Here is a 57,671-nt window from a genome sequence, read left to right on the forward strand (position 1 = left end):
TGGGCGGGGTCGTCGCCGGGCGCGATCGTGGTCGCGTCGGCCCCGCCGCCGGGCCCGTAGACCGCGTGGAAGTCCATGTTGTGGGCGGCTATGTTCAGGTCGTCGGGCACGTCGAAGGTCAGGTTCACCCGGTCGCCCCGCCGCACCCGGAGCATCGGCCCCGGCACCTCCCCCTCGAAGGTCATGTACTCGAACGTGACCCCCGGCTCGATCTCCGCGGTCACCCGCTCGGTCCGGATCGTGACATCATGCTCCCGGGGCTCGTCCCAGTCGACCGGCTCCGGGATGTCAGTTGGGTCCCGCGCGATACGCTCGACATCGACGGACTTGGCCGCCGGCAGCCCGTCGTCTTCAGCCGCCGGCTCGTTGCCGTCCGTACTGCTCCCCTGTGCGTCGCCACCGAGACAGCCGGCTACCGCTACCGCGCCGGTCGCCCCGATCGCCTGCAATACGTGCCGTCGGTTGAGTTGTGGGTAGGTCATCGTTTTCCCCCTCAAGAAATCGTATGGTAGACGTACGTTCAATAGTCTCGACGGTTCCCGTGAAACAGTAACCGATTCGGCGATTCCCCGTATACCGTGGGTGATTATATACTCCCGTGAGGGACTGCTCTTCTCGACGCCGAGGCGGCACTCGCGAGCGGTCACGCAGTGGCTGCTGGTGACGACCGTCGCCGATCCTGAGGGCCTCCTCGAGCGACTCGGCGATCGGGGACCGTCAGTCGGCCGCTTGACGCTCCTGGAGGGCGGCCTGAACGTCGCCGTACCGCTCGAACCGGTCGGCCCCGATGTAGTCGACGGTATCCTGGAGGTACTGGACGAGTTGCGTCCCGATCTTCTGCTGGTCGTAGCCGTCGAAGGGGTGCTCGTCGTAGAGGGGATCGGCAAGCAATCGGTTTTCGACGTATTGCTCGAGTCGCGGTTCGTAGACATCCGCGACGATGTCGGGTTCGGCCACGGCCAGTTGCTGTAAGATCCAGCGTCCGTTTTCGATGTGTCGCGTCTCGTCCTGCCGGACCTTGCCGATCGCCGCCTGGAACGACTCGAGGACGGCCTCGCGGCCCATCTCCGCGGCTTTCAGTTCGATCATCTGGTCGAAACTCAGGTAGCCGCCGCGGGCGAGTTGCGCCTCGACGATGCCCATGTAGTTCAGGTAGGCCTCGCCGAGCGCGTAGACGAGTTCGGTTCGGTCGCCGTCGTCGATCGCCGCCAACAGGTCGTCCGCGGTGTCGTAGAGATCGTCCGTGCTGTACCCCTGTTCCTGATATCCGTTTTCGCGATAGGGAGTCGTCTCTTGCGTTCCGAACACCTCCTCGAAGTAGCGGCTGAAGAAGTCGGTGTGTTTGGCCTCCTCGTAGACCTGCTGGGCGAGGTACATCTCCTCTTGGACGGGATCGAAGGGCATCTCGTCGTTGGGGAGCGCATCAAGCGCCATCATGTACGGCGCGAGCGTCCGCGTGACGTCCTCTTCGCCGTCGTAAAACCCCGAGCACGTCGCGAGGAACCGCTGTCGCTCCGCCTCGGAGAACTGGGTCCAGTCGTCTCGATCCTCGTCGAGATCGTACTCGTCGGGGTCCCACGTCCCCTCACGCTTGCCCTTGCGATAGAGTTCGTACGACTTCTCGCGCTCGCCGTAGTCGATCGGCATGTGTTGACGGTACGACATCATCATAAATGAACGTTTGTAACTATTCGACATATAACATGTGTCGAATGGAAAACGCACCAGCGCGGCGAGTCCGCCTCCCAGCCGTGGGGGCCGCTCGGCTACTCGGTCCCCGAATCGGCCGATGCGGCCGCGGTCTCGACCATTGTTTCCCGCTCGTCGAAGTACACCGGTGCGTCGGCGTCGGCCTCGAACTCGATGATCCGAGTCAGTGCCTCCTGTCCGTCGTCGACGGTCGAGGACAACGTTTCGGCCAGTTCGGTGTAGCCGGCGGCCAGTTCCTGAAACGCCTGCATGCGGGCCTGTTTCGCCTCGACGAGGAGTTGCTTTTCCTCGAGTTCCGCCTGTAGGTCCTCGATCGCCGCAACGTCGACCTCGCTGGCGTCGGGTACGTCCGCGGTCGAGGGCGTTTCAGTCGCCTCCACCTCGTCGGGCAACGTCTCGAGTCGCGACCGAATCTCGGCCATCTCCTGATCGATCTCGTCGAGGAGGGCGTCGGCCTCGTCGCTCATCGTCTCGACGCTGCCCGAAAGGAGGCCGGCCTGGGTCCGACAGTACTCGACGCAGTCCTCGACCGCGAGTGTGTCCGCGGCGTCGTCGCTCATAGTCGTCTTTGGGACTGCCGGCCGAAGACACTTTGGTCCGGCCGTCGCCGCTCGGGGCAAACCCGCCGATTGAAGGCATCGGTCCCGCAACAATACCCTGTAACACGGGATGCTCCATTCGGACACGCTCGCAACCTCGACCACTCCTCGATCGCACGGTCCCGCAGCCGTCACCCCGAGCGACCTCGGGAGCACCATCACGAATCCCGCGACGCCCGAGGAACTGGCGCTCGCGTTCGGAGTCTACGTCCTCGGAACGATCGCCATCGGGGCGGTCGTTCTCGCCGTGTCCCAGTCGTCGGTCCGGCGACTCGAGACCCGGATCGTCGAGCGGCCGGTCCCCACGGGCGTGATCGGCATCGGCATCCTGGTCGGCGGCGGCGTCGCGCTCACGGCCGTCACCGCGACCGCGTCGTTCCTCGTCGCAGCCGGTGTGCCGGCACCGGTCGGTACCGGACTCGAGGCGCTGGCGCTCGTGTTCCCGATCGGGCTGACGGTCGCCAACACCGTCGGCGTCATCGTCCTCGGCTCGCGGCTGCTCCGGCGGGCCGGCCGGGGGCCGAACCCGAACCTGTGGCTTGCACTCGCCGTCGGAGCGATCACGGTCAACGTCTTCTATCTGATTCCGGTGGTAAACGTCGTCACCGTCGTCGGGCTGGTGGCCGTCGCGACCGGGGCAATCGCCGGCCAGTGGTGGCACGACCGCGGGGAGGACCCGTCCGATTCGACGCCGCGTGAGCAGTCAGCGGACGACTGAATGTGGGGCGGTACCGTGTAGCTTGCTATTGGCCTTTCAGACTCGTTAAGTCCTTGCGGCCACTGACTCAGATACAATGAATCTGGAACCGCGTCGACAGAAGAGACAGTCCCGAGTTGCGATCGAACGATGAGCAAGGACTCCATCGACGTACGCGGCGCGGAGGAGCACAACCTCAAAGATATCGATGTCACGATCCCACGGGAGGCGTTTACGGTCGTCACCGGCCTCTCGGGATCGGGCAAGTCCTCGTTAGCGTTCGAGACGGTCTACGCGGAGGGGCAGCGACGGTACATCGAGAGTCTCTCGGCCTACGCACGGAACTTCCTCGGCCAGATGGACAAGCCCCAGGTCGAGACCGTCGAAGGACTCTCACCGGCGATCTCGATCGACCAGAAGAACGCCGCGAACAACCCGCGTTCGACCGTCGGGACGGTCACGGAACTGCACGACTACCTGCGATTGCTCTACGCCCGCGTCGGCACGCCCCACTGTCCGGACTGTGGCCGCGAAGTCGGCGAGCAGAGTGCGCAAAACATGGTCGAGCGCATCCTCGGGCTCCCGGCGGGAACCAAGGCCAAGCTCGCCGCACCCGTGGTCCGCGATCAGAAGGGTGCCTTCGAGGACCTCTTCGAGGAACTCGTCTCCGAGGGGTACGCCCGGGTCGAGATCGACGGCGAGGAACACGACCTCACGCGCGACGATCCCGACCTCGACGAGAACTTCGACCACACCGTTGACGTGATCGTCGACCGCGTGAAGGTGCGCGCCGAGGACCGACCCCGCATCATCGACAGCGTCGAGACGGCGCTCGACGAGGCCGAGGGGGTCCTCAAAGTCATCCTCCCGGATGCCTCGGAAGACGTCGCCGCGGATCTCGGCGAGGAAGCCCGCCGGACCGGCGCGCTCGGCGAGGAGACCGAATCGAACGACCGGTTCGTGGTCGAGTTCTCGAAGGACCTCGCCTGTACACACTGCGGGATCGACATCCCCGAGATCGAAACCCGATCCTTTTCGTTCAACTCGCCCCATGGTGCCTGTCCCGAGTGTGAGGGCCTGGGCGAGACGAAGGAAGTCGACGAGGCGCTCGTCCTGGAAGACGAGTCCAAGCCGCTCAAACACGTCTTCGAGCCCTGGAGCTACAACCGCTCGTACTACCAGACCCGGCTGGACGCCGTCGCGGAACACTTCGGCGTCTCGCTGTCGACGCCGTTCGAGGACCTCGAGGAAGACATCCAGCAGGCGTTCCTCTACGGCACTGACGGCGACGTGGTATTCAAGCGAAGCACCAAGAACGGCACGCGCCGGAAGCAAAAACGCTTCGAGGGGGTTATTCCGAACCTCGAGCGCCGCTACATCGAGACCGACTCCGATTCGACCCGCGAGCACATCGAGGACTACATGTCGGTCACGGAGTGTCCGGCCTGTGATGGGACCAGGCTGAAACTCGCCAGCCGCGCGGTGCTGGTCGATGACAGTTCGATCACCGAGATCAACGCGATGAGCATCGGCGACGCTCACGACCACTTCGAGTCGATGGAAGCGGACCTCACCGAGCGCGAGAAGGTCATCGCCGAGGAGATCCTCAAGGACTGTCTCTTATACACATCTCTGATGNGCCCGCTCAGAGATGTGTATAAGAGACAGCATCACGCTCGATCGGGAGGCGTCGACGCTCTCGGGCGGCGAGAGCCAGCGTATTCGGCTCGCCACGCAGATCGGGTCCGGGCTCGTCGGCGTCCTCTACGTGCTCGACGAGCCCTCGATCGGCCTCCACCAGCGGGACAACGACCGGCTGCTGGACACGCTCGAGGAACTGCGCGATCTGGGGAACACCCTGCTCGTCGTCGAGCACGACGAGGAGACGATGCGCCGCGCGGACAACGTCATCGACATGGGGCCCGGCCCCGGCAAGCGCGGCGGCGAGGTCGTCGCCAACGGCTCCGTCGAGGAGGTCAAAGCGACCGAGGACTCCGTGACCGGCGACTACCTCTCCGGCCGGCGACAGATTCCGGTGCCCGACGAACGCCGCGATCCGGACGGCGCGTTGACGATCCGTGGCGCGCGCCAGCACAACCTGAAGGACCTGGACGTCGACATCCCGATCGGCTGTTTCACGGCCATTACGGGCGTCTCCGGCTCCGGGAAATCCACCCTCATGCACGAGGTGTTCTACAAGGGGCTCGCTCGCCAGATGAACGACAACACGTCGGTCATTCCGGGCGAGCACGACGCGCTCGAGGGGCTCGACGAAATCGAGACCGTTCGCCTGATCGATCAGTCGCCGATCGGGCGCACGCCGCGGTCGAATCCCGCGACCTACACCAGCGTCTTCGACTACATCCGTGAGCTGTTCGCGTCGACCAAGCTCGCGAAGCAGCGGGGCTACGAGAAGGGGCGGTTCTCGTTCAACGTCAAAGGTGGCCGCTGCGAGGAGTGTGGCGGCCAGGGAACGGTGAAAATCGAGATGAACTTCCTGAGCGACGTCTACGTCCCCTGTGAAGAGTGCGACGGCGCGCGCTACAACGACGCTACGCTCGATGTCACCTACAAGGACAAGACCATCGCCGACATCCTCGAGATGAGCGTCGAAGAGGCCTACGACTTCTTCGAGTCCTCGAGCCAGATCCGCCGCCGGCTCAAGCTGCTGAAAGACGTCGGGCTGGACTACATGAAGCTCGGCCAGCCCTCGACGACGCTCTCCGGCGGGGAAGCCCAGCGGATCAAACTCGCCGAGGAGTTAGGGAAGAAAGACACCGGCGACACCCTCTATCTGCTCGACGAGCCCACCACCGGGCTCCACAGCGAGGACGAGCGCAAACTCATCGACGTGCTCCACCGATTGACCGACAACGGGAACACCGTCGTCGTCATCGAACACGAACTCGATCTCGTGAAAAACGCCGATCACATCATCGACCTCGGTCCGGAAGGCGGCGAGCACGGCGGCGAAATCGTCGCGACCGGGACGCCCGAAGCCGTCGCCCGACTCGAGGACTCCCACACCGGTCGCTATCTGCGCGATCTACTGCCGAAAGTGGATCTCGAGGGGCCCCGCGGGGAGCGCGTCGAACCGGTGACCGCACCGATGGACGACGATTGACGAAAGTCGCTCGTCACCGGTCGGAGGCGGCATCCTCGATCAACCGTTCGGCCCGCCGGAGCAGTCGCGCGCTCAATCTGGCCCCGGTTTCGTCCATCGCGAGGAGGTGCTCCGTCGCCGCGTCGGCGGTCACGTCACCCCGCTCGACGGCGCGGACGAGGATACCGATCGATCCCGACACGGGAATCGAGAGCGCTTTACAGGTGTCCCGGAGGGGTTTGTCGTCGGTTACGACGACTACATCCGACCGCTCGAGCGCCTCGCCGAGGAGCGCGACATCGCCCGTCCAGGCCGGGTTTCCGGGAGACGTGCAACTGGACTGCTCGAGATGTTCCGTCGCCCGTTCGTAGGCCTGCAATCGGTCATCGTCGTCGGCGATGGGATCGAGAACGTGGACAGCCGCCGACTGTACGGCTCGCTCCAGTTCGCTCGCCGCAGGATCGTCCGTTATCTCCCGCTGTACTGCGGCTGGAAGAGCCGTTCGGCCTCGGGTCCGGTAGAGAAGTGGACACGAGCCGATTTCGGCGAGCGTGATGAACGTACTCGCGTCGACAAGCAGCGTTCGGTCATCACCGGTCATCGGAGCGCGTCGGCATCGGATTCGAGGTCGGTCTCGTCATAGTTCGAGAGAACGCCACGCTCGTTGGCCTCACGCATCATACGCGTGATCGAGACATCGGCGATCTCCGCAGCGCCGCGCATGCCGACTTCGCCCTCCCGGTACCGCTCGAGGGCGATGCGGATCAGTTCCTCGCGCGCACCGCGTCGAACCGCTTCCCGAATCGCATCGCTTCGCCCGCCGTCTCGCTGTTCCGCCAGCCGGTCGAGGAGATCCAGTTCCTCGGAACTCATCCGTGCAGTGACGTTTTCCATGTGTATTGCATCGTATTGCAACGTAATAAGAATACCTCCCGGGAAGTGCGTCGAACCGGTGACCGCACCGATGGACGACGACTAACCCAGTCTCGGACCGAGTGAGTACACCTAACTTTGGCCCCGCCGAATCGGCCGACCGATGAGTGGACTGAAGACTGTCGTTCGCCACGGATTCACCGGCGGCGGGGTTGCAACGCTCCTGTTAGCCGGGCTGTTCGTCGTCAATGCCGACACGGCGGCTCCGTCGATGCTGCTCCTGATCGGCTGGCTCGCCGCCGTCGGCGTGGTGCTTCTCTTGGCCGGAACCCGTGAACGACTCGTCGTCGCCGGTCGAACCGTCGGCTGGCCCCGCGTCGCCGCGGTCGGCATCTGGATACTCGCGATCGGTGCCGGGGTGTTCGGCGTCTCCCAACTCCGCACGCTCGAGACCGGGAGCGGCACGTGGCTGCTCACCGCCGCGATGGCCGTCTTTGCGATGGGGTATCTCGCGTGGTTCGCCCGCGAGTGCTGGACGGGTGGCCGCCAGTTGGACGACGAAATGTTCGCCGTCGAGTGACGCCACGCGAGCCGAACGGGCGTAGAGCCAAGGGGGTCGCCGGAGAACAAAGACGCATGGGAAGAGAGACCACACCACCTGAGGAACCGACGTCCGTCGAGGGAGACCGAACGGACTCGTTCGACCTCGAGTACACGGAGCGCGTCCGGATCGGGGTCACGCGCGGCGAAACCGACCTCGAGTTGGGACCACCGCGTGACTATCCCGACCGGGCCGACGTTTCGGTGCGGCCCGAATCCGCGGACGAGCACCGCGTCGTCCTCAGTATCGACGCGATGGCGGGGGACCACGGGACGGGGCACGCCGACGTCGAACTGACGCCGACCGAAGCTCGTACGTTACGGGATCGATTGGACGATATCGTCCGCTGGATGACCGAAGCCGACGACATCGCTGCGGGTGCGCCCGACGGTACCGATTCCGATCCGGACGATCGTCGTCACTGAACCGAAGGACACACCTGACTCTACACCGGCTGTGCGATGGGTGTGTGAGCCGGTGGGGGAGGGGTGTCACGGTCGCGTCCGTGGTTCCCACGCTCGAGCAACGGCTCGAGCAGTGGCTTTGCATCCCGAGTGATCGGCCCGGCGGCTACTCCGGACTCGGCGACTGGACGCGCGAGAGGTAGCCCGCCAGATCCGACGTGGTGACCATCCCGATGACGCCCTCGTCCTCGTCGACGACCGGAATGTGGTGGAAGCCGCGTTCGACCATCACGTCCGCGGCGTCGCGGATGCTGTCCTGTGCGGACGCCGTCACGACGTCGCTGCTCATGTACTTCGAAACCGGGGTCTGATCTTTCGGCTTCTGTTCGGCGACGATCCGAACGAAATCCGTCGTCGTCAGGATTCCCTCGAGTCGATTGTCGTCGTCGATGACGACGACCGAACCGATCCCGTTGTCGAGCATGTCCTGCGCGGCGTCCTCGACGAGCGTGTCCGGCGTCACCGTGTGCAGTGACGAGGACATGACTCGAGCGACGAAAATATCCTCCATACCGTACAGTACTCGGGATGCGTTATAAGGATTGTCGGAGCTCCCGCGTTCGAAACGCTCACACGGATCGAGCCACGTGCGAGCCGGCTCGAGCGCCGTCGACTCGCGGCCATCGGCCCCGCTTGCCGATCGGACTCGAGGGACGGTGTGGGCTCGAGCTGGAAGGACGACAGAATGTGTCTGCTCTAAGTTAGTTCCCCAAACCCACCGTTTTTATTATATTTCGAGGGCAACCAATCGCTCGTATCGCTACTCCCGCCCTATGCCGCGTTCTGGATCGTTTCAGTCGTGATTCCGACTTCGGACACCAGTAGCTGGACTGCAGCCAGTTGGGAACATCGAAAGCAGCGGCAAACGCCACTAGACCGACCAGCAAGCTATCAACAGTGTTCCAGATGAAATACCGTCGTTCGTGAATGTGAAGCCACACATATCTTTTGTAGATATAGTTCTAAATTGGTGTATATGCTCCCTCGAGCGCTCCACATCCGCTTTTGATCGGCGAGTACGGTACCGGCCCATGTGCCGAACGATCGGGGCGGAGTGTGAGAAATCGGACACGAACGAACGCAACTAACCACTCGTTGATCAGTTGAACGAGCGTGCTATTGCGAGTCGTGGCTAATCGCAAGCAACCGCGGCGGAAGACGACCGAACGCCCGACATCTGATTACAAACATATATTTGTAACTCATGAGGGTGGCGCGCTCGCTCGAGTATAGACGCGGCGAAACCGGCGGACGGAACGCGAAGCCGGCACCGAACCGTACTGTTTCAGGGAACGAAACGGAGACGACAACGATGGCAGCCATTCAGGTGGCTCGAGACGCCATATCAAGGCCACGATCACGTGAGGTAGATACCCTGGCCGCGTCGGCGCGGGACGAATCGGACGGCGGCAGATGCACTATCGAATTCGTCGTCAGCGACTATCGGGTCACCGTCGAGAGTAGCGTCCGTCTCACCCTTCGGCCGAGGGCGGCGTGATTCGGAGCCAATTGGCCGCCGTCCTGCGTGTGATGGCGTGTCTCACAATCCGAGTCGAACCCGCCAGTCAATAGCCTAGCGAGAAGACGGCGTTCGAGACGATCGTTACCAGCGCGAGCGCCATGATCGTCGCGAGGAGGCCGAACGCGACCATCCAACCGAACAGGTCGGCGGTCATCCCGACGGCGACACTGCCGGTCGCGCCGAGTGTCATGTAGGCGGTCCTGACGAGACCGAAACCGAGGCCGCGTTCGGACGACGACAGCACGTCCATGAACCGTGACTGCAGCGGGGCCCCCAGGTCATCGCGACGCCGACGCAGGCGACCCCTGCGACCGCCGTCGCCAGCCCATCCCCGATGACCAACACCGCGAAGCCGATGAGCCCCGCCGTCATCGTGACCGCGGCCGCGGCGTCGCGCGAGTAGCGGTCGGACAGCGACCCGACCAGCGGCTGGACGCCGCCGTTGACGAGGAAATACAGGGAAAACAGGAGACCGGCGGTCGTCCGCGGGAGGTCGTAGCCGACCGCGAGAAACGTCGGGAGAAACGACGCCGTCGCCTGCCAGGTGAACGCGCCCATCGCACAGAGCGCGGTCGTGTAGGCCACGCTGGGGCGGGTCAGCAACTGCGAGAGGAGGGATGGATCGACCTGCTCTCGCATCCGTCGGTCGGGATAACGCGGTTCCGTGGGCCGGGTGCGGAGGGCGAAGACAGCAACGATCGGAATCGCGACCGCCGTCCCGACGGCGATCGCCGCACGCCAGCCGTATCGATCAGCCGCGAGTGCGGCGAGTACCGGTGCGGCGAGGCCGGCGATCGGCGCGCCGGAGACGTGGATCCCGATCGCGCGTCCCGTTCGATCGAACAGCCGAGTGAGCAGCGTCGTCGCGACGCTGTAGTGAAGGCCGGCCGCTCCGCCCAGGACGATCGCGAAGACGAGGAAGACGACGTACGTCGGCGACAGCGCGAGCAGCGCGCTCGCGACCGCCGTCCCGCCGATCGCGGTCAGGATGATCGGTCGTTCGCCGAACCGGTCGCCGAGCAGCCCGCTCGGAAACTGTGAGAGCGCGTAGGCGGCCCACATCCCCGACAGCGCCAGCCCGACCGCACCGGTGCTGACCGAAAACGTCTCGACGATGTCGGGAACGACCGGGCTGATCACCAACCGCGCGGTCACCGTCACGAAGAACGCGAACGTACAGAGAACGAGAACCGTATTCCTGTATGACCAGTTCACTGAAAGAGCGTTCGACGAGCGCCGGAAAAGCGGTTTCGATAGCGCCGTCGGCGGCGATCATGAAGCCCCGAAACACACGACTCCGAGCCGAGCGTGAACGGGTGGGCTTTCGCCTCGCTACCGCTGTAATTCTCAGCAGGAGACAGTGAAGAAGAGCATCTCAGTATGAACATGTAGACAGAACAGTACGGAGAAAAACATATAACGCTGTTTCTGGTACCGTGTGTGGATCGCGCATTCAGCTGCCTGCGGCGGGCGTTCCGGGGACGCATCCGCAACGTGGATCGGTTCTCTCTCCGAAAGAGAAAAGCACTCGTATGCTGCGAATAGCCGCTCTCGGACACCAATACGGACCGAGGGCTAATTCACTCCTGACACCATCCTCTTTGCATTCATATTCTGCCATAGTATTCTTCGAAGATGGTAGCTTTGACGCCGCCTGACGGTAGAACGCGGACAAACCCACGCTGGTCTCCCGTTGGGCGTCCTCGAGTCCGCTCGGTCGGGCTCGAGGCACGACTCCATCGGGATCGAATCGTGCCCACATTTAAATACGAATTCCGCCATACTCGGTGACGTACGACCGATGGCCACGCCGCCCACACTCGACGGAACCTGTAAGCTCCTCCCCGCACCCGCGCCGGGCAGCGACGTGTTCGCGACGGTTGCCGCGGAGTACGCAGCCCTCGCCGCGGAACACGGACCGCGGAACGTCCTGGTCCTGAAACGGCATCCGGCGGGCCTCGAGTCGGTGGCCGAGGCGCTGGCCGACGCCGGTCGCGGGCGAAACGACGGTGGGCCCCGGTCGCCCCGGCTCGAGTCGCTGCCGGAACACGCCTCGAAAACGATCGAAGAGTACGATCCGACGCTGGACCGCCTCGAGTATGAGGAGCGTATCGAACTCATTTCGCTCGTCATCGACGGTGCGAGCCGATCGGTCCCCGACTACCTCGAGCGCGCCGCCGCCCACGAGAGTTTCGCGCGCGACGTGGGGCAACTGCTGCTCGCGGCGACCCGCCAGCGGATCGACCGCGACGACCTCGAGTCCCCCCACGACTGTCTGGCCTTCCTCTACGCGATGAACGACCGCTTTCACGCGGAACTCGACGACCGCGGATACGTCGAGCGGGCGGACGTGATCCCGCAGGCGGTCGACCTGCTCGAGGCGGACGCGGACGGCGTGCGGTCCCGAGTAACCGCCTCTTTCGACGCCGTCCTCGCCGTCGAATTCGAGGAGTATCGCCGCCTCGATCGCCGGTACCTCGCGGCGCTGGCCGACGACGCCGACCTCGTCTGCATCGGCGAGCGCCACGCCAGCGTCGAGCGAACTCGGGTCGAGACGGGCTGTATCGCGGACGTGGCGAGAGACGCGGGTCTCGATATCGAGCTGCTCGAACCCGTTTCCGCCGACGGGACTGCCGACGGACCGCCACAGCAGCCTGTGACGCGGTTCCTCGCGACGGGTGACCGATCCGAGGGACACGACGCGACCGACGCCGGACCCACTGGCGGGCGACCGAGCGGGCGGGCCCGACGCATCCGCACCGAGACCGCCCGCGAACAGGTTCGGGCGGTCGCCACCGAAATCCAGTCGTTGTCGGACCGCCACGGCTGGTCCTACGACGAGTTCGCCGTCGCCGTGCCGCGGGTCGAACGGGTTCCGGAGACCAGACGTCGCCTCCGGGATGCCGGCATCCCGACGGCGACGATCGGTACCCCCTCGCTGGCGGAGGACCCCGCGGTCAACGAACTCTACGCGGTCGTCGCGTGCCAGTGTGAGCGCGATGGCGACAGCGACGCGCTCGAGCGACGCGATGCCGATCCGTCCCCGGCGTCGAGCGAGCCCCAAGAGGTCTCGCTGAATCGCCTCCAGGCTCGCATCCCCGAGTTCTCGACCGGCCTGCTCGCCGAAACCGATGGAGCGAGTGTTCGTCGCTCGCTCGAGCGCTGGATCAGTCGCACGGACCTGAAAGGGCGAATCGCCCGCGAGGAAGCGTGGGTCGACGCCCGCGAACAGTACGAGGGTATCAGACGCGTCCTCGAGATCGCCCGGTTCGTCGAGGAGACGGATCTCGTGGGCCCCGACTGGCAGGGCCTGCGCCGAATGCTCCGGCGAACGATCCGGTACGACGCGCCCTACGTCCACGCGGTCGAGACGCGGCCGCCGGTCGGCGGCGTTACCGTCTGTGCCATCGACGACCTGAAGTACGATTCGCGGCAGACGGTGTTCCTGCTCGACCTGATCGACGAGACCTACCCGGGTGAGCAGTTCCTCACCCAACTGTTCCCGTCGGCGTGGCTTCGAACCATGCCGGCCTATCCCGCGGTCACCGACCCGTCGCTCGCGGAGACCGCGGCGACGTTCGAGCCTGTCGATGCGACCGCAGTCGGCGACCCGTTCGAGACCTACCACGCCCAGCGATCCCGCAGGCGACTCGCGCTCGGTGCGCGCGCGGCCGAGCATGCCCTCTATCTGTGCTCCTACGAGCGCGGTGCCGGCGGCCTCCAGCGGACCCACGACGAGTCGCGCTACCTGAAACTGCTCGAGTCGACGCCCGGGCTCGCGCTCACGAACGTCGATGCCGCGGCCGGCGCGGCAATTCACGGCGAAACGAACGCCGTCGAGGCGCTGCTCGACCAGCCCCGTGGCGAACTCGAGCGGGTGCTCCGGGAAGCCAGCACCGGCGGCGAGGCCGATCTCGGCGCGACCGAGGCGCTGTTCGAGGAGATCGCGGTCGTGCTCGAGGACGGCGATATCGACGCCGAACTCGCCGAGGCGGTCCGGTCGCAGTTCGAGTTCGCCGCGGGCGAGGTGGTCCGCGATGACTGACGACGCGGCGACGGCCACACTCGACATCGACGGCCTCCGCACCGCGCTTCACTGTCCGCGGCGCTACGAGTTCGCCCACGTCCACGGGCTCGAGGGGAGCGACGACGACACGGTCGCCGACCGCGTGGACGTGCTGCGGACCGCCATCTGTGACGCACTCCGGAGCGGCGAAACCGATCGGGGGGCGCTCGAAGCCGTCGCCAGCGATCGGCTCTCGACGCTGTGGACCGACCACGACGAGCCGTTTCACTCCAGCACCCAACGCCGCCACGAGCGGCGGGTGCTCGAGGCGACGCTGTCGGCGTACCTCGATCGCGTCGGGACGGCCCACGCTGCCGGGATCGAGCGACTGGACGCCGACGCGGCCCGCGGCGAACTGATCGGGCCGGCGCTGCCGCTCTCGAGTGCGGTCGACGTCGCCGACGGGGCGCATGCGGCCGAGCGAGTGCGGATCGACGCGACGGTGGACTACGTCTACGGCGACGGCTCGTCGATCGTCGGCGTCCGGTTCGTCCCGACGCTCGCGCCGCTCGGGCGGCTTCGCTACCGGTCCGACTGGGAAGGCGACGTCGCCGAGCTCTTCACTGATCACTTCGACGACGGGTCGCCCACGTTCGAACCGGACCCGGTCGGCTCGCTCCTCGAAACTGCCGTGGTCATTGACGGGCTCCGCGGCCTCCGCGACCGGCTCGAACTCGGCGACCGAACCTGTCGATACGTCCAGATTCCCCTCGCCGACCGCTCGGCAGCGACGGTAAACTGGGTCCAGAACACCGTCGAGACGAGCCTCGAAGTCGCCGATCTCACCGACGTTTACGTCGACCATCATACCTACGGCATGACACACGATCACCGAAACGAGACCGTCGACGACCGCCTCGAGACCGTGGCCGCGAGCCTGCTTGCGGGTCCCTTCGATCCGTCCGACCGATGGGAACGGATCGCGGAACACGCCTGTCCGGACTGTGAGTACACCGTCTGCTGTCAGGAGTACATCGCAACGGAGGTGCGGTTCGATGGCTGACGGATCGGGGCCAGCGGATATCGACCCCAAAGGAAACCAGCAGGCGGTCATCGACAGCCGCGCGGCCTGTACCTCGGTCGACGCGGGTGCCGGCACCGGGAAGACGACGACGATGCTGCTCCGGATCGAGCGCGCCATCGAGCGGGGCAACGTCGATCCCGACGACGTACTCGTACTGACGTTCGCGAACGAGGCGGCCGCGAGCATCCGGGCGGCGGTCAGCGACCGCCTCGAGCCCGACGCCGCCGCGGCGATCGACGTCTACACGTACCACTCCTTCTGTTACCGGCTGGTCCGCGAGTACGCCTACTATTTGGGCTACTCGCCGGAGTTCGACGTCGTCACCGAACGGACCCGCCGCCGGCTCATCGGCCGCCTGCTCGCTGACAACGACTACGATTTCGCGGCCGCGACCCGCACCGACGGCTCACCGGCCGATCTCGTCGATGCCATCGACCGGTTCATTCGGGCGATGAGCCAAGAGGACATCACGCCCGACGACCTGCAGTCCGGACTGCCGCCGGTGCGGACCCTCGAGCTGTGCAACGAGTTCGTTCTCTGGCTCGAGCGGACCGCCGACGAGGACCTCTCGTTCGACACCGAGGCGCTGCGCTACTTCAATCGAGACACGCACCTCGAGACGGTCCGGGAGTCACTGGTCGACTACGGCAAACTCGTCTCCTACTGTCGGGAGAAGATCGCGGAGGCACCGGACGCGTTCCGCGAGGACGATCTGGTACGGGACATCGACCGCTACCTCCGGATGCTCCAGCAGTGCGTGACCAACACGATCGACACGCTCTCGCTCGACGACCGGACCACGAAACACCTGCCGCGGGCGTTGTTCGGCAACCGAATTTGGGGGCAAGCGACGAGCCGGATCGAACAAACGCCCTTCGGTCGGTTGAAACACTACGTCGAGTTCCTCCGACTGGCCCGCCACTACGCCGACGTCTACGCGGACTACCACGACGCGCTCGAGGCCGAGCGGGCGATGGACTTCGACGAACTGGTGCGGACGGCAACCGGGTTGCTCGACGATGCTGCCATTGCCAGCGAGATTACCGGACAGTGGTCCCAGGTCTACTGCGACGAGTTTCAGGACACCGACGCGACCCAGTTTGCCCTACTGACCGAGCTCACGGACGGCCCCGACCGGCCGGACCTGCTCGCGATCGGCGACAAGGACCAGGCGATCTACGGCTGGCGCGGGACCGACCGCGAGGGGCTCGATCGGCTGGCCGCGGCCTACGACGACCACGAGGCGATCGAACTCGAGCTCAACTTCCGCTCGCGACAGGAGATCCTGGCCCTGACCAACGCCTGCGATTACGGCCCCCAGTCCTCGAAGACGCTGCGGGAGAACGGCCGCACGGCCGGCGGCTACGACGAGGACGAGCCGCCGGACCGCGTCGTCAAAGTCGAGAGCGACGACGTCCCCCAGTCGACGCCCGAGCAGGTCGCGACGACGGTCTCGCGGCTGCTCAACGGCGAGGCGGCGACCGTCCCGCGGCGGTCGCTCGGCGATATCGCCGTCATCGTCCGAACCAACCGCCACGCGCAGGCGGTCGCCGACGAACTGCAGGCGTTGCAGATCCCCTACGAGATCTCCGGCTCGCCGCGCGGCGACATCTCGCCCGGGATGCGGACCGTCCTGTCGTATCTCCGAGTGCTCGTCGAGCCGGACGCGGACGCCCACCTCCGTCGTGTGCTGCTCTATCGCTACCGCGTCACTGCCGACGACCTCGCGACGCTGCAGCGGCGGGACGGCTCGCTGTACGATGCCGTGACGAACGGCGACCTGTCGGCGCTCGATCTCGACCAGCCCGACCGACTCGAGACGGTCCGGACCCACCTCGAGCGACTCGAGCGGTTCCGGGACATCTATCCGCTGTCGGGGTTCGTTCGACGGTTCCGGGAGCTCACCCGGATCGAGTGGTTCTGTGCGAGCGAGGAACGAGCCGGGTTCGATCGCCTCGAGCGGTTCGTCGAGGCCTACGAGTCCGATGGCGTCGTCCAGTCGCTGTCAGTCGCGTTCGTGGACGCGCTGACACGGACCCTACAAAGCGGCGGGAGCGACCGAACGCGGGGCACCCACTCCGAGGACTGCGTCGACGTGATGACGGTCCATCAGGCCAAGGGCCTCGAGTTCGATACCGTCCTCGTTCCCTACCTCTCGGACGAGGAGTGGTGCGTCGACGGCGACTACGTCGAGCGGGCCCGCTACCGGCTGCTGGCCGCGACCCTCGACGACGCGGTCGACTCGCCTCTGCTCGCCGATCTCGCCACCGAGCGGGTCGCCGAGGAGTGGCGCGTGCTCCACGTCGCGCTCACTCGCGCCGCGGAACACTTGTTCGTGTTCGGCTCCGGCTACGAGTACGACGGCGACGACGACGAACTGGCGGCGTCGACGGCCGAGGCCTGCCTGGCGAGCGATATCGAGTGGTCCGTGACCGGCCAGCGGATGGACCTCTGGGCGTCGCTGACCGAGAGCTTCGAGCGGGTCCGAGAGGTCTATCCTGAAACCGTGGTCGATCGCACCGACGAAATCGCCGCCTCGGCCGGCGAGAGTCCGGGCACGATCACCTACTACGCCGACTATGGTACACGGCCCGTCGAACCCCTCGAGACCCGCGCGGCGATCGAGACGGTCCACCGGCTTGGGCGACTGCTTCGCGACGGGACGCTGTTGGCGGCGGCCGACGCCGCGAGCCACGACTCGCTCGAGACGGAAAGCGGTGACCGAGCGGCGGCGGAGCCGGCTCGAGTCCCCAGCGGTCGGCGACTCTCGGCGCTGACGACCGATACGGTCCGGTTCCCCGTCGAGACGCTCGCGACGGCGACGGAACTGCCGGTCGCGATGCGACACAGCTACTCGGCGATGGATACCCACGAGACCTGTGCCCGGAAACACTACCTCGATCACGTCGTCCGGGCGATCGACGACCCGCCCGCGGCGGCGACGGTGAGCGAGCAGGCGGCCGTGGCGAACGGCGGGTCACCCGCAGCGACCGACGAGTCCGCGTCGCGACTCGTCGGGACCGTCTTCCACGATGTCGCCGAGGAGGCGTTCCATCGCGAGTACCGTACCCGCGAGGCGTGGCGCGAGGCCGCCGTTCGACAGCTCACCGCCCGCGATCTACTCGCACACCGCGAGGCGGTCCTCGCCTGCATCGACCGCTACTTCGACGCGACCGCACCGGCCGTCAACCGGCCCGTCGCCGACTGGGAGCCCCTGGCCGCGGAACTCCCCTTCTCGATCGAAGACGTGGCCGGCGTGACGGGAGATGTCGTCGGCTACGTTGACTCGGTCCGGCGACACCCCGACGGCGGGCTCGCGGTGCTGGACTACAAGGCCACCGCGGAACGGATCGCGCCCGAGGAAGCCGTCCAGTTGGCGCTGTATCTGCGGGCCTGCGAAGAGCAGTTCGACGAGCCGATTTCGGCCGTCGGCTACGTCTACGTCGGCGACGTCGACGGCCATCGCGTCGCCCTCATGGAGCGCGACGACCTCCCGGCGTGGGAGTCGGTCCGCGAGACGCTCGCGGCGGTCGACGAACCCTCGTTCACGGAGACGACGCCGGGTGACCACTGCCAATACTGTCCACATCGGTCGCTCGGCTGTGGTCCGGCGGCGTATACGCCCGACAACGACGGCGTTGGCGGCGACTGAACGCCGACGAGCGTTCGGCTTGGCGTCGGAACTCGGCATCGCCTACGTCGCTTTAGAACCTCGTGTTCGAGGCTGCCGCTCGGTCGCTCATGTGAACGGACGTGGCCGTCGAGCAGTATGAGTTCGTCCCCTCGATCGGTATCTTCGAGACGCGCCCCGGCCGGAGGGCGGGGGTTACGACTCCCAGTCGAAGCGCTCCGGGTCACGCGCGGCGAGCGCCGTCCGAACCGCAGCGACGTTCTCGGGCACGTCGTGGACGCGTACGAGGTCGGCTCCGCGGTCGGCCGCGAGGGCGCTGGCCGCGACGGTCGCCTCGAGTCGTTCGCCGGCCTCGCGGCCGACCTGGCCGAACATGGACTTGTGGGAGTGCCCGAAGAGGACGGGACAGCCGAGCGCGTGGAACTCGTCGATCCGGTCGAGCAGTTCGAAGTTCTCGGCGGCGGACTTGCCGAAACCGATGCCGGGATCGACGATGATCTGCTCGCGGTCCAGCCCCGCCTTCTCGGCCAGCAAAATGCGTTCGGTGAGTTGATCGATCACGTCCGCGACGACATCGTCGTACGCGACATCGCGATCGGGGACGACCGGCGCGTCGATGCTGTGCATCACGACCAGCCCCGCGTCGTGGTCGGCGGCGACGAATCGCATCTCGGGGTCCTCGAGCCCCGACACGTCGTTGATGATGTCGGCACCGGCCTCGAGCGCGGCGTCGGCGACGGCGGCTCTGCGGGTGTCGACCGAGAGCAGGGCGTCGAGGTCGGCGATCCGTTCGACGACCGGCACGACCCGGTCGAGTTCCTCCTCGACCGACACGGGAGCAGCGCCCGGCCGGGTCGACTCCCCGCCGATATCGATCACGTCAGCGCCGGCCGCGACCATCTCCTCGGCGCGGGCCACGGCGTCGTCGAGGGCGTCGTACTCGCCGCCGTCGTGGAAGCTGTCGGGCGTGACGTTCAGAATCCCCATCACGGCCGTCCGATCGGTCCAGGGGTAGTCCGGGCCGGTCGAGCCGTCGGCCGGCCGACCGGGCGTCTGCGGTCGGCCGGCGGCCCGAATCGGTTCCGTCGCGTCGCCGTTGGCATCCGTGTCGTCGGCGACGCTGGTATCGGGCCCGGCGTCGACCTCGAGCGTGTCCCGTAACTCGCGGGCGACGTCGGTCAGGCCGTGGGGTTGTGTGCGCGTCTCGAGGGCCTCGACGAGCGCTTCGAATTGGGCGAGCGTGCCCATCAACACGGCGTCGACGGGTTCATCGTCGTGCTCGAGGCCCGAGAGTGCGCATTCACCACCCAGCCGCAGCAGTTCCTCCTTGAGGACGGTCGCCTGTCGGTCCCGAAGCGCCGTCCTGACGACTCGATGGACAGCGTCGCCGTCCAGTCGCTCGGCATCGTCCGCGGCGACGTTCGCCTCCGCGAGCGCGTCACGGGCGTCGGAGCGGTCGCGAACACGCTTCGGAACGTCGGTACGGGTCCATCTCGATCGGGCCTCCGCGACCGCGAACAGCGAGCCGGTGACGAGCACGCAATCGTCACTCCCGGCGTCGCCGAGGGCGGTCGCGAGCGCGTCCGGGACCGCGGTCTCGGTACGGACGGTCCCGACGCCGGCATCGGCGAAGACATCGGCGAGGACGGCCCGATCCTCGGCCCGGTCGAGAGTCGGTTCGGTCGTCACGACGGTGTCGGGCGTCGGCAAGGCGGCGGCCATCTCGCGGTGGTCCTTGTCGTGCATCGCGCCGAAGACGAGATAGAGGTCGTCGTAGTCGTAGGTGTCGAGCGTCTCGGCGAGTCCCTCGCAGGCACCCGGGTTGTGCGCGCCGTCGAGGACGGTCAGCGGCTCCGTGTCGAGCACCTCGAACCGGCCCGGCCAGTGGGCGCTTCGCAGTCCACGCGCGATCTCCGCCGCCGAAACGTCGCCGACCTGTCTGGCGAGGGTAGCGGCAATACCGGCGTTTTCGGCCTGATGCTCCCCCAACAGCGGAATCCGCGTCTCGAGGTCCCACGTCTCGGCATCGATCGAAACGGCGGCTTCGGTGTGGTTCGTCCGCCCGCCGTAGGCGACCCGAACGTCGGGACTCGAAGCCGTGCCGTCGTCGCCGTCGTCGGCCGCCGTCGCCGCTCCGACGGTGACGACCGCGCCGGCGACATCGCGGATCGACTCGAGCGGACTCCCCGTGACGCCCGTGACAAGCGGCGCGTCGGCCGGGGCGACGTGGGCCTTGTCGCGGGCGATCTCCGCGACGGTGTCGCCGAGGATGCCCGTGTGCTCGAGGGTCACGCTCGTGACCGCGCTGGCGACCGGATCGACGACGCTCGTCGCGTCGTACTTGCCGCCGATACCGACCTCGAGAACAGCGATATCGACATCCTCGCGGCCGAACTGCCAGATCGCCATGGCGGTCATCGTCTCGAAGAACGTCGGGGACTCGCCGTCGGCACCGCGCTCGGTGATGTACTCGCGGACGGCGTCGACGTAGTCACAGACGGCTGCCCGCGACATCTTCCGGCCGTCGACACGGACCCGCTCGCGGAGGTCCTCGAGGTGTGGCGAGGTGTAGAGGCCGACGGAGTAGCCCGCCTCCCGCAGCGTCCGCTCGAGCATTCGGGCCGTGCTCCCTTTCCCGTTTGAGCCGGCGATCTGGACGAAGTCGACGGTTTCGTGTGGGTTCTCGAGGTGGGCCAACAGCCGGGCGGTCGACTCGGTGCCCGGCTTCGGGCGGAACCGTCGCAGATCGAAGAGGAAATCCGCCGCCTCGTGATACTCCATACGAACCCAGAGAGCCCGGTCATTTTAGAGTATTCCGTTCCGGGACTCGCTCGCGTCGCGTTCCCAGCAGGGACGGGGCGACTGCTGGCGGATCGGGCGTCGAGTCCCCACCGCCAATATGTTCGGGAGAAGACCGACCCCGACGAGGGACATCGGGTCGAACACGTCTTCGGCGAGCCCGAATCGCCTGGCGGAGATCACCCATGCCCGTAACCGATTTCGACAGCGAACGAACGTACGACGAGGATCGATTCAGCACGCGGCCCGTGTTCCGGAGCAACCGGATGAAGGTCGTACTCGGCTACTTCGAGCCGGGGCAGTTCATTCCGGTTCACGCGCCCGGCAGTGACGTCGCGATCTGTATCCGCTCTGGAACCGGCGTCGTCCGGGAGGGGGAAACCGAGCACGCGGTCGGTCCCGACGACGTGGTCGTCGTCGAGGCCGACATTGAGCGGGGGATCCGTGCCGACGACGACGAACGGCTCGAGGCGCTGCTCACGACGAGTCCGCCGCCGACCGACGCCGAGCACGCGCCCGTTCGCGAAGGGCTCGAACGCGGCGTCTTCGATCCCTGATCCGATTCCCGTTGGTCCCGTTCGCCGCCGACGCGTTCTCGAGTGACCGATAGATACGGCGTCGGGACGGTCACGAGCGGTCACAGAGAGGTATATGTTGTTGGGAGTGTGACACCACGTCGAGAGCCGAACATCCAGGACACGCTATGGGTGAGACACCGCACAACCAGCCCGCGGACGGCCGACGGACCGCTCGTCGACGGACGTTCCTCCGCGCCGTGCCGTACGTCGGAACGGCGATCACAGCGACCGGTACTGTCGCCGGGAGCGTGACGGATCGGGACTTCCCGCCGCCAACACGCACCGAGTGGAGCGAGCCGGTCTCGCTTGGCAACGGGGAGTTACGGACGTTTACCACGGTCTCGCCGTCGGGCGACCCGACGTACCACGGCGTCGTCCTCGATCGCGACGCGCTTACCGGTCTCCCGTCGGCCGCGGTGTTGCGAACCCGAGCGGAACGCGGCGATTCCGGGAACAAATACGGGCCGACCGGCGCGGCCCTCGAGATCCACCACGCGTGGTCACAGGAGTTCTTCGTTCCGTTTCCCGAGACGGCGGCGACGCCGTTTACCTTCCTCGGCCTGAGCTGGAACCCGGAGGGCCACCCGCCGCCGGGAACCTACGACGTTCCGCACATCGACGTTCACTTCCACATGCTCGAGGCGGCTACAGTAGACGCCATTACGGGGCTGAACGCAGCGTCGTACACCATCCCGGAGCCGCGGCTTCCGGAGGGGTACACCCGCGTTCCCGAGCCGAGTCTCGGTGGGGAATTCGCAGTCGTCACGGACATGGGCGAGCATCTGGTCGACGCGGACTCGCCGGCGGGTCCCGGCGACGAGTTCACCGCCACGCTCATCTGGGGGGCATACGAGACGAGCGGCGACGGGCGCGGTGAACTCACGTTCGTCGAGCCGATGGTGACGAAGCGCTACCTCGAGACCGTGACCGGCACCGATCGGTACGAAATCCCACAGCCGACGCTGTATCCGACGGCCGGCGCGTATCCGACGGCCTACGCCGTCCGCGATGTCCCGAACGACGATGCGATCGCGATCACGATCGAAGCGTTCACGCCCGTTGATCGGACCGAACAGCACTGATCTCCCGTCCGCCGTCGTCTTCCTTCGGAGCGTCAGTACACGTCCCCTCTCGTAGGAATCAGCGTCGAGATTACGGTCATAGACGATTTCTTCAATACCGTGGCAACGTCAGCCAGAGAGCGGGAAGCCGGGAAGGATTCCGGTCGGTCATGATACTGTCGCCGACCACCAATAGGTCGATTCGTCCGTCGTGGCGGGCCGCTCAAGTCGGCGGATTCTGCATCGACGTGCTTCCTTGCTTGGAAGTGCGATCGGGCGTGCTCCCACGTCCCGGCCACCTGCTGACCGGTGTCCCGCGCTCCTCAATAGCTTCTATGCCTACCGCACTAACTAAAAGCTATAGTGCCCTCATAGTTAACTCTATATGCATAGGTGCTACTGTCAAATGTGTTGTTTCCGTAAAGCCAGGTATGGGACAATACAGAGCCGTCATGACGGCGACAGATCGTGAACGGATTACCGGCGAAGCCGACGTCCCGGACAGCAAGCGATACGAGGCTGCGAGTCGAATCCGAAAACGAATCGAGGAACTGGAGCAGGATGCCGAAATTCTAGAGGAGTACCACCCTGGTTTATACAAAGAGCTTCGGGAGGCTGTTTGTGACAAATAAATTACCGGGCTGGCGAGAACCAAACAGAACTCTACCACGTTGCATGCAGCGCGTTCGTTAATACCGACTCGTTTCCGGGTGGCCTTGACGAGAACGACGAAGTGGTCCGAGTCTCCGAAGCAAGGCAGTTTCCGGAGACATATTACTTCACGGACGGCAACTGGAACGCTGCCCCGCTGGTTCCCGTCGACGAGCCAAATGGGGCATGAACCCGGACGCGGTCACGTTCCACGCGGTCTCGTCGGTGGGCGGAAAAACAGGCCGTCGAGCACGGCGATGGCGGCGATGGAAACACCGGCGAGAAGCGTCGTCTCAGCCGAGAGATCGAGGACGCGGCCGATGAGGCCGGCGACCGCGAATGCCGTCGGAATCAGCCCCAACAGGAGATCGTATCGGTCGATCATCGAGACGTACTCGGCGAGTCGAGACCGCATATCGACTCCGGTGATGTCTCTCCATCTCATCGATTCACACCTCTCGCTGGGACGTACGATCTGCCCCCACTAAAAACGTATGGGAACGAGTGGTGCAGAACGCAGCTTCGACCCCATCCGTCAATCTCAGGCAGCCACAGCGGCTCGAGTCGACCGGCGGCCGCGAGCGCTGGGCCGTCCGCGTCGATCGAACCGGTCGGGGTGACCACGGCGGCTCGGCGGTCGCGTCACTCCGCGGCCCGCTCTTTCCCCAGCCTGTCCTCGCCGTGTTCACGGGTGATCTCGAGGAAGGCATCCTCGAGACTGCGGGCGTCGCCGGTCTCGGCACGGGACTTGAGCCGCTCAGGGTCGCCCTCGGCGACGAGTTCGCCGTCGTGGAGCACGCCGATCTCGTCGGCCAGTTCGTCGACGACGGGCAGGATGTGCGTCGAGAGGAAGACGGTCATCTCCCGTTCGGCGAGTTCGGCGATCGTGTCCCGCATCGTCCGGGCGGCGCGGGGATCGAGTCCGCTTGTCGGCTCGTCGAGGAAGGTCACCGCCGGTTCGTGGAGGACCGCCTGAATGACGCCGACCTTCTGGCGCATCCCCTTCGAGTAGTCCTCGATGCGCTTGTTCGCATCCGCGCGCAGGTCGAACCGCTCGAGCAGTGACTCGATGCGCTCGTCGGCCGTGTCCGCGGGCATGTCACGAAGACCGGCGGCGTACTCGAGCTGTTCCCGGCCGGTGAGTTCGTCGTAGATCGGCGGCTCCTCGGGCAGGTAGCCGATGTGCGGGGTCACCGATTCGCGGTCGGCGATGGAGTGGCCCGCAACTCTGGCCGTCCCGGCGGTCGGTTTCGTCAGCGTCGTCAGCATTCGCATCGTGGTCGTCTTCCCCGCGCCGTTGGGACCGAGAAAGCCATAGACCGTGCCGCGCTCGACGGCCATCGTCAGGTCCGAGACGGCGACCGTCTCGCCGTAGCGTTTGGTCAATCCCTCGGTTTCGATCGCGGGGGCGTCAGCGGAGCTCATACGAGTCCTTCAGTCTCGGTGTAATTAAATGTGTATCACAACGTACAGGAGTCGCGTCGCCGGTCAGTGAACCGATCGGACTCGGACCGACGATCGACGACACTGGCCGAAACGCGACGGCACAGCAGACGGGATGAATGACAGTAATCCAAACGGTTTACTGGGAGCGCGACACGGGTTCGACCATGAGACTCGATCGGTCGCTTGCCCCCTCCCCGAAACGAGGTGCTCGCTGATGGGACTCGCCGCTGCTTCGCTGTCGATCACCAAGGCTGAGTTCCGACGGACCACTCGATCGGTCGCCGGTAATCGGACCAGACTGGTCGTGATGGCGGCGGTTGCGCTGTTCGTACTTGGCCCGATCACGGCTGTCGGCGCCCTCTTGCTTCCGAAGTTGGGAGAACACGCCGCCGACGGGACGCTCTCCGCGGCCGACGCAGCGACGGTGACCGACTACGCCACCGGCGTCACGGCGGTCGCGTGGGTGTTTCTGGTCTTCATGGCTGTCATGCGGACGGTCACGACCGTCGCCGACATCGATCAGCCGGCCTTTCTCCTGCTGTCGACCTCGGTCCGAAACACCGTCGTCGGCGTCGTCGCCGCAGAAACGGCTCGCTTTGCGGTCTGGCTGCTGCCGTCGACGGTGCTCCTCGCGGCGGCGTTTGCCGCCGGTGCGGGAACGCCGCTCCCGGTACTCGCGGCACCGCTGCTGGTCGGGAGTTGCCTGCTCACCGCGTTCCCCGTCGGGTTCGCCGTGGGCATTTGGATTCGTCACTTGATAACTACCTACGAACCGGTCGCCCGGTACCGGACGCTGCTGTTCGCCGCGTTCTGGGTCCTCTACCTCGGCGTGGTCACGACCGGCGGGTTCAACGTAATCACGGAAACGCTGTTCACTCGACTCGGGAGCAGTCCGCTCGGGTGGCCCGGACACCTCCTCCTGATCGGCGTCCCCGGCGTCGATCCGTCGGCTCCCGTGCTCGGCGGCACAGCCGTCGGCTCAGTGGTCGTCCTCGGGCTCGCCTTCGTGGTCGGAACCGCCGGCGCGCGGACACACTGGTTCGCGGACCCGGCCCGAACCGACGACGAGGAACCCATCTCGGAACCGTCCGACGATCGGCTCGCCGAATTCCTCTCCGGGACGCTCTCGTGGCCGGTTCGGACAGTCGCGGTGACCGCGATCCGTCGCACGAAGCGCTCGCCGATCCGACTCGCGTACGCCGGGTACCCCCTGCTCGGCAGCGTCGCGTTCGCCCAACAGATCGTCGAGGCCGGAACCGTCCCACGGTTCGTGGCCGTCTTGCTCTGTCTGTACGTCGTCTGGGCCGCTGGCGTGCTGTTCACGCTCAACCCCCTTGGCGATCTCGGGCCGGCGCTGCCCGCCGTCGTCACGTCGACGCTCACCGGTCGACAGGCGATTCGCGGTCGAATCGCCGCCGGCGCGCTCGTCAGCGTTCCGCTCGCGCTCCTCGTCTCGGTCGTTACGGGTATCGTCAGCCCGCTCTCGCTCGAGCACACCGCCGCGCTGGTCGGCGGCACCGTCGTCGGTGCGATCGCGACGCCAGCGCTAGCGTCCGGGATCGGCTCGGCGTTCCCTCGCTTCGGGAGCGTCAACGTCACTTCCAACCGCGAGGCCGTGATGCCGAGCAAGACCGCTTTCCTCGTCTACACGCTCGCGATCGCGCTCCCCGCGGTCGCCGCCGTCGTGTTGGCCCTCGAGGCCCCCGAAGCGATCGCCGGCCTGCTCAGGTCGGTCACCGCGTGGACGCCGCTCCCCGCGATCTCGCTGTCCGCCCGTACGATCACGACCGGTGCGTGGATCGTCCTGATCGCCGGCCTGCTCGCCCCGCTGATCTCCTATCGCTACGCGGTCGAGCGGTTCGACTGGTACGACTTCGAGTGACTCGCTGACCGCATCAGCACTCCCCGCCGGACGGCAATCCGCGGTTTCGCCCCGAACCGCGCTCGAGAACGCCGAACGGGCGACGAGAGCATCGATCGACAGCGGCTCCCGACGAGGCAGGACGGGCGACGTGACAGAACAGGCTCCGTGACGGCGAAGACGACGACTGAGACCACTCCATCGTTCCGGCAACGGGTCCGAATCGAACGTGTTACTGCGAATCGATCTCGTCCGGCAGATGATCGACGCCGTATGCCTGTATTACTTGTCGAATATGGAAATTCTTCTCCGATGGATCGTCGCTCTGTAATGCTTTCTCGAGGTGTTCCATACAGTCATCAGCTAGCTTCGGCATGTTACTACGACCCTCGTTCGTCACACCACTAAAAAGCATATATCTTCCTATAACTATGGCAGGAAGACATTGCTAACGGAATGGGAAGGGGCGTCGATCGATCGGTGCGAACGGCAACACACCGTCTCGCGACGGAATCGACACCGATCGACACCAGTGTCACGCCGGACACGGTGTCGGGAGTTGGCCGGGTCGAGCGCCGTTACTCCGTGGAGCCCCACTCGGCGACGTGCGTCGGGCGGTCGGTTACCGACGCGACTTCGAGGTCGCCCTCGAAGCTCTCGAGGGCCTCGACGTAGGCTTCGGCGCTCGCTTCGGTCGACAGATAGGGGATTTCCTCCTCGACGGCCATCTCTAGCGAGTCACGGTCGCGGCTGACGACGAAATCGACCTCGCCCTCGCGAATGGCCGCCGGCACGTCGTCGAACGCGACCACGTCGAAGTGGTTCTCGAAGCCGGCGACGTCGAGGTCGACCACGGCGGTCCCCTCGCTGACGGCGTTGTCGGCGGCCTGCTGAGCCTTCCAGTAGGCCGTGCCGAAGTCGCTTGCGGTGCCCATGACCTCACCTGTGGATTTCATCTCCGGGCCGAGACGCGGGTCCGAGCCCGGCAGGCGGTCGAAGGGCAACACGACCTCCTTGATCGAGGTGTGGTCGGGGATCTGCTCGTCGACCTCGAGACTCGAAAGCGTCTCGCCGGCCATGACCTTCGCGGCGAGCTTGGCGATCGGAACGCCGGTCGCCTTCGAGACGAAGGGCACGGTCCGCGAGGAGCGCGGGTTGGCCTCCAGCACGTAAACCTCGCCGTCGCGAACCGCGAGTTGGACGTTCAGCAAGCCCTTGGTCTTCAGCGCCGCGGCGATGTCCTCGGTCACCTCGCGGACGCGCGCTATGGTCGCTTCGTCCAGCGAGCGCGGCGGGATCATACACGCGGAGTCGCCGGAGTGGACCCCCGCCGTTTCGACGTGTTCCATGATGCCGCCGATGATGACGTTGCGGCCGTCCGAGACGGCGTCGACGTCGAGTTCGATCGCGTCCTCGAGGAAGTCGTCCACGAGGATCGGCTTGTCGGGTGCGACGCGGACCGCTTCCTCGATGTAGGTCTCGAGTTCGTCGTCGTTGTAGACGACATCCATCGCGCGGCCGCCCAGCACGTAGGAGGGGCGTACGAGAACGGGGTAGCCGATGTCGTGGGCCAGTTCCAGAGCCTCCTCCTCGGAGAAGGCGGTGCCGCCCTTCGGCTGGGCGATGCCCAGTTCGGCCATCAGGGCGTTGAAGCGGTCGCGGTCCTCCGCTAAGTCCATCGCCTCGACGGAGGTGCCCATGACCTCACAGTCCAGCCCGCGGCGCTGCAGTTCGTCCTCGAGTGGCTCGCCGATGTTGACGGAGGTCTGGCCGCCGAACTGGACCATCACGCCGTCGGCACCGGTCGCCTCGGCGACATCGGCAACCTCTTCGGCGGTGATGGGCTCGAAGAACAACCCGTCGGAGGTGTCGTAGTCCGTCGACACCGTTTCGGGGTTGTTGTTCACGACGTAGGCATCGATCCCCAGTTCGCGCAGGGCGCGGACCGCGTGGACCGAACAGTAGTCGAACTCGACGCCCTGGCCGATACGGATCGGGCCGCCGCCGACGACGATCACGCTCTCGAGGTCGCGGTCGACCTCGAGTTCGCCGGCCGCGGCGTCGCCCAGCAGCGGTCCGGATTCGAACTCCGACTTGCGAGCGGAGTAGTAGTACGGCGTCTCGGCCTCGAACTCGCCGGCGCAGGTGTCGACCTGCTTGTAGGTGCGACCCGGGACCTCGGTTTCGACGGTATCGACGTCCGCACCGGCGGCGGACGCGATCGTCGCGTTGGTGTGGCCGGCGATCGCGGCCTCGGTGAAGTCGCCCTCCTGGGCCGCCAGCGTCGAGTCGGCGATGCGCTTGAGGCGCTCGGTGTACCACTCGAAGATGCCCGTCAGTTCCTGTACCTCCGCGACGGTGTAGCCGCGTTCGAACGCCTCGAACATCGCGTAGGGGCGGTCCGGCGACGGGCGCTCGAGGTAGCGCGCCTCGAGTTCGTCGTCGCTGACCGCAGCCCAGTCGATGTCGGGTTCGTACTCGCTCGAACGTAAGGCTTTGAGCAGCGATTCCTCGAACGTGCGGCCGATGGCCATCGCCTCGCCGGTCGACTTCATGGCCGTCGTCAGCTCGAAGTCGACATCGTCGAACTTGTCTTTGGGCCACCGGGGGACCTTGGTGACGACGTAGTCGATCGCAGGCTCGAAGGCGGCGGTGGTCTCGCCGGTGATCTCGTTGTCGATCTCGTGGAGGCGCTTGCCCAAGGCGACCTTCGCGGTGACGCGGGCGATCGGGTAGCCGGTCGCCTTCGAGGCCAGCGCCGAGGACCGGGAGACGCGCGGGTTGACTTCGACGACGCGGTACTCGCCGCCGGGCGTGCCGTCGTCGTGCCAGGCGAACTGGATGTTACAGCCGCCCTGAATGCCGAGTTCGCGGATGACCTCGAGTGCGGCGGTACGCATCTCCTGGTGGCCCTCGTCGGGGACGATCTGGGAGGGCGTGACGACTGTCGACTCCCCGGTGTGGATGCCCATCGGGTCGATGTTCTCCATGTTGCAGATGATGATACAGGAGTCGTCGGCGTCGCGCATGACCTCGTACTCGTACTCGACCCAGCCGGCGATCGACTCGGTGATGAGGACCTCGCTGTTGCGGGAGAGGCGCAGGCCCTTGCGGACGCGGCGCAGCAGTTCGTCCATCTCGTGGACGACGCCGGAGCCGGAGCCACCCAGCGTGTAGGTCGTGCGGGCGATGACTGGCAGACCGCCGACCTCGTCGACGGCGGCTTCGACGCGCTCTTTCAGGTCGGCCTCGGTCATCTCCGAGACTTCTTCGTCGTCCTCGAGCGAGATGGTCGTCGAGGCGGGAACCGGCTGCCCGATCTTCTCCATGCGCTGGCGGAAGAGATCGCGGTCTTCGGTGGCGTAAATCGTGTCCAGCGGCGTCCCCATGATCTCGACGTCGTACTCCTCGAGGACGCCCTCCTCCGCGAGTTCGGCGGTGACGTTCAGGCCGGTCTGGCCGCCCAGGCCGGCGATGACGCCGTCGGGGTTTTCCGCCCGAATGATCTCGGCGATGGCGTCGGTCGTGATCGGCTCGATGTAGACCTCGTCGGCCATCTCCGGATCGGTCATGATCGTCGCCGGATTCGAGTTCACGAGGACGACGCGAGCGCCTTCCTCCTGGAGCGCCCGACAGGCCTGTGCGCCCGAGTAGTCGAACTCGGCGGCCTGACCGATCTGGATCGGGCCGCTCCCGATCAACAGGATCGTGCGTCCGTCCCCCGTCTCGCCGTCTGCGGCGGTGTCCGTACTCATTTGTCTTGTCGAAATGGAGTTCGTACATCGTAATAAGCCCCACGATACAGTACGAATCTCGAAATGGCTTTTCGAAATTCGAACTCAGCAGCCGACACCACCTCGGCTCGGACCGTGTTCGCGACGATCGCGGCCGGTCCAGTGGATGGGTGTGACTCTCTTCCGCTCCCATCGCGGGCACTCCGAGCGGTGTTACGGCCGGCTATAATCGAAATTTCCGGCCACACGCCTTATCACGGCGCGTTCCGTTCTTCGTATCAGTTAGATGGCTGCGTCCGGCACTCCCCGCGTCCAGCGTCCGCTCACCGTTATCTACGCCGACCCGGACCCCGCGGCGCGCCGCCGAACCGTCGAGGAGCTCGAGTCGGCCGCGGACGAACTCGCGATCGATCCCGTCGCGACGCCGGCCGAGCTCCGCGGTGCGCTCGTGGACGCGGACGAGCGGACGTGCGTCGTCACCGAATATCGGTTCGCCGAAACGGACGCGCTGTCGCTGTACGACCGGATCCGGGCAGATGGGGTCGCCGAAACTCCGTTCGTACTCTACACCGCCGATAGCGACGAACGGCTCGCAAGCGACGCCATTACGGCCGGCCTGTCCGGCTACGTCCCGAGAGACGTCGCGGATTCGACGGAGCGACTCCTGACACAACTCCGAACGATAGTCGACCGGCGGGGGCAGTCGGGCGATGCACGGGCCGTCGATCCGCCCCCGTCGGCCCGAACGCCGGATATCGACCGGGATCACTTCACGACGCTTTTCGAGTACAGTCCCGACGCGATCATCGTGACGCGCCGTGCCGATCCGAATCGAATCGTCGACGTCAATCCCGCGTTCGAGGAGATTTTCGGCTACGATCGCGATGCCATCTTGGGGAATTCGCTCGACGACGTCCTCGTCCCTGCCGACGACGAGCCGGTCTGCATCGCGGGAACGGTCGGACTCGGTGACGTAGTCACCACGGTCGTCGAGCGCCTGACGGTCGACGGCCCCAAACACTTCTCCCTCCGCGGGTTCGCGGCCGAGGTCGACGGCGATGTCTACGAATACGCGATCTATACCGACATCAGCGAGCGGAAACGCCGCGAACGGGAACTCGAGCAGTACCGGACCCTCGTCGATACGGTCGGCGATCCGATGTTCGTCCTCGACGCCGAGGGACGGATCGAGATGGTCAACGACGCGATGGCGGATGTACTCGGGAAGTCGCGTGCCGAACTCGTCGGCGAGCACCCGGCCGACTACATGCCCGACGAGGACGTCGAGCGGGCGGAACGAACCCTCCGCGAGATCCTGTCCGACGACGATCGAACATGGGAGACCTACGAGATGCAGTTCGAACCCGTCGACGGCGACCCCGTGATCGTCGAAAACAACGTCGCGCCGCTGGTCGACGACAGCGGCTCGTTTACCGGCAGCGTCGGCGTCATCCGCGACATCAGCGATTACAAGGAACGGGAGCGACGGATTCACCGTCTCCACGAGGGGACCCGTCGGCTGATGGCCGCAGAGCGCACCGAGGAGGTCGCTCGCGTCGCCACGGAAATCGCCTACGACGCGCTGTCGCTCGAGATCAATTCGATCCACCTGTACGAGGAAGAGACGGACGGCTCCGCCGCCGATGCGAGCGACGACGCGGACGGGGACCGCGGCATGCTCGTTCCGGTCGCGATGACCGACGAGACGGAAGCGCTGTTCGGGACGGTCCCGACGATCGAGGCAGGCAACGGCATCGCCTGGGACGCCTTCGAGGCCGGCGAAACCATCGTCCACGGCGACGTTCGCTACGCCGATAACCTCCGAAACCCCGAGACCCCCGTCCGGAGCGAGATCCACATCCCGCTCGGCGATGAGGGAATCTTCATCGCCAGTTCGACGGCGACGAACGACTTCGAACCGGAGACCGTTACGCTGGCACGTATCCTCGCGGCCAACGTCGAAGCTGCCCTCGAGCGGGCCCGCCGCGAGGACGAACTCGCCGCGCGGACCGCGGAACTCGAGCGCCAGAACGACCGGCTGGATGCCTTCGCGAGCACCGTTTCCCACGACCTGCGGACCCCACTGACGCTCGCGGCGGGCCACCTCGAGAACCTCGAACCCCATATCGACGCCGCGGGCGAGCACTACCGCGAGGAGATCGAGTGGGCGCTCGAACGGATGGACGTCCTCATCGAGAACGTCCTCGCGCTGGCTCGGAGCGGGCAACGACTGACGGACACGGAACCGGTCGATCTCGGGGCCGTCGTCGAGCGAGCACATCGAACGGTCGACGCCGAGTTACCCGTCGTTCGGGAGGGGGCGTTACCCACGGTCGAGGCGGACGAGGAGCGACTGCTCGTGCTCTTCGAGAACGTCTTCCGAAACGCGCGTGAACACGTCGGGCCAGACGTAACGATCACCGTCACGGCAACCGAGGACGGGTTCGCGATCGGCGACGACGGCCCCGGCATCCCGCCGGACGAGCGCGAAGACGTCCTCGAGTTCGGCTACAGTACTGCCGCGGACGGCACCGGCTTCGGGCTGGCGATCGTCTCCGAGGTCGTCGAGGCCCACGGCTGGTCGATCGCCGTCGGCGAGAGCGAGGCTGGCGGGCTTCGGCTGGCCGTTTCGTTCGGGGAGTAAGGGACCGAATCTACCGGTGTCCGCGGTTGCCGCTTAGAGCGGCTGGTCGTGCTCGCCTCGGCGGTACTGCTCGATGAACAATCATCTGCTTTCGTAGGTGATCCCATCTACCAGAGACTCGCAGTATTATCGGTTGTCTTCCGGACCCAGGTGAAAAGCAGTATTCATCAGATCGCAAATTAGCTAGCCAGATTAGAAATTGATATAACTCCTACTGATTCAAGAGCTCTGAGAATGATTAGATTTCCTAAATGAAAACATTTATTATAGAGAATTTTGTATATTTCCATATGGCTGAAAATGATGGCCAGAAAAGAAGAAGAGTGCTACAGAACCTTGGGATTGGATCGGTGACTACCCTATCTAGTATCCCAGTTGTAGGGGCTGCCAGAAATGATCAAACACAAGATTTGGTGGGAATGTCTTATGATACCCTAACACATGAGACTGGTGAACTAGTAACTGGACAGATTCCCGCTCGAAATGATTCTGGTGGTTCAATCGAAGTTGCTGGGTTTAATATTCCACTTGGGAAATTAGAGGAAAAATCCACAAAGGCAGACCGAGTGAGATCTAGTTATGCAGGTGTTCTACATGATGAAGAGTTCAATTCGAAAAATTCCCGGTCTGACAGAAAGGCCCCACTAAAAGTTCGCATAGATCAAAAGACTGATCACGTCTCTGGAATGCTAAGCCGCCCCTCGGGAGAGTTTGGGAGGTTGGGTTTTTTACCTTATCGACCCAGATAAATTAAATAATGGGGAGGATTTAATGAGACCAGATGCTGCCCCTGAATGGGAGGATCATCCACTAAACTTTGAAGTTCCAAGTGAAGGCCTCCCAACAGACTCTTCGCCGTCCAGTATGTCAGAATTTAGAAGGAGTCGGAGAAAGTCAGATCAGAAAGAAAAGAAGACAGAACCTACATCCACTTCTGGAGATAGTGGTGTTGTTGCTGAATTTTCCCATGAAAGTACACTCAAAGGGAGGTGTGAAAGTTCAAATTATCAGGTGAATTTTGGTGTTTTAGCTGATACCAGAAGAGATCATAACTATAATGAGATCGTTGAGAACCAATCTAATGTATGGCGATTTTATGTATACTTTGGTGATCGTCCTAATAACGTATTTGACTGCGATTCTGTAGATAACATTTATCCAAGCAACTACTCGTTACATGTTGAACCGTTCTATGACAAACAGGAAGGCTATATTAATTTCTCTCATCCCGAACCATCCGATGGCGATGGAGAAAACGATAACGATGAACTTGGATTGGTTTTAGACATTGTTCGTAGTGCTGGAAAACTTGCTTCAATTGGGGCATCCATTGCTGACTATGTTATGGAAGGATCCGGGAGTTCAACTACAGTAGAATATTACGATGGTGGGACCATATATGACTTTGATGTTGATCTTAGTGGATCATATGAGGACTTGCCGAGAGAATTATCTGATAAAGGTAAAACCACTCAATTTTCATTAAGACTTCATAATGACTGGCCTGCCGAGGACATGATGTGTTCAATTGATTTCCAACCAGAATACACGTTCCACTATGTAGATAGCACTGGAAATTCCTGTGAATGTTTTCAGGCTACGACTGTTGGTCTGTACAAAACCGTCACACCAGACAGGACCAAAACGGAAGCCTGGTATGATTCAGTAGACCCGTGATCTGAATTTCACTGAGTATTTGTGATATCCTCGGCAGCGGCACAACCCGCTTTGGCATCAATATACTCCTCATGTACTCTAAAACCAATATTATCACCACCTACATCCCCATCGCAATTCATTACAATATTTGTTGTCTCTTTCCGACTACCATTAACAATTATCGTGGACTCTAATTTTGCCCCTTCTGAGATATTATCTATCCTAATCCGTGATTTTGAAGAAAAATTATATGTGTCCCGGCTTTGTGGAGGAAGACCATATCTTTGCTCAACAATATTCTTTCCGTCGTGAATGACTACCAATTGTACTTCAATATCATCGTTAGTGTGGTTTACAACCATTGTCTGCAAAACCAGATGCTTATTTTCAAACAATGAACAGCCAGCTAAAGTGCTCAAAAAAATGGGCATAGAAGCAAGGATCTTTCGTCGACGTAAATCAGTACCCATATTTAATCAAACTCTCCACTAATCAAATAACTTTCTCTTCTGGATACTGTAAAAGTGAGGCTGAAAACATCGTTTCCGCGGCTTCGTCCGCTTCGACGGGTAACCACTCGCCTCGTTTGCAGATGTTGGGTAATCGCAGCTATACGGGATGGTCGTGTTCGCTTTCGAACTCGCGCTGGCGGCGATACTGGTCGACAAACTCCGCGACGTCGAACTCGAGCATCTGGGACTCGAACTCCGAGACAGCGGTGTCGTCGTCGGCGTGGCTGATCGCGTGCTCCATCAGTTCGACGACGAGTTCGACGACGATTTCGTGGAGGCGGCGGGCATCGAAGTCGGTCAGCCACAACAGCGTGTAGCCGACGGCACCGTCGTCGCTTGCGTCGTAGATGACGACCTCCTCGGGGAACTCCTCGAGAACCACGCCCAGCAGGTGAGGCGTCCCGAACTCCTCGAATTCGTCGTCGGTGTCGATCGTCTCCTGAAGGACGGCGACGAGCGACTCCGGGAAGAACCGCGAGGGCGGATTGACATCCGTCACGACGGCGTGGCTATCACCGCAGGGACAGGTATACTCGCGCATCCCCAGATCGATCTCGTGGGGATCGACGGTCTCCCCGCAGGGGAGCTCGAGGCGATCACCGCTGTCGGAACCCGAAGCGCGGGGGTCTGCCATTGCGAGCGCTTCGGCTGGCGCGGGCATAAGCGCGACGACTCGCGGAGAACGGGCGGCGGCTCGGCTTCTTCGGACCGAGTCGGACGGCGGCTCGAGGGAGCTGACCCGGTACGACGTGCTCCTCGTGAGCTCAACACACGGGTTCGGGACCGAGGGGGAACGCCCGCGAGCGATCCGACGGCGTGGCCTACGGCCAGTCGTCGCGGACCTGCTCCGCGTCGTCGTCCTCGTCTTCGGCGTGGCTCGCCACGATCCAGTCGGCCGCCTCCGCGGCGTCCTCGACGTCGAGGTACTCCCAGCCGACCTCGTCGGCCAGTCGCTCGTCGTCGTCGTTTGCACCGACGTAGACGTAGCGTTCGGTGTCGAACTGGTCTTTGACACCCTCGAGGCTCTCCGCTTTCCCGCGGGGACCGGAGAAGAAGTCCTGTCGGATGCGGTTCTTCCGCGTGAAGTTCGTCACGACGTAGGTCGGTTTCTCCGAGACGACGCCGATGTACTCGGTCCACCCTCTGGCGTCTTCGAACACGCGCTCGGGCGAGGCGAGTTCCTTGAGCGCCTCGAGTTCGAACGCCAGTGTCATGTCGCTGTCGCCGTTCATGCCTCACCGAAGGCGCGCACGCGGGAAAACGACTTCGATACCACCCACCGGAAGCGGGCCGGGTCGCGACCCACCGGGGCCGGCTCAAACGCGTGCGACGCGGTAGTAGTCCGTGAAGACCAGTATCTCGCCCGGTTCGAGGTCCGTCGCGGCGGTCGAGACTGGTCGGTCATTGGAAACGGCGCGGTAGACGGCCGCCAGCGTCTCCGTATCGAGTTGATCGACGTGACGAACTGTTGCACTCGCCGCGACTGATTCGACCTGCTCGAGTCGGGCATCGGCGTGTTCGATCCGTACTGATCGACGGCGGCGTTCACTGGCAGCCATGTTCATTGTTACCAAATGACCGTTACTGACTTAATAGTTCCGGCGGGGAGAGCGACCAGTCGTGGGGTAGAAGACACTGCGTGTCCCCGTCGCCGAGCGGCGGGGATCGAACGGAGTGACTCCGAGGCGGCGCGCTCGGGGACTCGAGAACGCGAAAAACGGACTGCGTCGGGCGAACCGGACTACTGTTCCTGGGGCGCTGCGAGGTCGTCCAGATCGACGGACTGTTCCAGGAGCACGTCGGCCTGGTCGGCGACGACGCGCTGTTCGCGCATGAGCTGTTTGAACTTGCTCTGGGGCGAGAGGTCGCCGATGAGGACGCCGCCGACGATCCGGCCGTCTTTGAAGGCGATGCGCCGCCACTCGGTGTCGCTGTAGCGCCGTTCGGCGTGGTCGTCGCCAAGCGTCGGGTGACCGAAGGAGAGGAACGGGAAGTCGAAGTGGGTAATGGAGTACGAGGAGACCCACTGGAACCCTTCGGCCTCCTCGTCGGCGGCCATGTTGACCGCGGCGACGCGGCCCTGTTCCTTCGCCGAGCCCCACGAGCCGTTCTGGCCCTGCTCGCCGAGCAGGACGTCGTAGAACCGAGTGAGGTCGCCGGCAGCGTAGACATCGTCGACGTTGGTCTGCATGTACTCGTCGACGACGATCCCGTTGTCCCGTTCGATGCCGGACCCGCGGAGGAACTCGGTGTTGAAGTTCAAGCCGATAGCGGCCCCGACGAAGTCACACTCGTAGCGGTCGCCGTTCGGATCGACGGCGGCGGTAACATGTCCGTCGTCGTCGGTCTCGAAGTGATCGACGCCGCTATCGAAGACCGGTTCGACGCCGACCTCTCGCATGCCCTCGTGCATGATCTCCGCACCGTCGCCGGAGAGGGCGTATCGCCACCAGCGGTCGCCGCGCATCAGGTACTCGGCCTCGATACCCTGTGCCCCACAGACCGCGGCGAAGTCGATCCCGAGGAGTCCGGCACCGACGATGACGCCCTTGTCCGCGTTTTCCGCGTGCTCGCGGATGCCGCGGGCGTCCTCGAAGGTCCAGAAGTGGTGAATCCCGTCGGCATCGCTGTTTTCGACGGGCAGTTGTGTCGGCGTCCCGCCGGTCGCGACGAGCAGCTTATCGTACGGCATCTCGCCGCTATCGTGGGTATTGACGACCTTCGCGTCGGTATCGACGCTCGTGACGTGAGTGTTCAACGAGAGGTCGATCTCGCGTTCCTGATACCAGTCCTCGTCGTGAATCGAAATGGGGGCTTCGGGGAGCTTCCCTTTCGCGTGTTCCTTGATGAGAATCCGGTTGTACAGTGGCTCCCCCTCATCGGTGATGACGGTAATCTTCGCGTCCGGGTCTTCCTCCCGGAGGGTCTCGGCGGCCGAACTACCCGAGATCCCGTCACCGATGATGACGTACTGAGTCATATCGGGAACGTTCGTAATGCGGGTTAAAGTGGGTTGCTATCTCGTCCATTTTACCGCACGGGGAGCGTTGCCACTACGATTGTAAACTGAACCCCGAATATATTCACCAGAATGGCTCCGACCCGACGGTTCCGATACCAGTTCTCGGACAGGCACAGTTTACCGCCATCTCCGACGCCCGGTCCGACACGCCGATCGACCTGCCCGACCGGAGCAGCGACGGGACGCGAGCGGCGGCGAACCGCCGTCGGACCTAACATTGTTGTCCGAACGGCTCTTTAGGATCCCTTCCCAAGACGAAGACATGAAACTCCGTCAGAACGCGAAACATTTCGCCTATCGGACGGCCCTCGAGACGCCGGGCATTCGATCGGTCGCCAACTCGGGACTCGTCAGACTCCATACCAAGATCTTCGCCGGGAAGGCCGACCCCGCCCACGCCGAGGAGCGCACGGCCCACCTCGATGGCCTCTTCGACGCGACGATGGACGCCTACCTGCGTGCGCTACAGGAGGGCTACTCCGAAGCCGAGGCCCGCGAGATCACGCACATCCAGGCCAACTTCGACTTCTACAACCACGGGTGGACCGAGATGATGGAGTTCCCCGCCGACGAACTCGAGACCCACTACGACCGCTACGGCGACTTCTTCGATCGCTGGGACGTGACGATCGCCGAGCCGCTGGGCCAATTCGCGCCGCCAGCGGGCCTCCCCGAAGCGCCCTCGACACCCGAACGCCTCGAGAATCCCGACCACCCCCACGCCGAAGGCGGGTTCGCCGACGACGTCTACGTCGAAACCGACGACGGCGAACTCGTCGTCGGCGGTCGTGACGCGTCGACCGACGGATCGCGAGCCTCGAGTAGCAACTGAAACGAGTGACACACTGATCGGAACGCTGTCGTGCGATCAGGTGTGCAATGACGTTCAGTTACTACGATAGCGGCAGCCGAACGGCACCCGGGTAAGCCGCCTCATACCCTCAGAACCGACGATAGTAACGAGATCGTAACAATAGCCGCCGTCGACCTGGGCCGCCGTGAATGCAACGGCGGCACTATCTCGCAGCGACGGCATCACTCTCCCTGGCCGGCTGTCTCACCTCGAGATGGCTCGATTCGGCACCCGCGGAGGCCGATTCGAACGCGAGCCGGGACACTGACCCGCCACCACGGCCCGAATCCGGCGATCCGCCACCGGCGGGCAACCTGGGACCGGCCGGGACGATCGACGATTTCGAGACGCTAGACTCCTGGGAGGTCTTCGGCGCGACGCTCTCGCCCGATCCGTCCCGGTCGGTCGTCGGGACCCGGAGCGCCCGCCTCGAGATTCCGGCGACCGAGCGGACCGGCGGAATCACGACGACGTTCGACGAGCCTCGCGACCTCACCGACGTCGTCCCGGGCCTCGCCGTCGCGTCAAAGGGGCTCGTCGTCCCGTGGCTCCGATTGACCGACGACGACGGCCGCCAGATCGACTACCGTCGCGGGATCAAGGGCGGTCTGCCGCTCGTCCGATACAATTTCGGGATCGACGCGGTCGCGGCGGAGTTCGATCCGACTGCGGTCCGCAACCTCTCCGTCCTCGTCAGGACGAACAAGGGTGAGGCGGAGACCGTCTGGCTCGACGACCTCCATCTCGTGCCGCGACCCGACACCGGGAAAGTGATGTTCCAGTTCGACGACGCCCACGTCACCGACTACACGAAAGCGCTCCCGACACTCGAGGAGTACGGCTATCCCGCTGTCTCGTTCGTCAACCCCGCCCGGATCGAAGCGGAGATGCGCGGTGCCGACGACCCCGGCGGCTTCCCTCGGCTCACAGTCGATCACCTCCACGAACTCGACGACGCCGGGTGGGTCATCGGGAACCACTGCTATACCCACCCGCACCTGTCGACCCTCGAGACGGAAGCACAGGAGACGGAAATCAAGAAGGGGAAGGAGTGGCTCGAGGCGGAAGGGTTCGCGGACGGGGCGCGGTACTTCGCCTATCCGCACGGCGACTACGACGAACGGACGCTCGCCCTCGTCGAGCGGCATCACGACCTCGGCTTCGCGGGCGGCCGTCCGGTGCAGGGCTACGCCGTGAACCCGCGACAGACGTCCCGGATCGGCGAGCCCACTGCCGAGCGCGCCCGGACGGCGATCGAGCGCACGGCGTCGATGCGCGGGATCACCGCGCTGTTTTTCCATCGGCTCGAGGGCGATACCCTCGCCGCCTTCGAGGCGGCGGTCGAAACGGTTCACGAATACCACTCCGCCGGCGAACTCGACGTGATCCTGCCGGCGGCCCTCGAAGGCCCGCTCCGGTTCGATGCCTAGGGGTCCCGAGTACGGACGACGCCGGTTCCCAAGCGGCTAAGTGCACGGCGGGCCCGGAGTCGGGTAACGGACATGGGGCTGAACGCGAACGATCGTGCGATCGCGGGCTTTACGATGGCGGGCCACGCGCTCGTCCACTGGTTCGAGACCTCGATCCCGATCTTGCTGGTCGTCTGGCTGACCGAGTTCGACGTGGGCATTGCGAAGTTCGGACTCGTGGTCGCGCTCGGGTACGCGCCCTTCGGGATGGGGGCGCTCCCCGGCGGTATCCTCGCGGACCGATACGGTCCGAAACGGCTCGTCGTGAGCTGTCTCGCAGGGATGAGCGCCGCGTTCCTCGTGCTCTCGCTGGCCACGTCGATCTATACGATCGCCGTCGGCCTCGTCCTCTGGGGCGTCGCGGCCAGCGTCTATCATCCCGCCGGCCTCGCGCTCATCAGTACCGGCGTTTCGGAGCGCGGGACCGTCTTCGCCTGGCACGGCATCGCCGGCAACGCCGGCATCGCGCTCGGTCCCTTCGTCGCGGCGACGCTACTGATCTTCCTCGAGTGGTCGCTCGTCGCGGCGATCCTCGCCGGTCCCGGCATCCTCGCCGTTATCTACGGTCTCAGTGCGGAGTTCGATCCGACCGCAGCCGTCGACGACGGCGTCGACGCCGGCCCCGACGAGGCGCTGTCGTTGTCGACACTCGTCTCGGACTCCCGGGCGCTGTTCGCGAGCGCCTTCGCGATCATCTTCGCCGTCGTCGCCGTCGAGGGGCTGTACTACCGCGGCATGCTCACCTACCTCCCCGAGATCCTCCACGGCCTCGACGCGATCGACGGGATCGCCGTTCCCGCCGGTCTCGAGGGGATCGAGCCGGCCGATTACATCTACGTCGGGCTGCTGGTCGTCGGGATGGGCGGACAGTACGTCGGCGGGAAGTTGACCGATCGCGTGCCGCCGGCACGCGGGCTGATCGGACTCTTCGCCGTTCTCGCGGTCCTCGCGCTCGCGTTCGTTCCCGGGACGGAACTGGGGCTGCTCGGGATTATCGTCCTCTGTGGCACCTTCGGGTTCTTCCTCTTTGCGATCCAACCGTTCTACCAGAACGCGGTCGCGGTGTACACGCCGCCGGACACGCGCGGGCTCTCCTACGGGTACACCTATCTCGGGGAGTTCGGACTCGGATCGGCGAGTATCGCCGTCGGCGGCGTCGTCCTCGGCGAGGCCTCGCTGACGGCGTTTTTCGCCCTACTCGCGACCGTCGCGCTCACCGGCGCCGTCCTCTCGATCGCGCTGCTCGTCGGTCGCGACCGGCTCGTCGACACCGGCCGTCCCGCCGACGCGAACGCGAACGACTGACGACAGCGACCGTACAAACCGACGACCGGCGACTCGAGACGGCGATTCGACTGGCACTCGACTGAACGCCCGCTCCCGGAACCCGTCCCTGCCGCCCGGACAGCCCATTCGGTCGGACTCGTGTCGGTTATGTGAGCCACGACGGCGTGACGTAGCTCGAGCCGGTCGCCTGTTCCGGTGGTCAGATGACTTCCTGGCTTCCATCGCCATCGTTCTCCCAGACGATCGACCCGGCCGTCTCGAGACAGCGGGCAACCGCCGTCCACGACGGGGAGTGTGACCCGTCGGGCGGGCAGCGACTCGCCGACGACTGGGTCGTGGTGCACACCGGGGGGCCGTTGGCGGCCCGTAACCGATCTAGAGCCAGTCCGGCGTCATGTACTCGGCGCCGTCGGCCGCGAACTCGTCGGGCCAGATGACCGTCTGCTGACCCTCACCGTCGATTTCCTGCCACTGGAAGTAGACCGGATGGACGTTGTCCTCGCCGTAGATAACGTCGTGTGGGTGTTCGTCGTCGGGACCGTGGAACTCGATCGTGCCGGTGGTGCCGGTGAACTCAGTTTCCTCGAGCGATCCGACCAGGGCATCCGACTCGAGGGAGTCGGCTCGTTTGGCCGCCCTCTTGAACACATTGACCGCGTCGTAGGCGATATAGCCGGTATAAACCGGGCTCTTGCCGCCGTTTGCGTTTTGATAGTCCCCGACGAACTCCGACGTCTCGTTCGTGAGATTGGCAGTGTCGGTCGCGCTGGCGTAGCCCACGGCGTACTCGCAGTCGCCGCCGGTCTGCTGGTAGTACGACGGGAGTTGCATCGGAACGTGAATGCCGCCAAACTCGAAGTCCCGTTCCTCGGGCCGCCAATCCGCCAGTGCGGCGGTGCCGGTGTGTGCGGTCGAAATGAACGCCGCGTCGGCGTTCGACTCCTCGACTCGAGTGTAGATGTCCGAGAAGTCGTCGATCTCCGGGGGATACCGTTCCCACGTCGTCACCTCAATATCGGTCTCGGGGAGGCGACTCTGATAGAAGTCCCACAACCCGTCGGTCCAGTCGTAGTTCTCCGCGAGAACCGCGATGGAATCCCACCCGATGTCACTGCCTTTCTCGGTCAGGAAGTCGAGTTGCGCCTCCGCGAGGTTGGTCCCGTTGATCGGCCCGACGCGGAAGTGATACTTGTAGTCGTCGTACGACGACTTGACCCGCTCGCTGGCCGTCGTCGTCGCGGAGCCGGCGGTGAGATGTACCGTCTCTTGCTCGGCGATTTCGTCCAGCAATGGCACGAGGACTTCGGTGGTAGAAACGCCGAGGGTGATGTCGGCGTTCTCCTCGAGAATGAGCCGCTGGTATTGACGGCGCGCCTCCTGTGGGCTGCCGTTGGTATCGCCGACGACCATCTCGACGTCACGCCCAAGGATACCGTCGTTGAGTTGGTCGACGGCGAGCCGGGCACCCCGAACGATCGAGCGTCCCGTCTCGTCGCTCTCCGGGTTCGGTGCGAGGACGCCGATCGTGACCGGCTCGGCGTCGTCGTTCCCGACGAACGATCCGGCCGTCTCGAGACAGCCGGCGAGGGAGAGACCGGCCGCGCCACCCGCAGTCGTCTTCAACACTCGACGACGGTCGAGGTTCCGTTGCGGTCCGTTCCGAGCGGGACTCGTCGCATTCGTACGTTCGTGGTCTCCGTCGTTCATATTGTCCAATGCTTTCGACCTCTGTTTCTTAACCGTTGTGGAGAATAACACTTGCTAGATAACATATAGGTATCTGACATGCACGAGAAAAGGAATTACAGGTTCGTCGGGCATTAGTCTCGGCCTGTGGGAGTTATTTCAGACAGCAGGCGGATATACACCAGCACTAGAAACGAAAGTCAGCATATATCCACAGAGTCTGGAACGATCCCCGATTATCAGCACCGATAACCGCGGCTGACAATTTATGTAGTGGCGAGAACAGGCGTATCGTATCCATGGATTTCGCTCGACGGTTGGTACCGACAGCTATCCGACGCAGATACGCGGTCAAGTTCGGGATCGCGTTGCTCATTCTCGGATTGTCTGTCGGGCTGATCGGATTCGTCGCGACAGGGACAATCGCCGATCAGGTGGAGAATCGGGTGCAAAGCGACCACGCTTCCGCCGCCGGACAGGAAGCCCAGAGCATGCAGATGTGGAACGAGCAAAACGAGCACACGATCGGGATGATCGCCCGATCGGACGTCGTCGCCAGTGACGATCCGGCTGCGATCCAACGGCGTTTCCTCGACTGGCAGGAACACTTAGACGCCGATACGTTCGATATCTCCTACGTCAATACAAATAACAAAACCGTGACCGCGAGTACGAACGAGGCCTATCGCGGGGCACCGACGACCGAGATCGATAACGTCCCGAACGAAGCCTACGAGGACGCCTCGAAAACCGTGCCGTGGGTCTCCGACGCCTATATCGCCGAAGGGGAGTTCGGCCAGAACACGACCGTACTCACGTACGTCCAGCGCGCCGCCGACAACGAGAACCGAGCGGTCGTCTACACTGCCGATCTCGAGGCGTACGCGAACCAACTGCAGGACGAGGCGGGTGTTACGACGGTGATCATCGACGGCGAGAACGATATCATGGTCGATAACGCCGACTACGGTGGGAACCACCAAACGTTCGGCTCGACCTACAGCGACGACAACGGCCTCGCCCAGAGCGCACGGACCGAGGGCGCAACCACGCAGCAGGTCGCCGGCTCGTCGCTCTCGCTTGGCACTTACGACCTCGGTGAGGACAGCGACTACGTCGCCAGCTCCGCCCGCGTGTTCGGGACCGACTGGGTCGTCCTGACCGTCGAACCCGCCGACCAGGCACTCGGGTTCGTCAACAGCGTCAACCAGTGGGGACTCGTGGCGACAATTCTCGGGATCGTCATGATCGGCGCGGTCGGCGCAGTCCTGGGCCGAAACACGGCCGTCTCGATCGACCGGCTCACCGACAAAGCCAGCGAGATGGAGGACGGCAACCTCAACGTCGACCTCGAGACCAAACGGATCGACAACATCGGCCGGCTCTACGACGGCTTCGGCTCGATGCGTGACGCCTTGCGCGAACAGATCGAGGAGGCCGAAGCCGCCCGCATGGAGGCCGAACGCGAACGCGAGCGCGTCTTGGAGATCAACGATCACCTCGAAGACAAGGCCGCCGAATACTGTGCGGTCATGGGTGACGCCGCCGACGGCGACCTCACCGCTCGTGCGGACGTCGAAAGCGACAACGAGCAGATGCAACAGATCGGCGAGGACTTCAACGAGATGCTCGACGAGATCGAGCAGACCATCGCCGAACTCAACCGGTTCGCGACCGACGTCGCGACCGCCTCCGAGCAGGTGACCGCCTCGAGCGAGGAGGTTCGATCCGCCTCCCAGCAGGTCACCGAGTCGATTCAGGAGATTTCCGACGGTGCGGACCGACAGAACGACTCCCTCCAGTCGGTCGACCAGGAGATGAGCGGCCTCTCGACGACGACCGAGGAGATCGCCGCGTCCTCGAACGAGGTGGCCGATATCGCCGAACGGACCGTCGACACCGGGCAGGAAGGGCAGGAAGCCGCTCAGGCGGCGATCACTGCCATGAACGAGATCGAGACCGAGGCCGGCGACGCCGTCGCCGAGATCCGTCGCCTCGAAGAGGAGGTCCAGCAGATCGACGAACTGATCAACACGATTTCCGAGATCGCCCACCAGACGAACATGCTGGCGCTGAACGCCAACATCGAAGCCTCCCGCTCCGCGGGCGGCAGCGACGACGAAGGGTTCTCCGTCGTCGCAAAGGAGGTCAAGGCGCTCTCCGAAGACGTCGCCGAAGCGGCCGACGAAGCCGAGGACCGACTCGAGGCGATCCGCAAGCGGACGGAAACCTCCGCTGCCGAGGTCGAAGGCACGAGTACCGACATCGAAAACGCCAGCGATCGGGTCGAGGAAGCGGTCAACGCGCTCGAGGAGATCGCCGACCTCGCTCAGGAGACCAACATCGGTGTGCAGGAGATCTCCGCAGCGACCGAAGAGCAGGCTGCCTCCACGCAAGAGGTCGTCGCGATGATCGACGACGCCGCGACGATCTCCGAGGAGACGACGTCGGAAGCCGAAAACGTCGCCGCCGCGGCCGAAGAGCAGACCACTGCACTAACCGAAGTCACGAAGTCCGCCTCGAGCCTCTCCGAACAGGCCTCCCAGCTCTCCGAGGCGCTCGACCGGTTCGACACCGACGTCGACCACGTCGACCTCGACTTCGAATCGGCGTTCGACGTGGACGCGGAACTGGATGCGCCAGCGGCGATTGACGACGCTGCGGTCGACGGCGAGTCGGCCGAAGAGGGCCAGGGCATCACGTTCGACGCCACGAGCGAGCAGGACGATGCCGACGAGACCCTCACGTTCGACGACGCGGACGAGGACGCCCACGAACTCGAGGAGGATGGGGACGGAAACACCGCCGATGCCGACCGACCCACGGAGACCGCGTTCGAGCCCGAGGCGTCGGCCGACGATCCGATCGATCACGCCGGTGACGATCCGGCGACTGGCAGTGGAGCCGATGGCGACACGACCGAGGAACTCGGTGCCGAAGAGATCCTCGGCATCGAGGGGAGCGAAGCCGACGAGTCCGACGCGATCGAATCGACGGACGCGACCGATCCGCTCGCCGACGACGCCTTCGGAGCCGATGGTGACGAGACGACAGACGCGACCGATCCGCTCGCCGACGACGCCTTCGGAGCCGACGGTGACGAGACGACGGACGCGACCGATCCGCTCGCCGACGACGCCCCCGAAGCCGATAGGGACGACCCGGTAGATACCGCCGAGCCGGCCGGCGACGAACCGCTCGGATCGGTCGACGACGGTGGCCATGCGGAGACCGACGACGAATCGGCTGCCGACGAGACCTCCGCGACCGACGACCTCGAGAGCGACGAGACTGACGAAAGCGACGGAACCGACGAGGGCGACGACGAAGACGACGACGTGTTCACGTTCGGTGCGACCGACGAGGAGTAATCGCCCGATCGGGCACGGAGAGCCCCCGTCGATCCGGTTCGATTCTCGAGGTGATCTGCGACAGCCGTCGTCGGTATCGTTCGCTACCTTTTTGACTGCCGTCTAGAAAGGAATCGGCATGCTTACAGTGCGGGCACCCGCAACGAGCGCGAATCTCGGGAGCGGCTTCGACGTGTTCGGCGTCGCTCTCGGAACGCCCGCCGACGTGGTTCGGGTCGAACGAGCCTCGCGAACGACGATTACGGTGACCGGGGCCGGAAGCCAGTACATCCCGGAAGACCCCGCCAAGAACACGGTCGGCGCAGTCGCGGAGGCGCTCGACGCCCCCGCACGAATCCGGATCGACAAGGGCGTTCGGCCGTCCTCGGGGTTGGGATCGTCGGCCGCGAGCGCCGCCGCCGCCGCCGTTGCACTGAACGAACTCTACGATCGGGGCCGCTCTCGGGCGGAGCTCGTCCCCGTCGCCGCCGAAGGCGAAGCACTCGTCTCTGGGGAAGCACACGCCGATAACGTCGCGCCCTCGCTGCTCGGCGGCTTCACCGTCGTCACCGACGACGGCGTCACGCACGTCGACGCGTCCGTCCCCGTCGTCGCCTGCCTGCCGGAAATTTCCGTTTCCACGCGCGACGCACGCGGCGTCGTTCCCGATACGGCCTCGATGGACGAGGTCGTCGACACCGTCGGCAACGCCGCCACGCTGACCGTCGGGATGACGCGGGACGATCCAGTTCTCGTCGGGTCGGGCATGGCAGACGAAATCGTCACGCCCGAACGCACCAAACTGATCGACGGCTACGAGAGCGTTCGCGAGGCCGCCCTCGAGGCGGGTGCGACCGGCGTCACCGTCAGCGGGGCCGGCCCGGGGATGCTCGCAGTCTGTCACCGCCGCGACCAGCGGGCGATCGCCTCGGCGATGGTCGACGCCTTCGACGCGGCCGGCGTCGAGAGCCGCGCCTATCAGACCGCCGTCGGCGAGGGTGCGACGCTGTACCGGGACGGCGCGTAGCCGCGATGGGGGCGCGAACCGACGCCGCGCTCGCGCTGCTCGTGCTCGCTGCGGTCGCGAGTTTCGCGGTCCGCGCCGACGTAACGCCGGCTCCGGTTTTCCTGGTCGTCGGCGGTGCTGCGACGGTCACCTTCGAACTCCTCGCCGCTCGAGAGTACGAGACCGTCCGGCAGTACTGGGACCGACGGAGCGTCCAACTCACGTCGCTCGCGGCGGCGATCGGTGGTGCCGCCGTCGGCACTCGAGTCGCGCCGGTGCTAGTACTGTCGCTGTGCAGCGGTGCGACGATAACCTATCTGGGCTTTCTCGCGCTCCGCCGAACGGGCATCGTTCCGCCGCCGCAGACGTGGTGGTAGCGGCGGCTCACGTCGGGCGTGCGGCCGTCTTCCAGCGCCGCGCGTAGATCCGCGTGAGAACGTCAGTTTTCGCATGTCGAACGGTGGTCGGGACGGTCGACACCCTCGTGGAAACGCTGTCCGGGAGCGGGCCGCACGGGACCGACGAGACGGGATCGGATTGTTCGAGACCGGTTTCCGGCCGGCGGAGCCGTGCGAGTCCCCGGAGCAACCGCTCAGTTCCCCCGTACTTCGGTCGGCGAGTTGCTTGCTGCTGGTTGGGGATGAGAGCTATCTCAGAGCGTTGGTACGTCGGATACGGAGAAAACGGACGTGCGTGCCGATCAGTCGTCGGTCCAGCGCGTCAGCGTGCGGCGACGGCGTCGTCGTCAGTTAGACGCCCCGACCCTGCATCTTCTCTTCCTCGGGGAGATCGACGTTCGCGTCGCCTTTCATGCTCTTGCCGAGGTTCTTCGAGATCTCCGCGAGCGTCTCGGGGTCGTCCCAGTTGTTCGTCGCCTCGACGATCGCCTCGGCCATCTCGGGCGGGTTCTCCGCGCCGAAGATGCCGCTGCCGACGAAGATGCCGTCGCACTCGTGGTGCATCATGAGCGCGGCGTCGGCCGGCGTCGCGATGCCGCCCGCGGCGAAGTTGACGACCGGGAGTCGTCCCATCTCGGCGGTCTCGTGGACCAGCTCCGCGGGTGCTTCGATCTCCCGAGCGAAGGCCTCCCGTTCCTCGTGGCTCATGCCCTCGAGTTTCCGGATCGCGCCCTTGATGGTGCGCTGGTGGTGGACGGCCTGATTCACGTCGCCGGTGCCGGCCTCGCCTTTCGTCCGGATCATCGCCGCACCCTCGTCGATCCGACGCAGGGCCTCGCCGAGGTTGCGTGCCCCACAGACGAACGGCGCGGTAAAGTCGCGCTTGTCGATATGGTAGGCGTCGTCGGCAGGGGTGAGAACCTCGCTCTCGTCGATCATATCCACGCCGACGGCTTCGAGGATCTGGGCCTCTTTCGTGTGCCCGATACGGGATTTTCCCATGACCGGGATCGAAACCGACTCGACGATCTCGGCGACGTCGGCGGGATCAGCCATCCGAGCGACGCCGCCGCGCTTGCGGATATCGGCGGGAACGGCTTCGAGTGCCATCACCGCGACCGCGCCGGCCTCCTCGGCGATACGGGCCTGTTCGGGGTCGACGACGTCCATGATAACGCCGCCTTTCTGCATCCGTGCGAAGCCGCGCTTGACGAGATCAGTCCCGCGCCGCAGTTCCTCGAGATCGGTGTTTTCGGCCATACTGACCGGTTAGGAGCCCCGCCACTTACGCGTTTCTTTGGGACGGATTCGGCCGCTGGAACCACCCGGTTCCGCGGGCTCCACGGAAACGGCGTCGGACCGGCCGCTCACTCGGCCAGCCGCTCGCCCGCGAACAGGCGGGCACGGACGTTCGAGCCGTACAGCCGTGCGAGTGGCCGTCGCCACAGTCCGAGGTCGCGGGCCAGCGCCGACGGAACCGAGAGCCGCGTCCCCACGCCCGATCCGATCGCTACGTCGCCCCGAATCCGGGCCGTCGTCCGCACGAGAGCCCCGTCTTTCGTCGTGTAACTGGTCAGCGTCCAGTCGCGCGCTCGCGGCTCGAGCCGGGGGCGAGCGACCTCGAGTCGGATGGGGGCGTCCCCATAGCGGTCGCCGTCGACGACAGTACGGATCCCGTCCGGGCCGTCAGTCACCGTGATGGCGGCCAGTTCCTTGGGATACCCCCAGATCTCGCGCCCGAGCGCGACCGCGGGTGTGGTCGTCACCGGAAGCCAGTGAACGTAGCCGCCGAGTTCGCTGCCCGCAAGCTGTGCGAGCGGGCGGGTCGTTCGACTCCCGCGGATCGCCGGCACGATGACCGCGAACTCGTCGTAGGGCTCGAGTGCCGTCCCGTCTCGGTCGCCACCGCCGACCCGGTGGTACTGGATCCCGACGAGGGAGACACAGCCGACGCCGGGCGCGAGCGCGAGCGCGGAGAGTCCATCCGGGAGCGCCGCCTCGAGCCGGCCGCGACGCGCGGGGACGGTCACGCCGCCCATCGCGAACGACAGCTCGAGCGGGAGGGATACCTCGTGGCCGGTCGAGAGTCGCCAACGTGGTCGGTCGTCGACCGTCGTCATGGCCGGGAGTACTGCGGGCGTGCTCGTAGTAGTACGGGTCGCCGACGGGGCGATAACCGCTACTGTTTTGCGGGTTCCGGCCGTCGCGCCGGATGATGACTGCGTCGACTCGGATGGCGGATCACGATCGTGCCGACGACGAGTCGCTCCCATCGTTTCTCGCGCCGGTTCCGACGACGCTCGAGGACCTGGGGCTGCGGTTCGCGTGGCTCGTCGTGGCGATCAACCTCGCGGGGACGGCCTTCGGGTTCTGGTACTACGCCGGACAGTTCACCGAGACGACGGCCGCGCTCTGGCCCTGGGTCCCCGACAGCCCGCTCGCGACGCTGTTTATCGCGCTGGCGATCGCCGCGTGGAAACTGGGCCGCGAGCAGCCGTGGCTGACCGCGCTCGCCTTTTTCGGCAACGTCGTGTTGGGCCTGTGGACGCCGTACACGCTGCTCGCGTTCGCCGATTCCTACGCGTCCCTCCCCGTGTGGATGTACCACTTCCTCTTCTGGAGCCACCTCGCGATGGTGGTCCAGGCGCTGGTCCTCCACCGGATCAGCGACTTCCCCGTGTGGGCCGTCGCCGTCGCCGCTGTCTGGTACTGGAGCAACCTCATCGTCGACTACTTCGTCCCCGTCGTCGGCGACCCCCACCACACGATCATCCCAGTCGGGCGGGAAACACCCATGTTCCTCGAGGCCGACGCACTGGGCGTGATCGCCGCCGGCGAGGTCACGTTCGTCCTGCTGGCGCTGTTTCTCGCGCTCGCGATTCGGGTCAAGAAGCTCGATCTATCGCGGGCCGCGACCGGATAGCGGTCTCGAACGGCGCTTGCGTCTCCGAGAACACGAAACGGCAGGCGACGCCGGCTACTCGAGGATGACGACCGCCGACTCGGTCTCGAGCATCTCGCCGTCGCCCGAGTAGGTGCGCTCGTACTCGACCTCGAAGAGGTCGGCCTCGAGTTCTTCGCCGGCGACGCGCAGCACGCCATCGTCAGCATCGATCTCGTACTCGCCGCTCTCGATACCGGCATCGATGTCGCCGACCTTCGAGCCGAACTTCGGCCCGAGTGTCGAGTAATCTAGGTCGATTTCGGCGACTGCGGTCGAAATATCGGGCTCGTCGTCGAGGAGCGTGAGCTCCCGCACGTGCATCACGTTCCGGATCGCGTCCTCGAAGCCGTCGATCGGGCCGTAGACCGACACCGACTCGAGGTCGGCGTTCAGCGGGAGCTGGTGCTCGCTCTTGTAACGACGCAGCGCGGAGATGACCTCCATGGCGGTCTCGCCGGCCTCGAGATCGGCCTCGTACCCCTGCGGGGCGGGCCAGTCGCGGACGTGAATGCTGCTCTCCTCGAGCGCCGCGGTCTCGTCGACGTACACCGCCTGCCAGATCTCCTCGGTCACGTGCGGCAGGAACGGGGCCCACAGTTCGAGGAAGGTCCGGTGGGCCGTCCGCAGCGCGTACTGCGTCGACGGGTTGTCTTCGCGCGTCTTGGCGATCTCGAGATAGTCGTCACAGAAGGTGTTCCAGAAGAAGGTCCGCAGGCGGTCGCGGGCCTTCGCGAACTCGTAGTCCGCGAGGTGTGCGGTGAGATCCGCGACGGCGTCGTCCAGCTCCGCGAGGAGCCAGCGATCGATCGCCTCGAGGTCGGTGGGCTCGTCGGGGTGGGCAGGCGCGAGCGTATCGACGAGCTTCGAGGCGTTCCAGAGCTTGCGCAGGAGCTTCTCGCCGGCGGTGAGGTCTTTCTCCTGATACGGGAAGTCGTCGCCGACGGCGGCGCTGGCGGCCCAGAAGCGGACGGCGTCGACGGGGTAGTCCGCGAGTACCTCGTCGGGTTCGACGACGTTGCCTCGCGATTTGGACATCTTCTCGCGGTTCTCGTCTAACACGTGGCCGTTTATCATCGTCGCGTCGAAGGGCACCTCGCCGGTGTGTTCGTAGCACTTGACGATGGTGTGGAACAGCCAAAAGGAGATGATGTCGTGGCCCTGCGGGCGGAGATCGAACGGGTAGAGCTCCGGGTTGTCCATCCGGAACTCCGCGGCGTCGGCGTCCCAGTCCCAGCCCGCGTTGATCAGCGGCGTCAGCGAGGAGGTCGCCCACGTGTCGAAGACGTCCTCCTCGGCCTCGAACTCGTCGTGGCCGCAGTCGGGGCAGCGATCCACCGGCGGTTCGTCGCTCAGGGGATCGACCGGCAGCTCCGCCCGCTCGGCCATGATCGGCTCGTCACAGTCCCCACAGTACCAGACCGGGAACGGGATCCCCGAGTCGCGCTGGCGTGAGATCAGCCAGTCCCACTCGAGGCCCTCGATCCAGTGTTCGTAGCGGCTGTACATCTTCTCGGGGTACCAGTCCATCTCCCGGCCGGCCTCGAGGTACTCCGCCTTGTGATCTAAGATTTCGACGTACCACTGCTTGGAGACGCGGTACTCGACGGCGGTGTCGCAGCGTTCGTGGACCTGGACCGCGTGGGTGATCTCCCAGCGGTCGCGCAGGGAGCCCTCGTCGTCGAGATCCTCGACGATGGCCGCGCGGGCTTCCTCGGTGGACATGCCTTCGTAGTCGCCGGCCAGCTCGGTCATCGTCGCGGACTCGTCGATGGCCACGCGCAGCGGCAGGTCGTGGGCCTGGTACCACTCGATGTCGTTCTGATCGCCGAAGGTACAACACATCACGACACCGCTGCCCTTCTCCATGTCGACGCGCTCGTCGGCGATGATCGGCACCTCGTGGCCGAACAGCGGAATGCGAGCGGTTTCGCCGACGAGGTCCTGGTTCTCCTCGTCGTCGGGGTGGACGAAAACGGAGACACAGGCAGGGATGAGTTCGGGTCGCGTCGTCGAAATGACGAACTCGTCGCGGGGTGCGTCGTCGCCGACCAGTTCGAACGCGATGTCGTTGAAGTGCGAGCCGCGCTCGTCGTCCTCCATCTCGACCTGCGAGATGGCCGTCTCGCAGTCGGGACACCAGATCGCCGGTGCTTTCTTCCGATATTCGCGGCCCTTCTCGTAGAGGTCGAGGAAGGAAAGCTGCGAGACCCGCTGCACGCGGGGTTCGATCGTTTTGTAGGTGTTCGACCAGTCGATCGAGGTTCCGAGGTTCTGCATCTTCTCGGTAAACTCGGCCTCGTATTCCGCACAGACCTCGCGACAGCGTTCCTGGAACTCGCGGCGCTCGTAGTCCTGATGGCGGATGCCGAGTTCGGACTCGGTCAAGCGCTCGCTTGCGATCCCGTTGTCGTCGTAGCCGAACGGAAAGAGCACGTCGCCGTCGTGCATCCGCTGGAACCGTGCGGCGAAGTCCTGCAGAGTCGAGCCGTAGAGGTGGCCCATGTGCAGGCTGCCCGACACCGTCGGCGGCGGCGTGTCGATCGAGTACACGGTGTTGGGATCCCGTTTCTCGTCGCCGTCGTAGGCGTAGACATCCGCGTCGATCCAGCGCCGCTGCCAGCGCGACTCGACCGCTTCGGGATCGTAGCCGCCCTCGAGGGTGGGTTCGTCGTCCGCTTGCTCCCGTGAGTCCATGCTCATGCTCTCACCGCCCGTCGCGGGCGTCGTCGGTACGTCGTCCGGCTGTGCAGTTGACTGTCGTCCATAGAGGGGTCGTTGCTCGGTGAATACTGGTCGGCAACAATACATCCGTCGAAACGGGGTGGGGAATGCGGGGCTACAGGGCCCCTACGAAAACGGCGTCTCGAGGGCCGTCGAACGGCCGAACCGCCGCCGCGGCGAACTGAGACATACGTACTGCTTGCCCGGCGACCGGTGTTAGGTGTTTCGTCGTGCCGTCCGCGACGCGGCGGCGATCGTCTCGAGGGACCGACTTATCGTCGTCCTCGTCGCGGTGCTGGTCGGGGTCGGTGCCGCCACGTCGACTCGATTAGTCGCCGGTCCCGTCGTCCGAATGGGCGCGCACCCACAGCTCGCCGATCCGTGAGAGTCGGGTCCGATAGGACTTGCCCTGCTCCTCGCGCTCGATATAGCCCTTGCCGCCGGGACCCAGCCGATCGACGTTGTAGATGACCTTCGACCGGAAGCTGTCGGTGTACTCCTCGTTTAGCTCGCGGGCCAGCGACTCCGCGAGTTCCGAGACGGAGTCGAACTCGCCGTCTTCGCCGAGTTTGTAGAGAATGAGCTCCTCGAAGGGTTTGACGTTCGAGAAGGAGGCGACCGGCAACTCGACGATGTGTTTGCCGTCGATCTCCTTCGCGCCGATGGTCGTCCCGCGCTCGTCGAACTCGGCTAACAGGTCACGGGCGCTCTCGAGGCGAGTCCCGATCCGGTCGGCCGCGATCTCCGCGTCGTCTTCACGGAGATCCTCGAGTAGGGCGATCTGTTCGCGCAGTTCCTCCGCGAGTTCGGTCTCCAGGTACTTCTCCGGGGCGGTGTAGTAGGTGTGGATGCCCTCGCGATCCTCCTGGCGTTCGACCATCAGCGAGTGGGCGGCGTTGGCGAAGGCGAAGCTCACGGTCCGGGGCATCGCGGCGACGTTGACCCAGACTTCGTTGCCCGAGTCGAGTTCCGCGGTGATGAGTTCGTAGGCCTGTTCGAAGGCGTCGTCGTAGTCATAGACGTCCTCGAGGACGAACCGCTCGGTCTCGGCTCCGAGCAGGTTCTTGAAATCCGTCTCGAGTTTCTTCGAGAGGTGCCGCGAGTACTCGACGTTGGCCTCGCTCCCGACGGCCCCCTCGAGGAGGATGACGCTGTCGACGTCGATCTGATCGCGGACCAGCGGCGCGATCAGCCGGTCGTAATCGAAGCCGACCGGGACGATGTGGGTTTGCATACGTGGTACGTGGGTGGGTGTTTATAAAAAACACCAGTTTCGGTACCGGTCTCAAACGCCACCCGGACCGTCTCGACGCCGGATATGGAGTCCCACCGCAGATGAAGGCCCTCAAAGCGATCGGCGACTCGTCTCGAGGCGACGGGAGGCGAGTCTGGACGACGCTATTCGAGCAGCGGCATGATGATCCCGAACACGAACGGCGACGCGAACCCGATGGCGAAGCCGAGCAGCGTCAGCGCGAACAACAGGGTGTTCTCCCACTGGGGAAGCGATCCGAAAACCGCGTGTCCGACCAGTTCGCTGCCCGCCCCGACGACGAAGAGGGCGAGACCGATGAAGAACCCCCCTTTCGTCAGCTCCGAATAGCTGCGACCATTGTACTGTGCCATAATTGGAGATCGATAGTCGACCAATTAACTATTTCGACGGCGGTCGACTCAGCCGTCGGTCGCGGCCTCGAGTTCCAGCCCCCGGAACAGATCGACGATCGTCTCGCGGTCGCGGGCCGGATCGACATCGAGGGCGGCCGCCAGCAGCGCCGCGTCGGGTGGCCCCTCGAGCGGGAGGAGCCCGCCGGCCATCACGTACGTGTCGGCGGTCGGCCAGACGGCGACGTGGGCTTCGGCATCGATCGTTGCGGTCCCGTCACCGACGGCAGCGCCGTCAGCGCCGTCGACCGCCCCGGCGATCGGATACGCGACTTCGAGGACGGAGAGGTGGCCGACGGCCCCGTCGGGCCGATCGATGTATTCGGTCGCGCGTTCCGCACCGACCGCGATGCCGTCGTCCGCGACCGTCTCGACGAACTGCTCGCGCGCTTTCGGGGCCGCCACGTCGAGTGCGTCGGCCGCTGACAGCCCGATCGTCGACAGGGAGGGACTGATAGCGAGCGCGACGGTGAACAGCGATCGTACCGGAATATCGCGGCCCCCGCGGAGGCGCTCGAGCGCGTCGGCGGTCGACCGGTGCTCGAAGACGGCTGTCTCGGCGGTGACCGTCGCCAGCGAGAGGCTGCGTTCGTCGGTTCGGGTCCCGAGTCGACGCCAGTCGTCGGCGACTGCGGGCGGCAGGTCGATAGGCATTCGTCAGCGCGTATGCGACCGGGGCCGTTCAGCGTGGCGATTCGAACGCCATCAATCGGCACCGAACCGGTCGAAGTAGATCGCACGCCGTTCGGCGGCGGCCGGCGAGGTCGCAAGCGAGACGGCGACGGTGACGACGAGGCCGAGTCCCATTCCGACGAGGCCGGCGGACCAGCCGGCGTAGGCGCTCGGCACGACAGCAAAGAAGAGACTCAGGATATAAAAGCACTGGCTCACCACCACCCCGGCAGTGATGCCGGCCCGCGTAATCCGGCGCCAGTAGAGCGCGAGGAGGACCGGCAACGCGAGCTGGGCGAATCCGCTAAAGGCCGCGTTGCCGATATCGAACAGCGTCGCGGGCTGGAACAGACTGACGACGAACGCAGCGGTGGCGAAGAGGACGACACCAACACGGGCGATCAGATCCTCCAGGCGTTCGGAGACGACCACCCCCAGGAACCCGAGGAACGGGCGAAAGAGGTCCCGCGTGAAGTACGACGACCCGGAGAGCAACATCGAGTCCGAGGACGACATCATCGCGGCCATCGCGCCGGCGATGACGAGCGCGGCGAACCACGTCGGCGTGTACTCCGCGAGGACCAGCGGCAGGACGTTCGCGCCCTCGGGAACCGCGACCTCGAGGCCGGCGGCCCACGCGCCGAGCATGAACGAGGGCACGAAGAGGAGGACACAGAGGACCGGCCAGAGGGCGAACGACCGCTTGAGCACGGTTTTCGAACCCGCGGCGAAGAAGCGCTGATTGACCTGCGGAAACATCGCGACGCCGAACCCGATCGTGATCGCCGTCGAGAGCATCCACTGGACCGTGTAGTAGTCGCCGCCCAGCGAGAGGAAGCCACCGGTATCGGGGTTCGACGCCAGGGCGTCGGTCGCAGCGCCGGGCCCGCCAACGGCCGCGAGTACCAATAGCACGGCCACCCAGGTCGTGACGAGCATGAACGCGCCCTGTAACGTGTCCGTCCAGGCGATCCCGCGCATTCCGGCGACGACGACGTAGAGGATCATGAACGCGGTGATCAGCCCCGCTCCGGCGGCGTAGGGAACGGCACCCTCGGTTAAGGCCTCGAGCGCGGTACCGGCTCCGACCTGCTGGAGCATGACGTAGGGGAAGAGCCAAAGCAGGCTGACGCCGGCCATGAGCGCGCGGAGCCACCAGGAGCCAAAGCGGTCGCCCAGCATCTCCCCGAGGGTGACGTAGCCGTACTGTCGGCCGAGCAGCCACTGCTTGTAGCCGATGACGTACCAGAGGATGGCGAAGATGATGCCGTCCATCAGCCCCATGACGAGGATCCACTCGGGGCCCTGCGCGTAGGCGATGTTCGGCCCGGCGAAGAAGGTAAACGCCGACAGCAGCGTCGCG

45 protein-coding genes and 2 pseudogenes (1 of these 47 running past the window's edge) are annotated in these 57,671 nt (G+C 64.9%); 22 read left to right on the top strand and 25 right to left on the bottom strand.

Annotated features, from left to right (window positions below; genetic code table 11):
* From C486_RS07665 to C486_RS07675, 3 genes are all read right to left on the bottom strand, one after another.
* Positions 1-482, bottom strand: a 482-nt coding sequence (locus C486_RS07665) for a twin-arginine translocation signal domain-containing protein (protein ID WP_008454832.1), incomplete at its 3' end; no start/stop codon positions are given.
* A 235-nt stretch (positions 483-717) separates the two neighbouring features.
* Positions 718-1,647 (bottom strand): ribonucleotide reductase, encoded by a 930-nt coding sequence (locus C486_RS07670; protein ID WP_049910281.1) that lies wholly within the window; start codon positions 1,645-1,647, stop codon positions 718-720.
* 119 nt (positions 1,648-1,766) lie between these two features.
* The gene (locus C486_RS07675) at positions 1,767-2,270 is read right to left on the bottom strand and encodes a hypothetical protein (protein WP_008454838.1); all 504 of its coding nucleotides are present in this window, start codon (positions 2,268-2,270) and stop codon (positions 1,767-1,769) included.
* Positions 2,271-2,379: 109 nt separating this feature from the next.
* On the opposite strand from C486_RS07675, the gene C486_RS07680 reads away from it, so the two are divergent.
* Positions 2,380-3,027 (top strand): hypothetical protein, encoded by a 648-nt coding sequence (locus C486_RS07680; RefSeq protein WP_008454841.1) that lies wholly within the window; start codon positions 2,380-2,382, stop codon positions 3,025-3,027.
* A gap of 129 nt (positions 3,028-3,156) precedes the next feature.
* A pseudogene (gene uvrA, locus C486_RS07685) lies at positions 3,157-6,130 on the top strand (excinuclease ABC subunit UvrA).
* 13 nt (positions 6,131-6,143) lie between these two features.
* Here uvrA and C486_RS07690 read toward each other — a convergent pair.
* Positions 6,144-6,710 (bottom strand): DUF3368 domain-containing protein, encoded by a 567-nt coding sequence (locus tag C486_RS07690; protein WP_008454842.1) that lies wholly within the window; start codon positions 6,708-6,710, stop codon positions 6,144-6,146.
* Positions 6,707-7,003: a UPF0175 family protein gene (locus C486_RS07695; protein WP_008454843.1), complete on the bottom strand. Its 297-nt coding sequence runs from the start codon at positions 7,001-7,003 to the stop codon at positions 6,707-6,709. The genes C486_RS07690 and C486_RS07695 overlap by 4 nt, the downstream gene beginning before the upstream one ends.
* A gap of 142 nt (positions 7,004-7,145) precedes the next feature.
* On the opposite strand from C486_RS07695, the gene C486_RS07700 reads away from it, so the two are divergent.
* Positions 7,146-7,562 carry a hypothetical protein gene (locus C486_RS07700; RefSeq protein ID WP_008454844.1) on the top strand — a complete coding sequence of 139 codons (417 nt, stop codon included), beginning with the start codon at positions 7,146-7,148 and terminating at the stop codon, positions 7,560-7,562.
* Between the two features lie 56 nt (positions 7,563-7,618).
* Positions 7,619-8,008, top strand: coding sequence for a hypothetical protein (locus tag C486_RS07705; protein ID WP_008454846.1), 390 nt, complete (start codon positions 7,619-7,621; stop codon positions 8,006-8,008).
* A gap of 145 nt (positions 8,009-8,153) precedes the next feature.
* Here the strand turns inward: C486_RS07705 and C486_RS07710 are convergent, their stop codons facing one another.
* Positions 8,154-8,558, bottom strand: a complete 405-nt coding sequence (locus C486_RS07710) for a CBS domain-containing protein (RefSeq protein WP_008454848.1) — start codon at positions 8,556-8,558, stop codon at positions 8,154-8,156.
* Between the two features lie 801 nt (positions 8,559-9,359).
* Between C486_RS07710 and C486_RS20915 the strand changes: the two genes are divergently transcribed.
* Positions 9,360-9,545: a hypothetical protein gene (locus tag C486_RS20915; RefSeq protein WP_014864439.1), complete on the top strand. Its 186-nt coding sequence runs from the start codon at positions 9,360-9,362 to the stop codon at positions 9,543-9,545.
* A 67-nt stretch (positions 9,546-9,612) separates the two neighbouring features.
* Here the strand turns inward: C486_RS20915 and C486_RS07715 are convergent.
* Positions 9,613-10,784, bottom strand: a pseudogene (locus C486_RS07715) (MFS transporter).
* A 586-nt stretch (positions 10,785-11,370) separates the two neighbouring features.
* Between C486_RS07715 and C486_RS07720 the strand changes: the two are divergent.
* The 3 genes from C486_RS07720 to C486_RS07730 are packed head-to-tail and all read left to right on the top strand — an operon-like array spanning position 11,371 to position 18,311.
* Positions 11,371-13,614 (top strand): hypothetical protein, encoded by a 2,244-nt coding sequence (locus C486_RS07720; protein WP_008454852.1) that lies wholly within the window; start codon positions 11,371-11,373, stop codon positions 13,612-13,614.
* Positions 13,607-14,638, top strand: coding sequence for a hypothetical protein (locus tag C486_RS07725; RefSeq protein ID WP_008454854.1), 1,032 nt, complete (start codon positions 13,607-13,609; stop codon positions 14,636-14,638). Before C486_RS07720 ends, C486_RS07725 begins: the two co-directional genes overlap by 8 nt.
* Positions 14,631-18,311 carry a UvrD-helicase domain-containing protein gene (locus tag C486_RS07730; protein ID WP_008454855.1) on the top strand — a complete coding sequence of 1,227 codons (3,681 nt, stop codon included), beginning with the start codon at positions 14,631-14,633 and terminating at the stop codon, positions 18,309-18,311. The genes C486_RS07725 and C486_RS07730 overlap by 8 nt, the downstream gene beginning before the upstream one ends.
* A 174-nt stretch (positions 18,312-18,485) precedes the next feature.
* Here C486_RS07730 and folP read toward each other — a convergent pair whose 3' ends face one another.
* Positions 18,486-21,071: a dihydropteroate synthase gene (gene folP / locus C486_RS07735; RefSeq protein WP_008454858.1), complete on the bottom strand. Its 2,586-nt coding sequence runs from the start codon at positions 21,069-21,071 to the stop codon at positions 18,486-18,488.
* 203 nt (positions 21,072-21,274) lie between these two features.
* Here folP and C486_RS07740 point away from each other — a divergent pair, with 203 nt between their 5' ends.
* From C486_RS07740 to C486_RS07750, 3 genes are all read left to right on the top strand, one after another.
* Positions 21,275-21,646, top strand: coding sequence for a cupin domain-containing protein (locus tag C486_RS07740; RefSeq protein ID WP_008454859.1), 372 nt, complete (start codon positions 21,275-21,277; stop codon positions 21,644-21,646).
* A 146-nt stretch (positions 21,647-21,792) separates the two neighbouring features.
* Positions 21,793-22,749 (top strand): hypothetical protein, encoded by a 957-nt coding sequence (locus C486_RS07745; protein WP_008454860.1) that lies wholly within the window; start codon positions 21,793-21,795, stop codon positions 22,747-22,749.
* 410 nt (positions 22,750-23,159) lie between these two features.
* A complete protein-coding gene (locus C486_RS07750) occupies positions 23,160-23,360 on the top strand; it encodes a hypothetical protein (RefSeq protein WP_014864447.1) in 201 nt (66 codons plus the stop codon).
* 221 nt (positions 23,361-23,581) lie between these two features.
* Here C486_RS07750 and C486_RS07755 read toward each other — a convergent pair whose 3' ends face one another.
* The gene (locus C486_RS07755) at positions 23,582-23,824 is read right to left on the bottom strand and encodes a hypothetical protein (protein WP_014864448.1); all 243 of its coding nucleotides are present in this window, start codon (positions 23,822-23,824) and stop codon (positions 23,582-23,584) included.
* A 197-nt stretch (positions 23,825-24,021) separates the two neighbouring features.
* The gene (locus C486_RS07760; RefSeq protein ID WP_008454863.1) at positions 24,022-24,804 is read right to left on the bottom strand and encodes an ABC transporter ATP-binding protein; all 783 of its coding nucleotides are present in this window, start codon (positions 24,802-24,804) and stop codon (positions 24,022-24,024) included.
* Positions 24,805-25,039: 235 nt separating this feature from the next.
* On the opposite strand from C486_RS07760, the gene C486_RS07765 reads away from it, so the two are divergent.
* Positions 25,040-26,707, top strand: coding sequence for a hypothetical protein (locus tag C486_RS07765; RefSeq protein ID WP_008454864.1), 1,668 nt, complete (start codon positions 25,040-25,042; stop codon positions 26,705-26,707).
* 211 nt (positions 26,708-26,918) lie between these two features.
* Here the strand turns inward: C486_RS07765 and C486_RS21650 are convergent, their stop codons facing one another.
* Both C486_RS21650 and carB read right to left on the bottom strand, forming a co-directional pair.
* Entirely contained in the window at positions 26,919-27,062 is a 144-nt protein-coding gene (locus C486_RS21650) for a hypothetical protein (RefSeq protein ID WP_006185881.1), read from the bottom strand.
* Positions 27,063-27,264: 202 nt separating this feature from the next.
* Entirely contained in the window at positions 27,265-30,441 is a 3,177-nt protein-coding gene (carB, locus tag C486_RS07770; protein ID WP_008454866.1) for a carbamoyl-phosphate synthase large subunit, read from the bottom strand.
* Between the two features lie 265 nt (positions 30,442-30,706).
* On the opposite strand from carB, the gene C486_RS07775 reads away from it, so the two are divergent.
* The 3 genes from C486_RS07775 (at position 30,707) to C486_RS20925 (ending at position 34,741) form a co-directional block, all read left to right on the top strand.
* A complete protein-coding gene (locus C486_RS07775) occupies positions 30,707-33,064 on the top strand; it encodes a PAS domain S-box protein (RefSeq protein WP_008454867.1) in 2,358 nt (785 codons plus the stop codon).
* A 290-nt stretch (positions 33,065-33,354) separates the two neighbouring features.
* Positions 33,355-33,813, top strand: a complete 459-nt coding sequence (locus C486_RS20920; protein WP_152419136.1) for a hypothetical protein — start codon at positions 33,355-33,357, stop codon at positions 33,811-33,813.
* Between the two features lie 22 nt (positions 33,814-33,835).
* Complete coding sequence (locus C486_RS20925; RefSeq protein WP_152419137.1) at positions 33,836-34,741, top strand: hypothetical protein; 906 nt, start codon at positions 33,836-33,838, stop codon at positions 34,739-34,741.
* Positions 34,742-34,749: 8 nt separating this feature from the next.
* On the opposite strand, the gene C486_RS20930 is transcribed toward C486_RS20925, so the two are convergent.
* From C486_RS20930 to C486_RS07795, 5 genes are all read right to left on the bottom strand, one after another.
* Positions 34,750-35,193 (bottom strand): hypothetical protein, encoded by a 444-nt coding sequence (locus C486_RS20930; protein WP_152419138.1) that lies wholly within the window; start codon positions 35,191-35,193, stop codon positions 34,750-34,752.
* A 139-nt stretch (positions 35,194-35,332) separates the two neighbouring features.
* Complete coding sequence (locus tag C486_RS07780) at positions 35,333-35,869, bottom strand: DUF5815 family protein (protein ID WP_008454868.1); 537 nt, start codon at positions 35,867-35,869, stop codon at positions 35,333-35,335.
* Between the two features lie 187 nt (positions 35,870-36,056).
* Positions 36,057-36,467, bottom strand: coding sequence for a DUF7124 domain-containing protein (locus tag C486_RS07785; protein WP_006185885.1), 411 nt, complete (start codon positions 36,465-36,467; stop codon positions 36,057-36,059).
* An 84-nt stretch (positions 36,468-36,551) separates the two neighbouring features.
* A complete protein-coding gene (locus C486_RS07790; RefSeq protein WP_008454869.1) occupies positions 36,552-36,800 on the bottom strand; it encodes a hypothetical protein in 249 nt (82 codons plus the stop codon).
* A gap of 176 nt (positions 36,801-36,976) precedes the next feature.
* Positions 36,977-38,215, bottom strand: coding sequence for an NAD(P)/FAD-dependent oxidoreductase (locus tag C486_RS07795; protein ID WP_008454871.1), 1,239 nt, complete (start codon positions 38,213-38,215; stop codon positions 36,977-36,979).
* A gap of 304 nt (positions 38,216-38,519) precedes the next feature.
* Here C486_RS07795 and C486_RS07800 point away from each other — a divergent pair, with 304 nt between their 5' ends.
* From C486_RS07800 to C486_RS07810, 3 genes are all read left to right on the top strand, one after another.
* Positions 38,520-39,089 (top strand): DUF6149 family protein, encoded by a 570-nt coding sequence (locus C486_RS07800; RefSeq protein ID WP_008454873.1) that lies wholly within the window; start codon positions 38,520-38,522, stop codon positions 39,087-39,089.
* Between the two features lie 170 nt (positions 39,090-39,259).
* Positions 39,260-40,540 (top strand): polysaccharide deacetylase family protein, encoded by a 1,281-nt coding sequence (locus C486_RS07805; RefSeq protein WP_008454875.1) that lies wholly within the window; start codon positions 39,260-39,262, stop codon positions 40,538-40,540.
* A gap of 72 nt (positions 40,541-40,612) precedes the next feature.
* Entirely contained in the window at positions 40,613-41,884 is a 1,272-nt protein-coding gene (locus C486_RS07810) for an MFS transporter (protein ID WP_008454877.1), read from the top strand.
* A gap of 357 nt (positions 41,885-42,241) precedes the next feature.
* On the opposite strand, the gene C486_RS07815 is transcribed toward C486_RS07810, so the two are convergent.
* Complete coding sequence (locus C486_RS07815) at positions 42,242-43,573, bottom strand: ABC transporter substrate-binding protein (protein WP_008454878.1); 1,332 nt, start codon at positions 43,571-43,573, stop codon at positions 42,242-42,244.
* 278 nt (positions 43,574-43,851) lie between these two features.
* Here C486_RS07815 and C486_RS07820 point away from each other — a divergent pair, with 278 nt between their 5' ends.
* From C486_RS07820 to C486_RS07830, 3 genes are all read left to right on the top strand, one after another.
* Positions 43,852-46,923, top strand: a complete 3,072-nt coding sequence (locus tag C486_RS07820) for a methyl-accepting chemotaxis protein (protein ID WP_008454879.1) — start codon at positions 43,852-43,854, stop codon at positions 46,921-46,923.
* Between the two features lie 118 nt (positions 46,924-47,041).
* Positions 47,042-47,929 carry a homoserine kinase gene (locus C486_RS07825; RefSeq protein ID WP_008454884.1) on the top strand — a complete coding sequence of 296 codons (888 nt, stop codon included), beginning with the start codon at positions 47,042-47,044 and terminating at the stop codon, positions 47,927-47,929.
* A 5-nt stretch (positions 47,930-47,934) separates the two neighbouring features.
* Positions 47,935-48,285, top strand: a complete 351-nt coding sequence (locus C486_RS07830; protein ID WP_008454895.1) for a hypothetical protein — start codon at positions 47,935-47,937, stop codon at positions 48,283-48,285.
* A 372-nt stretch (positions 48,286-48,657) separates the two neighbouring features.
* Here C486_RS07830 and pdxS read toward each other — a convergent pair whose 3' ends face one another.
* Together pdxS and C486_RS07845 are read right to left on the bottom strand one after the other, a co-directional pair.
* On the bottom strand, positions 48,658-49,566 hold the full coding sequence (pdxS, locus tag C486_RS07840) for a pyridoxal 5'-phosphate synthase lyase subunit PdxS (RefSeq protein ID WP_008454902.1): 909 nt from the start codon (positions 49,564-49,566) through the stop codon (positions 48,658-48,660).
* Between the two features lie 107 nt (positions 49,567-49,673).
* Positions 49,674-50,426 carry an acetoacetate decarboxylase family protein gene (locus tag C486_RS07845; protein ID WP_008454903.1) on the bottom strand — a complete coding sequence of 251 codons (753 nt, stop codon included), beginning with the start codon at positions 50,424-50,426 and terminating at the stop codon, positions 49,674-49,676.
* 95 nt (positions 50,427-50,521) lie between these two features.
* On the opposite strand from C486_RS07845, the gene C486_RS07850 reads away from it, so the two are divergent.
* Positions 50,522-51,229 carry a DUF1405 domain-containing protein gene (locus tag C486_RS07850; protein ID WP_049888530.1) on the top strand — a complete coding sequence of 236 codons (708 nt, stop codon included), beginning with the start codon at positions 50,522-50,524 and terminating at the stop codon, positions 51,227-51,229.
* A gap of 54 nt (positions 51,230-51,283) precedes the next feature.
* On the opposite strand, the gene C486_RS07855 is transcribed toward C486_RS07850, so the two are convergent.
* The 5 genes from C486_RS07855 to C486_RS07875 form a co-directional block, all read right to left on the bottom strand.
* Positions 51,284-53,944, bottom strand: a complete 2,661-nt coding sequence (locus tag C486_RS07855; protein ID WP_008454906.1) for a valine--tRNA ligase — start codon at positions 53,942-53,944, stop codon at positions 51,284-51,286.
* A gap of 355 nt (positions 53,945-54,299) precedes the next feature.
* Positions 54,300-55,205 (bottom strand): HFX_2341 family transcriptional regulator, encoded by a 906-nt coding sequence (locus tag C486_RS07860; RefSeq protein ID WP_008454909.1) that lies wholly within the window; start codon positions 55,203-55,205, stop codon positions 54,300-54,302.
* Positions 55,206-55,369: 164 nt separating this feature from the next.
* The gene (locus C486_RS07865; protein ID WP_008454911.1) at positions 55,370-55,597 is read right to left on the bottom strand and encodes a DUF7860 family protein; all 228 of its coding nucleotides are present in this window, start codon (positions 55,595-55,597) and stop codon (positions 55,370-55,372) included.
* A gap of 48 nt (positions 55,598-55,645) precedes the next feature.
* Positions 55,646-56,290 (bottom strand): hypothetical protein, encoded by a 645-nt coding sequence (locus C486_RS07870; RefSeq protein WP_008454914.1) that lies wholly within the window; start codon positions 56,288-56,290, stop codon positions 55,646-55,648.
* A 51-nt stretch (positions 56,291-56,341) separates the two neighbouring features.
* A protein-coding gene (locus C486_RS07875) for a sodium:solute symporter family protein (protein WP_008454916.1) crosses the window boundary here: on the bottom strand, positions 56,342-57,671 show its 3' portion. It continues 158 nt past the right edge of the window; the window shows 1,330 of its 1,488 coding nt (coding positions 159-1,488); the start codon falls outside the window, past its right edge; the stop codon is at positions 56,342-56,344.

It is taken from the genome of Natrinema gari JCM 14663 (assembly GCF_000337175.1).
GTDB lineage: Archaea > Halobacteriota > Halobacteria > Halobacteriales > Natrialbaceae > Natrinema > Natrinema gari.

Bases quoted from the DNA above. Each gene is read 5' to 3' on its own strand.
- C486_RS07865 (WP_008454911.1), bottom strand. From the start codon at position 55,597: ATGGCACAGTACAATGGTCGCAGCTATTCGGAGCTGACGAAAGGGGGG.
- C486_RS07820 (WP_008454879.1), top strand. From the start codon at position 43,852: ATGGATTTCGCTCGACGGTTGGTACCGACAGCTATCCGACGCAGATAC.
- C486_RS07690 (WP_008454842.1), bottom strand. From the start codon at position 6,710: ATGACCGGTGATGACCGAACGCTGCTTGTCGACGCGAGTACGTTCATC.
- C486_RS20915 (WP_014864439.1), top strand. From the start codon at position 9,360: ATGGCAGCCATTCAGGTGGCTCGAGACGCCATATCAAGGCCACGATCA.
- C486_RS07675 (WP_008454838.1), bottom strand. From the start codon at position 2,270: ATGAGCGACGACGCCGCGGACACACTCGCGGTCGAGGACTGCGTCGAG.
- C486_RS07850 (WP_049888530.1), top strand. From the start codon at position 50,522: ATGACTGCGTCGACTCGGATGGCGGATCACGATCGTGCCGACGACGAG.
- C486_RS07800 (WP_008454873.1), top strand. From the start codon at position 38,520: ATGAAACTCCGTCAGAACGCGAAACATTTCGCCTATCGGACGGCCCTC.
- C486_RS07805 (WP_008454875.1), top strand. From the start codon at position 39,260: ATGCAACGGCGGCACTATCTCGCAGCGACGGCATCACTCTCCCTGGCC.
- C486_RS07765 (WP_008454864.1), top strand. From the start codon at position 25,040: ATGGGACTCGCCGCTGCTTCGCTGTCGATCACCAAGGCTGAGTTCCGA.
- C486_RS07680 (WP_008454841.1), top strand. From the start codon at position 2,380: ATGCTCCATTCGGACACGCTCGCAACCTCGACCACTCCTCGATCGCAC.
- carB (WP_008454866.1), bottom strand. From the start codon at position 30,441: ATGAGTACGGACACCGCCGCAGACGGCGAGACGGGGGACGGACGCACG.
- C486_RS20930 (WP_152419138.1), bottom strand. From the start codon at position 35,193: ATGGGTACTGATTTACGTCGACGAAAGATCCTTGCTTCTATGCCCATT.
- C486_RS07725 (WP_008454854.1), top strand. From the start codon at position 13,607: ATGACTGACGACGCGGCGACGGCCACACTCGACATCGACGGCCTCCGC.
- C486_RS20920 (WP_152419136.1), top strand. From the start codon at position 33,355: ATGGCTGAAAATGATGGCCAGAAAAGAAGAAGAGTGCTACAGAACCTT.
- C486_RS07810 (WP_008454877.1), top strand. From the start codon at position 40,613: ATGGGGCTGAACGCGAACGATCGTGCGATCGCGGGCTTTACGATGGCG.
- C486_RS07845 (WP_008454903.1), bottom strand. From the start codon at position 50,426: ATGACGACGGTCGACGACCGACCACGTTGGCGACTCTCGACCGGCCAC.
- C486_RS07710 (WP_008454848.1), bottom strand. From the start codon at position 8,558: ATGGAGGATATTTTCGTCGCTCGAGTCATGTCCTCGTCACTGCACACG.
- C486_RS21650 (WP_006185881.1), bottom strand. From the start codon at position 27,062: ATGCCGAAGCTAGCTGATGACTGTATGGAACACCTCGAGAAAGCATTA.
- C486_RS07795 (WP_008454871.1), bottom strand. From the start codon at position 38,215: ATGACTCAGTACGTCATCATCGGTGACGGGATCTCGGGTAGTTCGGCC.
- C486_RS07855 (WP_008454906.1), bottom strand. From the start codon at position 53,944: ATGGACTCACGGGAGCAAGCGGACGACGAACCCACCCTCGAGGGCGGC.
- C486_RS07730 (WP_008454855.1), top strand. From the start codon at position 14,631: ATGGCTGACGGATCGGGGCCAGCGGATATCGACCCCAAAGGAAACCAG.
- C486_RS07720 (WP_008454852.1), top strand. From the start codon at position 11,371: ATGGCCACGCCGCCCACACTCGACGGAACCTGTAAGCTCCTCCCCGCA.
- C486_RS07755 (WP_014864448.1), bottom strand. From the start codon at position 23,824: ATGAGATGGAGAGACATCACCGGAGTCGATATGCGGTCTCGACTCGCC.
- C486_RS07860 (WP_008454909.1), bottom strand. From the start codon at position 55,205: ATGCAAACCCACATCGTCCCGGTCGGCTTCGATTACGACCGGCTGATC.
- C486_RS07780 (WP_008454868.1), bottom strand. From the start codon at position 35,869: ATGGCAGACCCCCGCGCTTCGGGTTCCGACAGCGGTGATCGCCTCGAG.
- C486_RS07790 (WP_008454869.1), bottom strand. From the start codon at position 36,800: ATGAACATGGCTGCCAGTGAACGCCGCCGTCGATCAGTACGGATCGAA.
- C486_RS07775 (WP_008454867.1), top strand. From the start codon at position 30,707: ATGGCTGCGTCCGGCACTCCCCGCGTCCAGCGTCCGCTCACCGTTATC.
- C486_RS07870 (WP_008454914.1), bottom strand. From the start codon at position 56,290: ATGCCTATCGACCTGCCGCCCGCAGTCGCCGACGACTGGCGTCGACTC.
- pdxS (WP_008454902.1), bottom strand. From the start codon at position 49,566: ATGGCCGAAAACACCGATCTCGAGGAACTGCGGCGCGGGACTGATCTC.
- C486_RS07705 (WP_008454846.1), top strand. From the start codon at position 7,619: ATGGGAAGAGAGACCACACCACCTGAGGAACCGACGTCCGTCGAGGGA.
- C486_RS07830 (WP_008454895.1), top strand. From the start codon at position 47,935: ATGGGGGCGCGAACCGACGCCGCGCTCGCGCTGCTCGTGCTCGCTGCG.
- C486_RS07740 (WP_008454859.1), top strand. From the start codon at position 21,275: ATGCCCGTAACCGATTTCGACAGCGAACGAACGTACGACGAGGATCGA.
- C486_RS07785 (WP_006185885.1), bottom strand. From the start codon at position 36,467: ATGAACGGCGACAGCGACATGACACTGGCGTTCGAACTCGAGGCGCTC.
- C486_RS20925 (WP_152419137.1), top strand. From the start codon at position 33,836: ATGAGACCAGATGCTGCCCCTGAATGGGAGGATCATCCACTAAACTTT.
- C486_RS07750 (WP_014864447.1), top strand. From the start codon at position 23,160: ATGGGACAATACAGAGCCGTCATGACGGCGACAGATCGTGAACGGATT.
- C486_RS07700 (WP_008454844.1), top strand. From the start codon at position 7,146: ATGAGTGGACTGAAGACTGTCGTTCGCCACGGATTCACCGGCGGCGGG.
- C486_RS07760 (WP_008454863.1), bottom strand. From the start codon at position 24,804: ATGAGCTCCGCTGACGCCCCCGCGATCGAAACCGAGGGATTGACCAAA.
- C486_RS07815 (WP_008454878.1), bottom strand. From the start codon at position 43,573: ATGAACGACGGAGACCACGAACGTACGAATGCGACGAGTCCCGCTCGG.
- folP (WP_008454858.1), bottom strand. From the start codon at position 21,071: ATGGAGTATCACGAGGCGGCGGATTTCCTCTTCGATCTGCGACGGTTC.
- C486_RS07670 (WP_049910281.1), bottom strand. From the start codon at position 1,647: ATGCCGATCGACTACGGCGAGCGCGAGAAGTCGTACGAACTCTATCGC.
- C486_RS07695 (WP_008454843.1), bottom strand. From the start codon at position 7,003: ATGGAAAACGTCACTGCACGGATGAGTTCCGAGGAACTGGATCTCCTC.
- C486_RS07745 (WP_008454860.1), top strand. From the start codon at position 21,793: ATGGGTGAGACACCGCACAACCAGCCCGCGGACGGCCGACGGACCGCT.
- C486_RS07825 (WP_008454884.1), top strand. From the start codon at position 47,042: ATGCTTACAGTGCGGGCACCCGCAACGAGCGCGAATCTCGGGAGCGGC.